Here is a 56,570-nt window from a genome sequence, read left to right on the forward strand (position 1 = left end):
CCGATCGTCGTCGCGCGTCGTTTGCGAGCGCCGGGCGGCCCGGCGTTGATAGGTTTGCGTGGTGACTTCTGTTTCGCGCTCCGAACACGACGACGAAGCTCCCGAAGGCACGGGCACGGGGGTGTCTGCCGACCGGGGGGCGTCGAACACGCGCGCCGAGGGCGACAGCGCCCGAACGTCCGCGTCGCCGGCGGCGCCGAGGCGGACTCCGGCCAAGCGCACGCCCTCGGCCGCCGCGAAGGGCACGGCCGCGAAGACCGCCACGGATGAGTCGACGGCGGCGACGACCCCGGCGGCGAAGACGACGGCTGCGAGGTCGACGGCCGCGAAGACGACCGCCGCCAAGACCACGGCGGCGAAGACCCCGGCCGCGAAGACGACGGCCGCGAGGTCGACGGCCGCGAAGACCACCGCCGCGAAGGCGTCGGCGGCGAAGACGGCCGCAGAGAAGGCCGCGGCGGCGAAGGCCGCGAACGAGTCGCAGGAGAGCGGCGAGGCGGGCGGGTCGAAGCGCACGGCGGCCTCGCGGGCGGCGTCCGCGGGCGCGGCCTCGGCACGCACCGACGCCGCGAAGTCCGCACGCACCGCGCGGACGGCCGCGAAGACCGAGGCCCCGACCGCGCGCACCAGGGCCGCGTCCGCAGCCGCGAAGCAGCGGCAGTCGCAGCGGGTCGCGGCGGCGATGACGACCGAGACCACGGCCGCCGAGCGGGCGCCGCGCAAGACGCTGCCCGCCGACGAGGCACCCGTCGAGATCGTGCCGGTCATCGTGCCCGCCGCCGTCGAGGAGTCTGCGCCGGTCGAGGCCGTGCCCGACGCCCAGGCCGCGCCGGCACCGGCACCCGAGTCGCCGGTCGAGGGCGCACCGATCGCCGCGGCCGCGGCCGTGCCGGTGGTCGAGGCGGCTCCCGCTCCCGCTCCTGCACCAGCCCCGGTCGTCGAGACGCCGGTCGAGGCCGTACCCGAACCGGTCGTCGAGGCCGTACCCGAGCCGGTCGTCGAGCGGCCGGTCGACGTCGCACCGGTCGTCGCGGCCGCCGCCGTCGCGGCAGCGGTCGCCGAGCCGTCCGCGGTCGCCGAGCCGTCCGCGGTCGCCGAGCCCGCCCCGGTCGCGGAGGCGCCCGTCGAGGTCGCCCCGGTCGTCGAGACGCCGGAGGCCCTTCCGACCCCCGACGTCCTCCCGACCTCCGACGCGGCCGTGTCCGAGGCCGCCACTGCGGTCGCCGTCATCGCGGCGCGCGCCAAGGCGACGCCGCGCAAGAAGCGCACGCTCCGCGTGGCGAGGGCCGCACCGCCCGCCGACGCACCCCGCGTGCTGGCGGTCGAAGGCCTCGTCAAGCACTTCGGCGGCAACACCGCCGTCGACCACATCTCGCTCGACGTCCGGGCCGGGTCGTTCTACGGCATCGTCGGACCGAACGGCGCGGGCAAGACCACCACGCTCTCGATGATCACCGGCCTGCTGCGCCCCGACGAGGGCTCCGTCCTCATCAACGACATCGACGCGTGGGCCGCCCCGCTGGCCGCGAAGCGCGCCACCGGGGTCCTCCCCGACCGACTCCGCCTGTTCGATCGGCTCACGGGCGGACAACTGCTCGCGTACTCGGGATCCCTTCGCGGGCTCGACAGCCGCACCGTCCGCGAGCGCAGCGCCGACCTCATCGCCGCGTTCGGGCTCGACGACGCGATCGATCGTCTCGTCGCCGACTACTCGGCGGGCATGACGAAGAAGATCGCACTCGCGTGCGCCATGATCCACGCGCCGCGGCTGCTCGTGCTCGACGAGCCGTTCGAGTCGGTCGACCCGGTCTCGGCGGCGAACCTCACCGAGATCCTCGAGCGTTACGTCGCCGGCGGCGGCACGGTCGTGCTCTCGAGCCACGGCATGGATCTCATCGAGCGGGTGTGCGACTCGGCGGCGATCATCGTCGGCGGGCGCGTCCTGGCATCCGGAACCCTCGACGAGGTGCGCGCCGGCCAGACGCTCGAGGACCGATTCGTCGAACTCGCCGGCGGGCGCAAGGCAGCGGAGGGCATGGAGTGGTTGCACAGTTTCTCCGACTGAAGCTGCGGCTGCTCGGCAACATCTTCCAGCGCAGCCCGTGGCAGATCGTGGGCGTCTCGCTCGGAATCGTCTACGGCCTCGTGATGTCGGTGCTGCTGTTCGGTGCGCTCGTCGGGCTGCGACTCGTCGAGGACGTGACGCTCGTGCGCGACGGCCTCGTCGTGGCCGGAAGCCTGACGGTGATCGGCTTCGTCGTGTTCCCGCTGCTCTTCGGCTCCGAGGACACCATGGATCCGCGGCGCTTCGCGCTGTTCGGCATCCCCGACCGCACGCTCGCCCTCGGGCTCGCGCTCGCGGCGACCGTCGGCATCCCGGCCATCGTGCTCGCCATCGTGCTCGTCGGCACGGTCGTGACCTGGTCGCGCGGGTTCGGCGAGGTGGTCTTCGCCATCCTCGGCGCGGCGCTCGCGTTCGCGACCTGCCTGCTCGCAGGGCGGGTCGCCACCTCGATCGCCTCGCTCGTGCTCGCCACACGGCGGGCGAAGGAGATCGGGGGAGTGCTCGGGCTCGTCGTGGTCGTGCTGCTCTCGCCCGTGATCGTGGTGCTGGTGACGCTCGACTGGCAGGCCGACGGGCTGCTCTTCCTCGAGGCGGTCGCCGGTGTGCTCGGCTGGACGCCGCTCGGCGCCGCGTTCGCCGTTCCCGGCGACGCCGCCGCGGGCCTCTGGCTCTCCGCGATCGTGAAGGTGCTCATCGCGGCGGCGACCCTGGCCGTGCTCTGGCTCGGTTGGCGGGCCCTCGTCGCCCGCATGCTCGTGACGCCGGGCCGCGAGGCATCCGCGAAGCAGTACCGGGGTCTCGGCTGGTTCGATCGGATGCCGGGCACCGCCGCCGGCGCGATCGCCGCGCGCAGTCTCACCTACTGGGGTCGCGACGCCCGCTACTGGGTCTCCATCGTGATGCTCCCGCTCGTGCCGCTCCTCGTGCTCGTGCCGCTCACCCTCGCCGGATTCCCGCTGACGGTGACCGCGCTCATCCCCGTTCCACTCCTCTGCCTGCTGCTCGGGTGGACCCTGCACAACGACACCGCCTACGACAGCACGGCCGTGTGGCTGCACGTGGTCTCCGGTGTGCGCGGGTCGGCCGACCGGCTCGGCCGACTCGTTCCGGTCCTGATCGGCGGGATGCTCGTGATCGGCGTCGGCGCGGCGCTGACCATGATCGCGATCGATGACGACACGGTGCTGCCCTCGCTCATCGGCGTGAGCACGGCGCTGCTCTTCGGCGGCCTCGGCGTCGGGTCCATCGGCTCGGCGAGGTTCCCGTATCCGGCCGTGAAGCCCGGCGACTCGCCGTTCCAGCAGCCGCAGTCGACGGGCGCGATCTCGGCGCTCGTGCAGTCGATCACGATGCTCGGCTCCCTGCTGGTCGCCGTTCCGGCGGTGTACTTCGCCTACCTCGGACTCACGGACGACCCGAAGTGGCACGCGATCTCCTTCATCGCCGGAACCGCCGCGGGATTGCTCGTGCTCGTGATCGGCGTGTTCGCCGGAGGCCGCATCTTCGACCGGCGCGGACCCGAGATCCTGGGCGCCGCGCTCCGAGCCTGAGCGGTCGATACGACGGGGCGGAGCTGCGGGTCGCGCCGTCGGCGCATCTGCGCGCACCGGTGCCCGACCGCCCGGCTGGCCGTAGAATCGACCCATGATCATGTCCGTGAACGCCAGCATCGCCGATCCCGACGCCCCCGGCGGAACCACCTCGGTGCTCGACCGCGAGCTCGAGAAGCTCCTCCAGGACGAGGCGATCGAGCCCGGCGACCACGAGCGCTTCTCGCACTACGTCAAGAAGGACAAGATCCTCGAGTCGGCCATGACCGGCAAGCCCGTCAAGGCGCTCTGCGGCAAGAAGTGGACCCCCGGGCGCGATCCCGAGAAGTTCCCGGTGTGCCCGACCTGCAAGGAGATCTACGAGCGGATGAAGCAGGGCTGAGCGCCCGCTCCGGCCGGCCGCCACGCGCCGCTCGCTCGGGATCGGCTCGGCTCGGCTCGTGATCGATCAGCGGTAGGTCGTCGGGATCGCGGCGTCGCCGCGTCCGAGTCGGAACGCCTCGATCGGCAGCTCCTGCATGGCGTCGGCCCGGTGCGCACGAGCGGCCGCGGTGCCCTCGGGCCCGAGGTGCGCGGCATCCGCAACGCCATCGGTCATGAGGGGCATCATGAGCGGACGCAGCCGGGTGCCAGCCTCGAACTCCGCCTCGCCGCCGGGGCCGTCGCCGATGAACACGAGCTCCTCGCGTGCCGTGCGCGTCGAGTCGAGCCGTCGTGCCGCGTTCTTTCGACCTCCGACGCTCGACTTCGAGGCCGAGGCCTTCGCGACCGAGACCCAGTCGCCGGCATCGTCGCGACGTGCGACGAGCTTGAAGACCATGCCGGCTGCGGGGGACCCCGAGCCGGTCACGACCGACGTGCCGACCCCGTAGGCGTCGACCGGCGAGCCCGAGAGCCCGGCGATCGTGAACTCGTCGAGGTCGCTCGTGACGGTGATGCGCGTGTCGACGGCGCCGAGCTCGTCGAGCTGGTCGCGGACGCCGGCGACGACGGCGGCCAGGTCGCCCGAGTCGATGCGCACGGCGCCGAGCCCGGTGCCGGCGACCCGCACGGCGGTCTCGACGCCCTGCCGGATGTCGTAGGTGTCGACGAGGAGCGTCGTCTTGGGCCCGAAGGCCTCGACCTGCGCCCGGAACGCCGCCTCCTCGGAGTCGTGCAGCAGCGTGAAGGAGTGCGCCGCGGTGCCCATGGTCGGGATGCCCCAGGTGCGCCCGGCCTCGAGGTTCGAGGTCGCGTCGAAGCCGGCGATGTACGCGGCGCGTGCGGCGGCCACGGCCGAGCGTTCGCCCGTGCGGCGCGAGCCCATCTCGGCGATCGGTCGTCCGAGTGCGACCGAGACCATGCGTGCGGCGGCGCTCGCGACCGACGAGTCGAAGTTCAGCGTCGAGAGCACGAGCGTCTCGAGCATGACCGCCTCGGCGAACGTGGCCTGGATCGTCAGCAGCGGGGACCCGGGGAAGTACACCTCGCCCTCGCGGTAGCCCCACACGTCTCCGCGGAACCGGTAGTCGGCGAGCCAGTCGATCGTCTCGGGCCGCACGACGCCATTGGCGCCCAGCCATTCGAGCTCGGTCTCATCGAAGCGGAACTCCGAGATGAGCTCGAGCAGGCGTCCGGTGCCGGCGACGACGCCGTAGCGGCGCCCGTCGGGCAGCCGGCGGGCGAACGCCTCGAAGAGGCTCTCCCGATGCGCGGTGCCGTTCTGCAACGCGGCATCCACCATGGTGAGCTCGTATCGGTCGGTGAGCAGCGCTGAGGACCCGGTCACGTCGATCAGCCTACCGATGGATGCCGCGTCGCGGCGCACCCCCGACGGACTCGCCTAAGCTGGGCTGTCGTGACGGATGCACCGATCGGGATCTTCGACTCCGGCGTGGGCGGGCTCACGGTGGCCCGAGCCGTGAAGGACCAACTGCCGAACGAGTCGATCCTCTACATCGGCGACCTCGAGCACTCGCCCTACGGGCCGAAGCGCATCGCCGACGTGCGCGGCTACGCGCTCGCGGTGCTCGACGACCTCGTCGCGCAGGGCGTGAAGATGCTCGTCATCGCCTGCAACACCGCATCCGCCGCGATGCTGCGCGATGCGCGCGAGCGCTACGACGTGCCCGTGGTCGAGGTGATCCAGCCGGCCGTGCGCCGTGCGGTCGCGACGACCCGCAACGGCCGAGTCGGCGTCATCGGCACCGCCGGCACCATCTCGTCGCGCGCGTACGACGACGCGTTCGCCGCGGCACCGCACCTCGACCTGCACACCGTCGCCTGCCCGAGGTTCGTGGAGTTCGTCGAGGCGGGCGTCACGAGCGGCGCCGAACTGCTCGCGGTCGCCGAGGAGTACCTCGCGCCGCTGCGCGCGGCCGACGTCGACACGCTCGTGCTCGGCTGCACGCACTACCCGTTCCTCAAGGGCGCGATCTCGTACGTCATGGGCGAGCGCGTCTCGCTCGTCTCGAGCGACGTCGAGACCGCGAACGACGTGTACCGCGTGCTCGTGAGCACCGGCACCGAACGCACGTCGGCGATGCCCCCCAGCTACCGCTACGAGGCGACGGGCGGATCGACGAGCGCGTTCCTCGACCTCGCGCACCGACTCATCGCGCCCGAGATCCCGAGCGTCGAGCTCGTGCAGACCGGCGCCGTGACCATTCCAGACCAGGTACGACTTCGACAGGAGAACGCATGACCGAGGCATCCGAGAACCCGATCGTCCGTGCAGACGGCCGCGCACCCGACGACCTGCGCGAGGTGAGCATCGAGCGCGGCTGGAGCGAGCACGCCGAGGGCAGTGCGCTCATCTCGTTCGGGCGCACGAAGGTGCTCTGCACGGCGAGCTTCACGAACGGCGTCCCGCGCTGGATGGCGGGCAGTGGCAAGGGTTGGGTCACGGCCGAGTACGCCATGCTGCCGCGCGCCACGAACACGCGCAACGACCGCGAGGCCGTGAAGGGCCGCATCGGCGGACGCACGCACGAGATCAGCCGGCTCATCGGTCGCAGCCTGCGGGCCGTCGTCGACATGAAGGGCCTCGGCGAGAACACGATCCAGATCGACTGCGACGTGCTGCAGGCCGACGGCGGCACCCGCACGGCGGCGATCACGGGCGCGTACGTGGCCATGGCCGACGCGATCGAGTGGGCGCGCGGCAAGCGGTTCATCGGCCAGAAGGCGACGCCGCTCATCGACACCGTCGCCGCCGTGTCCGTCGGCATCGTCGCCGGCACGCCGATGCTCGACCTCGCCTACACCGAGGACTCGCGCGCCGAGACCGACATGAACGTCGTCGCGACCGGCCGCGGCCTCTTCGTCGAGGTGCAGGGCACCGCGGAGGGCGCGCCGTTCGACCGCCGCGAGCTCGACGCGCTGCTCGACCTCGCGCTCGGCGGCACCGCGTCGCTCACCGAGATCCAGAAGGCCGTGCTGGCCGAGGCCAGGGCGAACGCGTGAGCCTCGAGATCGTCCTCGCGACCCACAACGCGCACAAGGTCGCCGAGTTCCAGCGCATCATCGGCGAGCGGATGCCGCACGCCACCGTCGTCTCGTACGACGGCCCCGAGCCCGTGGAAGACGGCGTGACCTTCGCCGAGAACGCCCTCATCAAGGCGCGTGCCGCGGCCGCGCACACCGGACGCGTCTCGCTCGCCGACGACTCGGGCATCGTCGTCGACGTGCTCGGCGAGGCGCCCGGCATCCTGTCGGCGCGTTGGGCCGGTCACCGGGCGGGCGACGAGGCGAACCGCCGCCTGCTGCTCGACCAGCTCTCCGACCTCGCGCGCCCGAACCGCGGCGCCGAGTTCCGGTGCACGATTGCGCTGGTCGTGCCCGACGGCCTGCTCCCGGGCGGCTCGGAGTTCGTCGCCGAGGGGCGGTGGCGCGGCACGGTCGCGTACGAGCCGCGAGGATCCCACGGCTTCGGCTACGACCCGATCTTCGAGCCCGACGGGCACGAGATCACGGCGGCCGAGCTGACGCCCGACGAGAAGAACGCGAAGAGCCACCGGGCGCTCGCGTTCGTCGAGCTGCTGCCCGAACTCGAGCGCGTCGCCGAGCGCGTCTCGGCGGCCGTCGCGCAGGGCGACGCCGAGGCCTGAGAACGCGACTCATTCCCATCACGGGCGGCGCCCGCGTTCCGCGCCTACGCTTGACGTGATGGCACATTCCCACGATCACTCGCACGGCCACGCCCATGGCGCGGCGAATCGCACCAGGCTCTGGATCGCGATCGCCATCATCGGCGTGTTCCTCGTGGTGCAGGTCGTCGGGTCGGCGCTCACGGGCTCGCTCGCGCTGCTGGCCGACGCGGGCCACATGTCCAGCGACCTCATCGGCCTGGTCGTCGCGCTCATCGCGGCCACGGTCGCCGCGCGTCCGGCGACCGACCGCCAGACGTTCGGGTATCGGCGTGCCGAGGTGCTCGGAGCGCTCGTGAACGGCGTGATCCTCGTGGTCGTCGCCGTGACTGTGGCGATCGGCGCGATCTCCAGGCTCGTCTCGGGTGCGGCGGGCGAGGCGCACGAGGTCGCGGGCGGCGGCATGCTCATCGTCGGTGCCGCGGGCCTCGTCGCGAACATCGCCGCCATGCTCGTGCTGCGGGGCGGCGCGAAGGACTCCATCAACGTCCGCGGCGCCTACCTCGAGGTGCTCGGCGATATGATCGGCTCGGTGCTCGTGATGATCGCGGCGCTCGTGATCGTGCTCACCGGCTGGGACGCGGCCGACCCGATCGCCTCGATCGGCATCGCGGTGCTCATCGTGCCGCGTGCGATCTCACTGCTGCGCGACGTCGTGCACGTGCTCTTCGAGTCCGCCCCGGTCGACACGGATGTCGCGGAGATCCGCGAGCACCTGCTCCGCACGCCCGGCGTGGTCGCCGTGCACGACGTGCACGTCTGGCAGATCACCTCCGGACAGCCCGTGTTCTCGGCGCACGTCGAGGTCGAGCCCGAGGTGTTCGCGTCGGGTCGCACGGGCGAACTCCTCGACGAGCTCGGCGGCTGCCTCACCGCGCACTTCGACGTCGAGCACTCCACGTTCCAGCTCGAGCCCGCGGGCCGGGCGGGTCAGGAGCAGGGCACGCACCGCTGAGCGGTGGCAGGCGGCAACCGCCGAGCCGGGGCATCCGCTCAGCCGCGACATCCGCCCGTTGGGGTGTCGGCCGTGCGATCGCCGTGGGTCAGCGCTGGTCTTCGGGGCCGCGCTCGAAGACCTCGGGGTCGAGCACGAGATGCTCGGCCTCGGTCTCGTCGGTGATGACGTCTTCGCCGGCCCGCTCGGCCTTCTTGGCCTTGGAACGCTCGCGCAGGTAGTGCCAGAGCGTGATGAAGGCCGTGCCGCCGACCGCGGCGAGCAGGATCAGGTCGATGTAGGACTTGACGAAGTCGGCCACGGGCGGGATGAAGCCGATGCCGTAGCCGAACATCGTGAGGCCGAAGCCCCAGAGCACCGCGCCGACGAGGTTGTAGAGGGTGTACTTGCCCTTGCCCATGTGGCCGACACCGGCGGCGATCGGCGTGAACGTGCGCACGACGGGCACGAAGCGCGCGAGGATCACCGCGAGTGCGCCGAAGCGCTCGAAGAACGCGTTCGTGCGCTCGACGTTCTTCACGCTGAACAGGCCGGATTCCTTGCGTTCGAAGATCGAGGGCCCGGCCTTGTGGCCGATGTAGTACCCGACCTCGCCGCCGACGAAGGCCGCGAGGCCGATGAGCAGCGAGACCCACCACACCGAGATGCCGAAGACGCCGTGCGGCGAACCCTCGAGCGGGTGGGAGAGGAGCCCCGAGATGACCAGCAGGGTGTCGCCGGGCAGGAGGAAGCCGACGAGCAGGCCCGTCTCGGCGAAGATGATGCCGCACACCACGAGCAGGGCCCACGGGCCGGCGCCGCCGATGATGGTCTCGGGGTCGAGCCATGGGATGAGGGCGGTGTTGATCACGGAGGTGCTCCTGTCGTCGTCGGACACGGCGGTGCCGTAGCTCGGGCGGCGTGGTGTCGTTGCAGTCTACCGAGCGGACGACCTGCCCGACTGGGGGAGAACCCCGAAATCATCCCGGGGTATGACGCCGCTCACCCGAAGGGGGCAGACGGCGGCGCCGCGGCATCCGATCGGGTGAACGGCTGCCGCGGCGCCGACGGGCCGCGGGACGGGCCGCTACTGCCCGAGGCCCTCGAAGATCGCGCCGTTCAGGCGGAAGGACGCCTTCGCCTCGTCGATGAGCGCGTCGACCTGCACGGGATCGAGGGCGAGCGCGTTCATGGCGTCGCGGTAACGACGCTTGTAGCGCACGGGACCCTCGTCGCCGAGGTCGAAGTCGTAGAAGGTGAGCTGCTCGGGCGTCGCCCCGTAATGGCGGGCGACGAGCGCGGCGATCGCCTGCCCGCCCGAGAGGTCGCCGAGGTAGCGGGTGTAGTGGTGCGCGAGGTAGCGCACGTCGTCGTCGGACACGGCGCGCAGGTGCGCGGCGTACGCGGCGGTCGCGGGCAGCGCGGGGTGGGTCTCGCGCCAATCAGCCGCACCGAGCGCGGCGAGGTCGGACTCGATCGCGGCCAGGCGCGCCAGCTGCGGGTCGAAGACCTCGCCGTCGCCCTCACGGCTGCCGCGCTCCTCGAGCGCTTCGTAGACCCAGGCGAACTGCGCGAGGTAGCGCGTGTAGTCGTCGAGCGAGAGCTCGCCGCCCATGAGCCGGGTGATGAACCCGCGCGTCTCGGCGTTGCGGTGGTCGTCGGCGGTGGCGGCGCGAACGAGTGCTGCGACGTCGAGCGGCTCGGTGGCGGCCACGGACTCGGCGGGGGGAGCGATGGTCATCGGGCGCGTCCTTCGTACGGAGATCAGGTAAGCCTCACCTTACATGGTGCTCGCGCTCGGCGGATGTCGGCGGACGCCGGTAGCGTCGGTTCATGCGATACGGGTTCATCTACACCGGCGACGATCCCGAGCTGGCGGTCGAGCTCGCGGCCCTCGCCGAGGCGCACGGTTGGCACGGCTTCTTCGTCTGGGAGGGCATCTGGGCGACCGATCCGTGGGCCACGCTCGCCGCGGCCGCCGTCAAGACCGACGCCATCCGGCTCGGCACCATGCTCACGCCGGTTCCCCGCCGTCGTCCGTGGGAGCTCGCCGGGCAGACCATGACCGTCGACCGCCTCTCGAAGGGGCGCGTGATCCTCTCGGCCGGCCTCGGCGTGCCCGAATCCGTCGAGCCGCGGTTCTGGCTGTTCGAGTCCGACCCCGGCCGGCGCGAGCGCGCCGAACTGCTCGACGAGTCGCTCGAGATGCTCGAGCTGCTCTGGCGGGGCGAGCCGTTCGAGCACGCGGGCCGGCACTACCGCGCGACGCGCGCCGAGAGCATGCTGCCGCCCGCGGCGGTGCAGCAGCCGCGCATCCCCGTGTGGGTGGTCGGCGTGTGGCCAGCGCCGAAGTCGATGCGTCGCGTCGCCCACTACGACGGCTGGTTGCCGAACTTCGCGCCGCCGGGCGCCGCGATCGCGCCCGGCTCGCCCGGGTTCACGCCAGAGGTGGCCGGCGAGGCCGTCGAGTGGATCCGTCGTGAGCGCGAACGGCTCGGCCTCGCCGGCCGGCCCTTCGACGTCGTGCAGGAGGGCTCGACGGCCGGCATCGATGCCGATGCCGATGCGGCGGTCGTGCGCCCGTGGGCCGACGCCGGCGCGACCTGGTGGCTCGAGGCCGACTGGAACGTGCCGGCAGAGGGCATCGAGGAGTACGCCAGGGCCCGCCTCGAGGCGGGGCCGCCCCAGATCTGAGGCCCGCGCCCCGTGGCGGCGTACGGGCGACGCGACGGCACGCGCGTCACGGCGTCAGTCGCGTTCGAACGCGGTGCCGCATCGACCCACGGACTGGAGTCCGATCGTCTCCGCGTTCCGGCACTTCGTCGAGCGCGGGGCCGAAGTCGGGTGGCTGGCGTCGAGCCCGACGGCGCCGCATCCGCCCGTCATCGAATGACTCCGGACGACTCTGGGCGATTCAGGGGGTGACGGCACCCGGGCGCGAGCGTAGCGTCGAGCCATGACGAACATCACCGAACGACTGGCGGAATCCGTCCCCTCCTGGGGCGCGAAGGTGGCCTACGGCGAGCAGACGACGCTGAACGGCCACGAGATCATCCCCGTGGCGGTCGTCGCCTTCGGCTTCGGCGCGGGCGAGGGCTCGGGCGAGAGTCCCGACGACGGCAAGGGTCCCGCGGGTCGGGGCGAGGGCAGCGGCGGAGGCGGAGGCGGCTACGCGGTGCCGATCGGCGCCTACGTCGGCGGCCCCGACGGCCTGCGGTTCCGCGCGAACCCGATCGCCTTGATCATCGTCGCCGCGCCGCTGGTCTCGGCGATCGGCTGGGCGCTGGCACGGGTCATCCGCGCGGGTCGCTGACCCCGGGCGCGCGCCGTCTCGTTCGCCGGGCCGTCGGCGGGCCGACGCGCGCTGTGCTGTGCCATGGTGCCCTGGTCGAGCCGCGCTCCAGCCGGCCGGTCAGTGTCAGTCAGTGTCAGTCAGTGTCAGTGTCCGTCAGTGCGGAAGGAGGGACTTGAACCCTCACGCCCGAAGGCACAGGAACCTAAATCCTGCGTGTCTGCCGATTTCACCACTCCCGCGAGTGCCCGTTCAGTCTAGGCGCGCAGCGCCCCGCTGCCCTGCGCAGTGGCGCGGGGCAGCGGGGCGCTGCGACCGGGGCGCGAAGGTCCTACTCGGTCTTCCGGGCGTTCTCCGACTTGGCGCCGAAGAGCATGCGCGCGAGCACGAGCATCATGGCGACGAAGCCCCCGATGAGGGCGAGCGGAGCCCAGATCCAGCCGGCGGTGAAGCCGATGATCGGGATCGCGACGAACGCGATGGTCCAGATGACGGCGGTGTAGATGCCGAACCGGGCGCCTGAAGCCGGGTCGTCCTCGAAGCGGGTGCCGATGTTCGCGGCCTCGCGGTGCTGCTGCACGACCCACGGCTTGTGGCGGTTCGTCTGCGTGGCGCCGAGGTAGCTCAGGGCGCCGATCGCGCCGATGACGGCGGCGCCGGCGAGCACCAGCCAGGCGAGGTCGAGGTGCAGGACGACCACCGGCGTGAAGGCGAGGCCCGCGAGCAGCAGGCCTGTGGCCGCGCCGTACCCGACCGCGCGCCCGGCGGGCATGCGGTGGTTCGTCGTGGTCTCCTGGCTCAGGGCGTCGGCGGTGACCGCGCCGAGCGCGAGGCCGAACACGACGGCGAGCCCGATGAGCGCGCCGGTGCCGAGCGCGAGCAGGGGCGTGAGTCCGAGCACGAGCAGCACCAGCGCGGCGCCGCCGATGATGGACAGCACGACGGTGCGCACGACGAAGCCGGGCTTGGGGCGCACGCGGTTGCGCAGCGCCGCGGCGGTCGCCGACTCGGCGCGGGCGGCGGGCGCCGGCGAACCGACCCGGGCGGCGGGAGCCGCGGCGGTGCTCGCGGCATCCGCCGTGCCGTCGACATCGATGAGCTCGTGCACGTCGCCGAGTTCGGCGATGGCCCGGCGTGCGGCATCGGCCTGGCTGAGTCCGGATGCCTCGAGCTCGCCCATGCGTGCGAGCAGGTTGCCGCGGATCTCCTCTTTCAGGTCTTGGATCTCGGGCGTGACCTCGATGCCGGCGAAGGCCTCGTCGAGCAGTCGGTGCAGGTCGCCGCCGGAGGAGCGGTGGTCGGTCATGTCAGGAGCCCTTCTTGGCTGCGGGCGTGCTGCCCAGCAGAGAGTCGATGATGGTGCGGGTCGCGACCCATGCGGCGACGTTCTGCGTGAACGCGGCGCGGCCTGCGTCGGTGATGCGGTAGTACTTGCGGCGGCCGCCCTGCGACTCGTCACCCCAGTACGCCTCGGCGAGCCCGTCGCGGAGGAGGCGCCGGTAGCTCGCGTAGAGCGTCGCCTCCTTGATCTCGTAGGCGCCGCCCGTGGCGTCGCGGATGAGCTTGTAGATCTCGAAGCCGTAGCTGTCGTGCCGACGGAGCACGCCGAGCACGATCGTGTCGGTGTGACCGCGCAGCAGGTCGGCCGCGAAGGCATCGTCCGGCGTCGCTCCGGCGGCTGTGTCCTTGGTCATGACAAGTACTGTACCAGATCAATTACCCAATGTGACCGCATCACGGATGCAGCGGGCATGCCGGTGTCGCGGGTTGGGCCGGTGTCGCGGGTGGGATGCCTCAGGCCGACCGGCGCCGGATGACGGTGGCCGGTGACGGTGTCGGTGCAGCGTCGCCCTCCGGCAGGCCGAGCACCTGGCGGGCGAGGCGCCGACCGAACGCGGCGGTGTCGATGCGCACCGACGTGAGCGAGGGGGACACGAGCTCGCCCGCCCCCGCGTCGTCGAAGCCGATCACCGCGAGGCGGCCGGGGACCGGTAGGTCGAGCGCGCGCGAGGCGGCGAGCACGCGCAGCGCGGTGTCGTCGTCGAGCGCGGCGATGGCGGTGACGGCGGGGTGCCGGTCGATGAAGTCGGACAGCGCCGTTCGATCCTCGTCGACGCCGGCGCCCATCGTGAGCGTGGGCGGGCCTTCGAGGCCGAGGTCGCCGAGGGTGCGCCTCGCGTAGTCGAGCCGGAGGGCCGCGAGGCGTTCGAGTTCGGGCCTGCCGTCGGGCAGTGCCATGCCGATCGTCGTGTGGCCGCCGTCGACGAGGTGGCGCAGCTGCACCGCGGTGTGCGCGGCGAGGCCCTCGGTCCAGCCGCCGTCGGCGACCTCGGCCTCCGCATCGGGGGAGTTGTAGATGCGGTCGAGGTCGAGTACCGCGCGCGGGGCGACCATCGCCGTCATCCGCTCGATGTCGTCGGAGCCCGCGCGGTAGCGCACGAGCAGCATGTGGTCGAGGTGTTCGAGCTCGGCGTCGAGCGCGTCGATGAAGGCTGCGAGCCCCGTGCCGCCGTGCGGAAGCCGTGCCACGTTCAGGATGACGATGCGCGAGGTGCCCTCGCGGAGCGCGCGTGCTGCGCCGTTCGGCCGATAGCCGAGGTCGGCGGCGGCCCGGCGCACGCGGTCGCGCGTCTCGGGGGAGATGGTCTCGCCCGGCTTGTCGTTGAGGACGAAGCTCACCGTCGCCTGCGAGACGCCGGCGGCGACCGAGACGTCCTTCATGGTCACGCGGGTGGACTTCACGGTGCCCCCTTCCGGCGTGTTCGCTGTGAGTCGCGTCAGTGGCATGGCGCAGTCGTCCTTCCAGCGTAGACTGCACTTATTCGATTTAGTAGTCCGCGACGCCAACCCAGCGCGTGGCGGCGGAGAGGAATGACGGCGATGAAGTCGGTCATGGTCACCGGGCCCGGAACCACCGAGATCGTGGAGATCGAGCAGCCCGTCGCAGGCCCGCGCGACGTGCTCGTGCGCATCCGCGCCTGCGGCATCTGCGGCAGCGACCACATGTACACCATGTACGGCGGCATCCCGCCGCGGCAGGGCGCGACCCCGCTCGGCCACGAGCCCGCCGGCGAGATCGTGTTCGTCGGCGACGAGGTGCAGGGCGCGCAGGTCGGCGACCACGTCGTCATCAACCCGATGGCCGCGAGCGACGGCATCATCGGTTCCGGCGGCGCGCAGGGCGCGTTCTCGCCGTTCGTCGTGCTGCTCGACGCGGTGGCCGGCACGCACTTCCGCGTGATCCCGAACGAGATCCCGTTCGAGGTCGCCGCGCTCAACGAGCCCATGGCCGTCGCCCGCCACGCCGTCAACCGCTCCGGCGCGAAGGCCGGGGAGCAGGCGGTCGTCTTCGGCGCCGGCCCGATCGGCCTCGGCGCGCTGCTCAGCCTCAAGGCCAAGGGCGTCGAGCACGTCGTCGTCATCGACATCCTGCCGACGCGCCTCGAGAAGGCCCTCGCGATCGGTGCGGACGCCGTCATCAACTCGGCTGACGAGGACGTCAAGGCCCGCCTCATCGAGCTGCACGGCGAAGCACCGCCCGTCGTCGGCATCCGCGATGCCCGCCCCGCGACCGACGTCTACCTCGACGCGGCCGGCGCCCCCGTCGTGCCGACCACCGTGTTCGGCCTGGTCAAGCAGGGCGCCCGCCTCGTGATCCCCGCGGTGCACAAGAAGCCCGTCGAGGTCGACTTCGGCGGCCTGCTCACGACCGAGATCTCGATCATCATGTCGATGGGCTACCCGACCGAGATCTTCGAGGTCACCGACGACCTCATCGCCAACTGGCGGAAGTACCAGCTCATCATCAGCGACCGCTTCACGATCGACGACGTGCAGCGCGCCCTCGAGGTCGCCGCGACGCCCGGCGCCGCCGACAAGGTCATGGTCACGCTCGACTGAGCCCGGTCGCGCCCGCGCCGTCGTCGCGCGGGTGCGGCCCCGCAGACGGGGCGTCGTAGACATTCCGGATGTCGCGGCGGCCCGTCGCCATGCCCTCGCGCTGTGCGCGTGCTCGCGTTGGTCGGGGTCGCGCCACGACCTTTCGCCGGCGCCACGAGGGTTCGAAAGGGTCGTGGCGGCGCACAAACGTCGTGACGCGGCATCCGTCGCTCCGAGCGGGCGGATGCCGCGGACGGCCGTGTGGATAACTTCGCGGTGCCCGGCGGGCCTCACCCCAAGATGGGTGACATGACCGACCCCGTCCGCACGATCACCGAGCGCGTGCGCACCCGCGTGCTGCACGAGGGCGTCGATCTCGGTCGCGACACCGGCGCTGCGGCCCGCTTCACGCGCGAAGAGGTGCGCCGCTACAGCGAGCTCGCGCTCGGCGGCGCGCACGCCGAGCTGCACGACGAGCTCGCGACCGCGCGCGAGGTCGAGGCGGCGATCACGGGCTACGGGCCGCTCCAGCCCTACTTCGACGACCCCGGCGTCGAGGAGATCTGGATCAACGGGCCGACACGCGTCTTCGTGGCGCGCAACGGCGTCGCCGAGCTCACGACGGTCGTGTTGAACGATCGAGAGGTGCGAGAACTCGTCGAGCGCATGCTCCAGCACAGCGGTCGCCGGGTGGACCTGAGCTCCCCGTTCGTCGATGCCTCCCTGCCCGACGGGTCGAGGCTGCACGTCGCGATCCCCGATGTCGCGCGCACGCATTGGGCGGTGAACATCCGCAAGTTCCAGCGCCGCATCCGTTCGCTCGAGGCGCTGGTCGAACTCGGATCGCTCACGGCCGAGGCCGCCGGCTTCCTCCGCGCCAGCGTCGTCGCGGGCGCGAACATCCTCGTGTCGGGCGCGACGCACACCGGCAAGACCACCCTGTTGAACGCCCTCATGTCGTCAGCCAGGGTCGACGAGCGCGTGATCACGATCGAGGAGACGTTCGAACTCGACCTCGACGTGCGCGACCTCGTGTCGCTGCAGTGCCGTCAGCCGAGCCTGGAGGGCACCGGTGAGATCACGTTGCGGCGCCTCATCAAGGAGTCGCTCCGCATGCGCCCCGATCGCCTCATCGTCGGCGAGGTGCGCGAGGCCGAGAGCCTCGACCTGCTCATCGCGCTGAACTCCGGCCTGCCCGGTATGTGCACCATCCACGCGAACTCAGCGCGAGACGCGCTGACGAAGCTCTGCACGCTTCCGCTGCTCGCCGGGCGCAACATCGACGCGTCGTTCGTGGTGCCGACCGTCGCGACCTGCATCGACCTCGTGGTGCACCTCGGCATCGACGCCGCCGGTCGCCGCACCGTCATCGAGATCTCGGCTCCGACCGGGGAGTGCGCCGACGGCAGCGTCGAGGTCGATGCGATCTTCGCGACGATCGGCGGCGCGCTGAAGGCCACTGGCCTGCGACCGCGTCGCCTCGAGAAGTACCGCGCCGCCGGACTCGTCGTCGATCCCGGTCCCGCCGACGTCGTCGATTCGGGCGAGAGCCGCAGGCGGCATGACGTCGCCGGTGCGGGCGATGCTGCCGAGACGAGCGATGCTGCCGCGACGACCGATGCCGAGTCGCACCGCGCCGAGCCGATCGGTGCCCCGACGAAACAGGATGCCGCGTGAGCCTCGCGCTCGGGGCGCTGTTCGGCGTCGGCGTGCTGCTCGCGCTCGCTCCGCTGCTCTGGCCGTCGAAGGTCGACGCGGTTCGCGCCATCGAGGCGTCCGCCCTCCGACGCCGCGTACGAGACGACCTCGCCCTCGCCGGGCTGGGCCAGGTGCCGATCCCGGTCGTCGTCCTCGTCTCGGTCGTGTTCGCGACCGTGCTCGGCGCCGTGGTCCAGGCCGTCATGCAGGTGCCCACCATCACGGTGGTCGCGGCGTTGCTCGGTGGCGCCGCGGTGCCCATGATCATCGGGTCGCGGGCCGACCGGCGCCGGGCCGCCAACCGCGCAGTCTGGCCCGATGTGGTCGATCACCTCGTCGCCTCGGTGCGGTCTGGCATGCCGCTGCCCGAGAGCGTCGGGGCGCTCGGCGAGCTCGGACCGGCGCAGACGCGCGGGGCCTTCGCAGCGTTCGAGGTCGAGTACCGTCGAACCGGAAACTTTCCGCTGTGCCTCGACCGGTTGAAGGACGCGCTCGCAGACCCGATCGCCGACCGCATCCTCGAGATCCTTCGCATGGCGCGAGAAGTGGGCGGCACCGAGTTGACGGCCGTGCTGCGCGGACTCTCCGGCTACCTGCGTGACGATGCGGCGCTGCGCGCCGAGGTCGTGGCCCGCCAGTCGTGGATCCGCAACGCGGCACGCCTCGGCGTCGCGGCCCCGTGGGTGCTGCTCCTCGTGCTGTCGTCGCGACACGAGACCCTTGTCGCGTACGACTCGCCTGCGGGTGCCGCGCTCATCGTCGTGGGCGTCATCGTGACCGTGGTCGCCTACCAGTCGATGAACGCGCTCGGCCGACTTCCCGAGGAGCGACGATGGTTCCGCTGAACGCGACCGTTCCCCTGGCCCTGCTGTGCGGGATCCTGATCGGGCTCGGCGCGTGGATCGCCCTCAGCGCCCTCCCGCGAATCGGTCGACCGAGCCTCGCCGAGCGCGTCGCGCCGTACGTCGCCGACGTCTCCGGCGAGGCGAGGTCGATGCTGGCCCGACGAACCTCCGACCCGTCACCGGTGTTCGGCGTCGTGGTCGGGCCGGTGCTGCGGCGGCTTCGTGGCATCGCGGTCTCCTGGCTCGGCGGACCCGAGACGGTCGCCCGACGCCTTCGACAGGCCGGGTCCAACGCGACCGTCGAACGATTCCGTGCTGAGCAACTGGCATGGGGGGCGACGGCGTTCGCCGCCGCCGTCCTGCTCGAGCTGTTCGCACCGGGCTTCGAGACCCTTCCCACCCCGGTCCGGATCCTTGCGCCCCTGCTCGCTGCAGCGGTCGGCGTACTCGCGCGCGACTGGGCGCTGCAGCGGAGCGCCGCACGCCGACTCGCCCGCATCTCGGAAGAGCTGCCGACCGTGCTCGAGTTCCTGACGCTGAGCCTCACCGCGGGCGAGGGCATGCTCGATGCCCTGCGCCGCATCGCCCGCATCGGCTCGGGCGAACTGCCCCAGGAGTTCAAGGCCGTCGTGGCCGCGGTCGGCACCGGCGTGCCATTGGCGGACGCGATCACGACGTTTCGCGACGAACTCGACCACCCGGCGCTCTCGCGCGCGCTCGATCAAGTGCTGGGCGCGCTCGACCGGGGTGCGCCGCTCGCGACCGTGCTCGCCTCCCAGGCCGGCGATGCCCGTGACCAGGCCAAGCGGACGATCATCGAACTCGCCGGGCGCAAGGAGATCGCGATGCTCGTGCCGCTCGTGTTCCTCATCCTGCCGGTGACCATCGCGTTCGCCCTCCTTCCCGGATACCTCGTGCTTCAAACGGGGTTCTGATGCGGTCCCCGATCCCCTCGCTGAACCCGCGCCAGGACGGCGCGAACGAAAGGAAGCCCCATGCGGCAGCACCTCGACCGTCTGAATCGATCCCTCATGCGACGCCTGATGGTCGCCGTGTCGAGCGAGCGGGGCGACGTCCCCGGCTGGGTGCTCATCACGCTCATGACGGCGGGGCTCGTCATCGTCATCTGGGGCCTCGCCGGGCCGGCGCTCTCGGGCGTGTTCGAACAGGCGATCGATCGCGTCACGGGCTTCTGACCGCGCAGGCCATGCCCCTGCCGGGTGCTCGGCGGTCTGGCTGCAGCCTGCGGGCGCTGCGGCTGCACCTCCGCCTGGCCGACGAGCGCGGCTCGGCCGTCGCCGAGTTCACGATGGTCGGCGTGCTGCTGACCATGCTCGCGCTCGCCGTCGTGCAACTCGCGCTCGCCCTGCACGTGCGCAACACCCTGCTCGATGCCGCGGCCGAGGGTGCGCGGTTCGCAGCGCTCGCCGGCTCGTCGCCTGCCGCGGGCGTCGCCCGCACGCGCGATCTCGTCGATGCCGCGATCTCGGCTCGATATGCCGAGGACATCACGGCGACGGGCACGTCGATCGGCGGAGAGCCGGCGGTCGAGATCCGCGTGCGCGCGACCCTCCCGGTCATCGGCCTGCTGGGCATCGCGAACGGGCTGGAGGTGAGCGGGCATGCGCCGATCGAGTCGCTCGACTGAGCGACGCGGGCTCCGCGCCGTGCGGCTCCTCGGCGACGAGTCCGGATCCGCCTCGCTGGAGTTCCTGACCGTCGGGCTGATCCTGCTCGTGCCGATCGTGTACCTCGTGGTCAGCATGTCGGCGATCCAGGCCGGCGCATTCGCCGTCGAGGGCGCCGCGCGGCACGCGGCGCGCCTCGCCGCCGACGGCGCCGGGTCGGCAGGGACGCCGGCTGCGGTCGAACGCGCGGTGCGGATCACGCTCGAGGACTTCGGTGTCGACGCCGATACGGCCTCGGTGGATCTCTCGTGCGAGACCGCGACGTGCGATACGCCCGGCGAGCGGATCGACGTCGTGGTGCGTGCGCGGGTGGCGCTGCCGCTCGTTCCCGACGTGCTCGACCTCGGCGGTACCGGAAGCGTGCCCGTGGAGTCGGCCGCGACGCAGACCGTCTCCCGGTTCGCGGGCGTCGCCGAGTGAGCGCGACGCCGAGGGCCGGGGTGCACGGGCAGCGGGCGACCGCGCCGGATGCGGACCAGGACGGCGAGCAGGGGTCCACCCTCCTGCTCACGATCTTCTTCTCGTTCCTCGCCTTGGTCATCGTGCTCGTGGTGGTCGCGGCATCCTCGCTCTACCTCGAACGCAAGCGCCTGTTCACCCTCGCCGACGGTGCGGCCCTCGCGGGGGCCGAGGCGTGGAGCCTCGACGCCGTCACCACGGCCGACGGGGAACTCGCGGTGCGGCTCGACGACGAGGCGGTGCAGGACGCGGTCACGCGATACCTCGACGACGCCGCGGGCCGACTCGACGGCGTCGAACTCGTGCGAGCCGTCTCCCGCGACGGTCGAAGCGCGACGGTGACACTGCGTGCCGAGTGGCGCGCGCCGTTGCACACCGAGGTGCTGCCGATGAGCGTGCCGATCGAGGTGACGACCACGGCGCGATCTGTGTTCCACTGATCCGTTCCGCCGCGCGGATCCAGGAGGGCGTTCGCCCGGCGTGTTCGCCGACGCGGGCACCGAGTGGGAGTGCCGAGCGGGCTCCTCCGCTCGCCCCATACGATACGTCGCAGTGAGCATCCACGACGACCACGGGAACGACCCTGCCGAGGGCCCCGGCAGCGTGCCGTCCCGCGCCCCGGAGCCCGAGCAGTCGGGCGAGCGACGTGAACGGCGCCGTGCCGCCGCGCGGGAGGCGCTCGGCTGGGCGTTCGCGCTCGCCATGGCCGTGCTCGTCACCGCGCACATCGCGATCACGCGCACCGAGCTCATGTTCATCGACGCGGACTCGATGCTCAACGTGCTGCTCGCGAACTCGCTCGCCTCCGGCGCCCCGCAGGACTGGGCGATGTCGCCCGTGCTCTTCGTGCCGGAGGCGATAGCGTTCGCCATCGTCTCGGCCGTCGTGCCCGACCTGCACACGGCGTTCATCGTCAGCTCGGTGCTGAACCTCGTCGCGCTCTACGGCGCATTCCGCGTCGCGTCGGGCAGTCCGCGCACAGCCACCGCGCCGGTGCTCGGTGCTCTGGCCGCCTACGCCGGGTTCTGCGCGATCGCGCTGCTCGAATCGGGCGGCGACCGCAACAGCATGCAGCTCGCGAGCCTGCTCGGCACGACGACGTACTACAGCGCGACCGTGGTCGCCGCCGTGCTCGTCATCGGCCTCGTGCGCCGGGCGCTCGACACCGGACGGCTGCGGGCCCGCGCGTGGGTGCCGCTCGTGGCCGTGGTCGCCGTCTCGGCGTTCAGCAACCCGCTCATCGTCGTCTGGGCCGTCGCACCCGCGGCGCTCGTGCTCCTCGCCCTCACGATCACGAGCGGCCGGGGCAGGGGGCGGATGCCACGGCGACCGTCGCTGCCGCTCCAACTGGTGCTCGTGCTCGCGGGAGCGTCCGCCGTGGGGGTCGTCGCCCGCTCGGCGGTCGGCGACCTGATCGTGGCGCAGGGCGCCGACTATGTGAAGGACGGCGATCAGCTCGCCGCACTCGCCGAACTGCTGCGCGTCGCCGCCGTCGAACTCGGGCGAACGGGCGGCATCGTCGCCGCGATCGTGCTGCTCGGGCTCATGGTGCTCGCCGTGACGCTCACCTTCTCACGGACGGCCGCCGAACGGCCGGGCGCCGGACTGCTCGTCGCCGTCGCCTGGATCGCGCCGATCGCGTGCGCGATCGGCCTCGTGGTGCTCGGCAACCCGTCGCCGCGCTACCTGCAGCCGTGGGTCTTCGCGCCGATGCTCGTGCTTGCGTGCCTCGCCGAGTGGGTGCTGCGGAGCCGGGGACGCCGACCCGCCGCAAGCGACGGCCGGCGCGGACACCGGGGGAGCGTGCTCGCGCTCGCCGCGGCATCGGTCGTCATCGTCGTGCTCGGCGGCATCGGGGCCGTGCGGCTCGCAACGGCGCAGACCACCGCATCGGACGCCTCCCTCGCCTGTGTCGTCGACTGGGTGGATGCGACCGACCGGCACGGCGCCGGCCAGTTCTGGACGATTCGCGCACCGAAGGCCTACGGCGACGACCCGGCGCAGCTGCTGCAGGTGACCCACGACCTGCACCCGTACGCCTGGCTCGTGAACCGCGCCGACTTCGAGACGACCTCGGTGTCGTTCCTCGTCACCGACGACCAGAGCGCGACGTTCGACCTGCCCGGCGAGCTGCGCCTCGAGGATGCCGCGACGATCGACTGCGGCCGGTACACGATCCACGACTTCGGTTCGACCGAGATCCCGGTCCTCTGAGGACGGCTCGTCGTGCCGCGGAGCCGGCCGGGAGCCGGCCGGGAGCCGGCCGCCGGAACACGCGAACCCGCGGCCGCGTTCGACGTGTCCCATGGCCTCCGCGCCCCGGAACCGTCGCGCACGATTCGGGCGCGTGACCTCAGGGCGCCATCGCGTGGATCGCGACGTTCTCGGGCTGAACCGCGCCCGAGTAGGCTGGAGGCGACATGTTGGATCTTGACCTTTCGCAGGAGATCGCCGCGCTGCGCTCCACGTTCCGCGACATCAGCGCCGTCGTCGACGTCGAAGCCGTCAAGGCCGACATCGCCCGTCTGTCCGAAGAGGCCGGCAAGCCCGACCTCTGGGACGACCCCGCCGCCGCGCAGAAGGTGACGAGTGCGCTGAGCCACCGGCAGTCCGACCTCAAGCGCATCACCGACGTCGAGCAGCGCCTCGACGACCTCGACGTGCTCATCGAGATGGCCCTCGAGATGGACGACGAGGACTCCGCCACCGAGGCGCGCCAGGAGCTCGCCGCCCTCGAAGAGGTCATCGGCCAGCTCGAGGTGCAGACGCTGCTCGACGGCGAGTACGACCCGCGCGGTGCCGTCGTCACGATCCGTTCGGGCGCCGGCGGCGACGACGCGACCGACTTCGCCGAGATGCTCATGCGCATGTACCTGCGCTGGGCCGAGCGGCACAAGTACCCCGTCAAGGTCATGGACACCTCGTACGCCGAGGGCGCCGGCATCAAGTCGGCGACCTTCGAGATCGACGTGCCGTACGCCTACGGCACCCTCTCGGTCGAGGCCGGCACGCATCGCCTCGCGCGCATCAGCCCGTTCGGTTCGGCCGACAAGCGCCAGACCAGCTTCGCCGCGGTCGAGGTCATCCCCGTGATGGAGGAGGCGGTCGAGGTCGAGATCCCCGAGAACGACATCCGCGTCGACGTCTTCCGTTCGTCGGGCCCCGGGGGGCAGTCGGTCAACACGACCGACTCGGCGGTGCGCCTGACCCACCTTCCGACCGGGCTCGTCGTCTCGATGCAGAACGAGAAGTCGCAGATCCAGAACCGCGCGGCCGCCATGCGCGTGCTGCAGACCCGACTCCTGCTGCTGAAGCGCGAAGAAGAGGCCGCGAAGAAGAAGGAGCTCGCCGGCACGATCACGGCGAGCTGGGGCGACCAGATGCGCTCCTACTTCCTCTACGGCCAGCAGCTCGTGAAGGACCTCCGCACCGGCTACGAGGTCGGCAACCCGGCCTCGGTGTTCGACGGCGACCTCGACGGCCTCATCGCGGCCGGCATCAAGTGGCGCAAGCGCAAGGACGACGACTAGCGTCGACGCGCGCCGCCCGACGGCTCCGAGCGCCCACCGGCGGTCGACGTCTCCTCGTCCGTCGGCTCGGCACCCGCTGACCCGGGCGTGAGCCCCGCGAGCATCGCGCGCAGGCCGAGCTCGAAGCTGCGATCGGCCGGGCGGATGCCGCGTGCCGTGGCCTCGTGCGTTCGCCGCGCCTCCGCGGCGGCGTACGTCGGTGCGGTCGCCGCGGCATCCCCGGGGTGCATGATGTCGGCGGGGGCGACGGCGTCGAGCGCCGAGCCGATGATGAAGGATTCGAAGGCGACGATCGTGTCGACGACGTCGGCCTCGGCCCAGCCCTCGGCGAGCAGGCGCCTGGTGATGACCTCGTAGTTGTCGACCGATCGCTGCTGGCCGTCGATCGGCGTCGTGGCGAGCAGCGTGCTGCCCGAGGGGAACGCGGCGAACGCGTCGCGGTACGTGCTCGCCCAGCGCAGCACGGCGTCGGCGAGCGGCGTTCCGGGGTCGGCGAACCCGTCGGTGTCGATGCGCTCGGCGAGGCGACCGCGCATGGCCCGGATCACCTCGTCGCGGTTGCCGAAGTAGTGGTAGAGCGCGGGCGGCTGCACCGAGAGCGAGCGGGCGAGGGCCGCCATCGAGAACCCGTCGGGGCCGCTGGTGCGTGCGAGCTCGAACGCGGCGTCGACGATCTGGTCGACGCTGAGCACGCGCGTTCGCGGGCGCCCGGCGCGGCGCTTCGTCGGGGTGTCGGCCACGGGTCTCCTCGTCGGATTTGCGGCGGGCGGCGGCGCGGCGTAGCCTGTGCCCGATTTATTTACGATCATTCAATTGTATGGGCGACCCGATGATGGGCACCCGGAAGGCGAGAGCGCATGCACCAGGTGTTCGCCGACACCATTCTCGTCGGAGCGCGCGTGATCACCATGAATCCGCGCCAGCCCAAGGCCGAGGCCGTCGCGATCCGCGGCGGTCGCATCATCGCCGTCGGCGACGCCACGACGCTCCTGGAGCTGCGCGGCCCCGCCACGCGGGTCGACGACCTGCACGGCGCCTGCGTCACGCCCGGCCTCATCGACGCGCACATGCACCCGATCCAGGGCATCGAACTCGCGGTCGGCGTCGACTTCGGGGGAGTGCGCGACCCCGACGTGTTCCTCGCGATGCTGCGCGCCGAAGCCGACCGCGTCGCCGACGGGGCGTCCGGCGGCTGGGTGCGCGGCTGGAACCTCGACTACGACGTCTTCTCGACGCTGCCCATGACCGCGGCCGCGATCGACGCGGCGACCTCGCCCGCCCCCGCATTCCTCATGTGCTTCGACGGGCACACGGCGCTCGCGAACACCGAGGCGCTGCGCCGCTCGGGCATCACGGGCGCGCGCAGCTTCGGCGACACGTCCGAGATCGTCGTCGACGAAGGCGGCGCGCCGACCGGATGCCTCCGCGAGGACTCCGCGTTCGACCTCGTGCTGCGCACGGCGCCCGAGTACACGCGCGACGAGACGCTCGAGCGCGTGCGCGGGATCCTCGGAGGCCTCTCGGCGTCGGGCATCACCGGCGGCTGCATCATGGACGGCAACCCGGGCACGCTCGACCTGCTCGACGAGCTCGACGGCACGCCGCAGGTCGAGAGCGCGGCAGGCGCGGCGGACGCCGGCCCCGCGGCATCCGCCCATCACGAGCCTGTGAGCGGGCTGCCCGTGCGCATCGTCTCGGCGATGGCCCACAACCCCGGCTACGACGAGGAGCGCACCCAGCGGTACCTCGATCAACGCGACCGGCGTGGCGCGCGCTGGCGCGGCGGGCTCGTGAAGCTCTTCAACGACGGCGTGATCGACACCGGCACCGGGTGGCTCTACGAGCCGGACACCCACGGCGACGGCAACGCCTCGTTCTGGGCCGACCCCGACGAGTTCGAGCGCGTCGTCGCCCGCTATGCGGCCGCCGGATTCCAGATCGCGACGCACGCGATCGGCGACCGGGCCATCGGCACGACGATCGACGCGTATCTGAAGGCGGGCGTGCACTCCCGCCGCGGGGCGCCGCACCGCATCGAGCACCTCGAGCTGCTCGCTGACCGCGACCTCTTGCGCCTCGCCCAGTTCGGCATCACCGCATCGGTGCAGCCGCTGCACATGCAGTGGCGCAAGGCCGACGGCAGCGACTTCTGGGCCGAGCGCCTCGGCCCAGGGCGCGCTGCCCTCGGCTGGCGCGTGCGCGACATGATCGACGCCGGCGCCCCCGTGGCGCTCGGCTCCGACTGGCCGGTGGCGCAGACCGACGCGCGCATCGGCCTCGCCTGGGCACGGCTCCGCCGCGAACCCGGCAACCCCGACGCCCCGGTGTTCGAGCCCGACCAGGTGCTCACGCCGTACGAGGCCCTCCAGGGCTACACCGTCTGGGCTGCGCAGGCCCAGGGCGACCAGGACCTCGGCGTCATCGCGCCCGGGTACCGCGCCGACCTCGTCGTGTGGGAAGACAGCCCCCTCGACGTCAGCGCGGACGACCTGCTGAACCTCCCCGTGCGCACGACGATCGTCGACGGGCAGCCCCTGTACGCGGCATCCGCCGCCTGACCCCCTTCGAATCAAGAGGCAACCATGCAAGACGTCGGCGCGCTCGCGCTCCTTCCCGTCGTCATCATCCTCGTCGTGGCCGTGTTCACCCGGCGCACGCTGTTCGCGATGCTCTGCGGCACCCTCGCCGGCGCAGTGCTGCTCGGCGGCTGGGAGTTCTTCGACTCCTGGATCGGCTACTTCGGCACCGCCATGGCCGACGAGACCCTGCAGTGGCTCATGCTCGTCGTCGTGCTCTTCGGCATCCTGATCACGCTCTTCGAGCGGTCGGGCGCCGTGCGCGAGTTCGCGGCTTGGGCCGAGCGGTTCGTGAACTCGCGGCGCAAGTCGACCGTGCTGAGCCTCCTGCTCAGCATCGTCCTCTTCGTCGACGACTACCTCAACGTGCTCACCGTCGGCACGTCGATGAAGGCCGTCACCGACCGCTACAACGTGCCCCGCACCGAGCTCGGCACCATCATGAAGCTGACCGCGGCGCCGATCGCCGTCATCGTGCCGTTCTCGACGTGGGCCCTGTTCTTCGCCGGGCTGCTCGAGGCGCAGGGCGTCACCGCGAACGGCTCGGGCTTCGGCGCCTACCTGCAGGCGATCCCGTTCATCTTCTTCGGCTGGATCGCCATCGCGATCGCGGCGCTCGTCGCGTTCGGCTGGTTCCCGAGGCTCGGCGCCCTGAAGAAGGACATCGCCAGGGCGGATGCCACGGGCGACGTGTTCCCCGTCGGCACCACCGCCGAGGAGCGCGAGGCCGAGGGCGGGCTGTCCCCGCACGCCGAGGTCGGCGAGGTCGCGATCTCGGGGGACGATGCGTCCCGCGCCGTCTCGGCCGAGCCCGCGCAGGCCCCCACCCGGGCCTCGACCGCCACCGCCCTCGCGACCCGCGCACCCGAATACGCGAAGCCGCGCCCGTGGAACTTCCTCGTGCCGATCGCCGTCATGATCGGCGTCACGATCCTCACCGAGGTCGACGTGCTGAAGGGCACGGTCGCCGCGCTCGTCGTCGCGATCGTCATGTACACGGTGCAGCGCCGCCTGAAGATCAAGGGCGTGCTCGAGGCGGCCTTCGACGGCGTCGGCAGCATGCTCTTCGTGATCGTGCTCACCGCGCTCGCCTTCATGGTGCAGCACATGAACATCGACCTGCACCTCGCCGACTGGGTGATCGACACGACCCAGCCGATCATGAACGGGGCGCTGCTGCCCGCCATGGTGTTCCTCGTCTGCGGCGTCTACGCGTACGCGACCGGCTCGTTCTGGGACCTCGCGGCCGTGATCACGCCCATCGTGATCCCGCTCGCCTTCGCGATGGACGTCGATCCGATCATCGCCGGCGCCGCCGTGTTCTCGGGCGCCGCGCTCGGCTCGACGACGTGCCTCTACGGCGACGGCATCATCCTCGCCTCGCGCTCGACGGGCATCAAGCCGCTGAACCTGATGACGGCGATCCTGCCGTACGCGGGCATCGCGGCGGGCCTCTCGCTGGTGTTCTACCTCGTGGTCGGGTTCATCGGCGTCTGAGTTCGCGAGCCGTGCGTCCCGATCGGTGGGCGGCGATGCCGTTTCCCGGTGTCGCTGCCCACTTTTGCGCACGGCCTGCCTAGGCTCGAACGCGATGATCCGCTTCGACTCCGTCACCAAGACCTACCCCGGGCAGGCGAAGCCCGCGCTGAACGACATCGGCGTGGAGATCCTCCGCGGCGAATTCGTGTTCCTCGTGGGCGCCTCCGGGTCCGGCAAGTCCAGCTTCCTGCGGCTGATCCTGAAAGAGGAGAAGCCGTCGAAGGGCACGATCCACGTGCTCGGCCAGAACCTCGGCTCGATCTCGAGCCGCAAGGTTCCCTACTTCCGTCGCGACCTCGGCGTCGTGTTCCAGGACTTCCGGCTGTTGCGCGACAAGTCCGTGTACGAGAACGTCGCCTTCACGCTGCGTGTCATCGGCAAGTCGCGCGGGTACATCCACTCCGCGGTGCCGGAGACCCTGAAGCTCGTCGGCCTCGACGGCAAGGGCAAGCGGATGCCGCATGAGCTGTCCGGCGGTGAGCAGCAGCGCGTGGCGATCGCCCGCGCCATCGTGAACAAGCCGCAGATCCTGCTCGCCGACGAGCCCACGGGCAACCTCGACCCGGTGACCTCGGCCGGCATCATGACCCTCCTCGAGCGCATCAACGCGGGCGGCACGACCGTGATCATGGCCACGCACGAGGCCGGCATCGTCGACGAGATGCGCCGACGCGTGATCGAGCTCTCCGCGGGCGACATCGTGCGCGACGAGCGCTCAGCGGGGTACGGCTCCGTGACCGGCGTCCTGCCAGAGGACGAGGATGCCGTGGCGGCCGCCGCGGCCGTCGCAGCGGCGGAGGCGGCGAACGCGGCCCTGCTGCACGAGCAGCACCGACGCGACGCGGCCGCCGCCGCGGCCGTGAAGCCGAAGCGCGCTGCGCGGTCGAAGAAGCGCGCCGAGCCCGAGTCGGTCGCGCCGATCGCGCCAGCCGTGCCCGACGATGTGCCAGAGACGATCACGGCCGCCGCGCCGAAGGTGACGCCCGAGATGATGCAGCAGAGCCAGCCGCTCTACGTCGAGCCCGAGGCCACCGACGAGGTGACCGACGCCGCGGCCGAGATCACGGCGGCGGCGACCGCGTCGATCGAGATCCCGCGCGGGTCGAAGGCGACGGATGCCGCGGCATCCGGAGACGAGCCGGACGAACCGGGTGGCGGCGCAGCATCCGATGCCGCAGGCGAGAAGGCGGGCGAGACGGATGCCGCGGCCGACGTGAAGCAGCACCTCACGCTCGCCGAGCGGCTGGGGCTCCGGGCACCCGGAGGCCCGCGCCAGGGCGACGACGACCAGGAAGTGGGCCCGACGCGATGAGGTTCGGACTCGTCCTCGCCGAGGCCGGCAACGGCCTGCGGCGCAACATCACCATGGTCGTCTCGGTCGTGCTCGTGACGTTCATCTCGCTGACGTTCGTCGGCACTGCGGCCCTGCTGCAGCTGCAGATCGCGCAGATGAAGAACTACTGGTACGACCGCGCCCAGGTCGCGGTGTACCTCTGCACGTCGGTCTCGACGGCCGCCGGATGCATCGACGGCGAGGCCACGCCGGAGCAGAAGGACGCCATCGAGGCGCAGCTGACGTCGGACACGCTCTCGCCGTTCATCGACGAGTACTACTTCGAGGACCGCGATCAGGCCTACGAGAACTTCCAGGAGCAGTTCGCGGGCACGCCGGCGGCCGACTACGTCACGCCCGAGGTGCTCAACGAGACCTTCTGGGTGAACCTCGTCGATCCGAGCCAGTCCGACGTGCTCGTCGAGGCGCTGGCCGGGCTCGCTGGCGTCGAACAGGTCGTCGACCAACGGCGGTACCTCGACCAGATCTTCGACGTGCTGAACGCCGCCAGTTACACGGCCATCGCGGTCGCGGCGATCATGCTCGTCGCGGCGGCACTGCTGATCGCCACGACGATCCGATTGTCGGCGTTCTCGCGACGACGCGAACTCGGCATCATGCGCCTCGTCGGCGCCTCGAACCGGTTCATCCAGACGCCGTTCGTCCTCGAGGGCGTGTTCGCGGGGCTCATCGGCTCCCTGCTCGCGGGTGGAGCCGTGGTGGCGATCGTGCACTTCTTCGTGCAGGGCTACCTCGCCGACCGCCTCTCGTTCACGTTCGTCGACCTCGGCGACGCGCTGCTGGTGGTGCCGCTGCTCATCGTCGTGGGCGTGCTGCTCGCAGCGCTGTCGGCCGGGATCGCCATCAGGCGGTACCTGCGCGTCTGAGCGACGGCTCCTCCGTGCGGGGCGATCAGCCCCTCGCGGGTGCACTAGAGTGAAAGGCTGCTCCGGATGCCCCGGGGCATCCGTCGAGGAGCGAAGGAGCATGCCGTGCCCAGGGAACGCGGTCAGAAGGTGGTGGCGACCAACCGCAAGGCGCGCCACGACTACACGATCGAGGACACCTACGAGGCGGGCATCGTGCTCACCGGCACCGAGGTGAAGTCGTTGCGCGAGGGTCGCGCGTCGCTCGTCGACGGCTACGCGTTCGTCGACGGCGGTGAGATGTGGCTCGACGCCGTGCACATCCCCGAGTACACCGAGGGCACGTGGAACAACCACTCGCCGAGGCGCAAGCGCAAGCTCCTGCTGCACAAGCAGGAGATCGTGAAGATCAGCCACAAGACGAAAGAGGGCGGGTATACCCTCGTTCCGCTGCAGATCTACTTCGCCGACGGTCGCGCCAAGGTCGAGATCGCGGTCGCCAAGGGCAAGCGCGAGTACGACAAGCGGCAGGCCCTGCGCGAGAAGCAGGACAAGCGCGAGTCCGACCGCGCCATCTCGAGCCGCCGCCACCTCGGCGAGTAGGCACGGTCGCCGCGCCGCCCGCGGATGCTGCGAAGGCGCGCCGTGGGGGAGTCCCCGGTGAGCCTCGGTGAGCCCTCGGTGAGCCCTCGGTGAGTCCCCGGGGCACCGTCGGGGGCGAAGGTTCGCGGCACCCTCCCAGTCGCCCGGTCGGTGCTGCGGAGTAGGCTCATCGCCGTGGAGATCCAGACGCGCATCCCGGTGGCCGGCACGTACAACTTCCGCGATGTCGGCGGGCTGCCCGCGGCCACCGGCACGGTTCGCGACGGCGTGCTCTTCCGTTCCGACGGCCTGTACCGCATCGGCGACGAGGGGCGCGAGCAGCTCCGTGAGCTCGGCGTCGGCATCATCATCGACCTGCGCGACGAGCAGGAGGCCGACCGCATGCCCGACGACATCGACGGGCTCGACGTCGAGGTGCTGCGGTTGCCCGTCTTCGAGGGGTCTGGCGCGTCGCAGGGTGGTGCTGCGGGCATCTCGCTCGAGGCGCTCTACGACCGCATCGTGACCCAGCACGCGCCGATCGTCGTCGACGCCGTGCGCGAGATCGCGAGTGCCGGCGATCGCGCCGTGCTCGTGCACTGCACGGCCGGCAAGGACCGCACGGGTGTCGTGATCGCCATCGCGCTGCTCGCCGTGGGCGTCGACCGCGAGGCCGTCATCGAGGACTACGCACGCACCGAGGGCAACCTCGCGGGCGAGTGGCTCGAGGAGATGATCGACCTCATCGGCCGCTACGGCGTGCCCGACAGCCCGGCATTGCGCACGCTCATGGGCGGCAGCCCGCGCGAGGCCATCGAGGGGGCCATCGAGACCGTCGAGCGCGCGCACGGCTCGACCCGCGAGTACCTGCTCGCCTCGGGGCTCACGCTCGACGAGCTCGCACGGCTCGAGCGGGTGCTCGTCGACCCCAGCTGAGACGGCTGACCTGACGGCCCACCGAGTCGACGTCTGGCAGCCCGACGACCCGACCAGCGCCGTCCCACTCCCGCGGCGGTGACCCGAGGTCAGGCCGCGTCGGCGACGAACCGGGCGTCGACGGATGCCTCGATCACGAGATCCCGCGGGGCGAACTCGGTCGTCGCGCCGCCGCCCAGGTCGGCCGTGGTGCGCATCAGCATGGCCTTGGGCATCGGCGAGGGCTGCGCCTGGAGCAGGCCGTGGTCCGACAGCTCGACGATCGCGGGCGTGCCGAGCCCCAGCGCCGAGGCGTAGACGCCGGCCTTCGCGACGGCATCGGCGACCGCCCCGCGCTGCGCCGCCTCCTGCGCGCCGCGGCGCGTGGCCTCGGTCAGCCGCCAGTCGACGCCGCCGATCGTGAGCTCGTCGGCGTCCGCCGCCGTGCCGAGCCACTCGCCGAGCAGGCTGAGGTCGCGGAACACGACCTCGACGTCGGCGCTGGCCTCGTGCACGAGCGGCAGCTGCCGCCCCTCGGCGTTCCACGGGCGGTGCGACGACACGCGCAGCTGCGGGGCCGACCAGGTGTCGAGGGCGCCGGATGCCTCCAGCTCGCGAACGGCGGCGAGCAGGCGCTGATGCGCGGTGGACGTGCGTGCGACGACGTCGTCGCGGGCCGCGCCCGAGCCTCCGACCGAGAGGGTGACGGCCGCCAGCTCGGGCGCGATGCGCTCCTCGGCGTGTCCGGTGACGGCGATGGTGGTCGGCATGGGGTCCCCTCTCGTCGGCGGGGTCGCCCGGTCGGGACGCCCGCGGCCTCGCGCGAGCACGGCCGAGCCCAGCCTAGGCGGGGCATCCGACGGCGCCGGGGAGCGCGCGGGCCCCGTCGAGACCCGCGCGCCACCGGCTCAGACGGTCAGCCGTGCAGGCAGGGCTCCCGCCCGGTCGAAGAGTCGCTCGAACACGATGCCGCGATCGAACTGCATCGCGTACGCACGCGCGGCCGACGCCCGTTCGGCACGCTCGGCAGGGGAGAGGGCGAGGGCGGCGTCGATCGCTGCCGCGATCGCATCCGGATCCTCGACGGGCACGATCGTCGCGTGGTCGCCGACGGCCTCGATGATGCCGCCCGTGTCGGTCGTGACGACCGCGCCGCCGCCGGCGAGCATCTGCTCGGCCAGCGCGATGCCGAAGGTCTCGACGAACTCGGGCCGCGGCTTGCTCGGCAGCACGTAGGTCGCGCAGCCCGCCATCAGGTAGGGCTTCTCGGCGTCGTCGACGTCGTCGAGGAACACGATGCGATCGGCCAGGCTCGATGCCGCGGCGAACTCGCGCAGTGCCTGCTCCTCGGGTCCGCGGCCCACGATGACGAGCTTCAGCCGCTCGCTCGCCGCGGTGCGCTCGAAGCCCATGATGAGGTCGTCGACGCCCTTCGCCTTCGTGAGCCGCGACAGGAACAGCACGTAGCCGTCGCGCTCGAGGCCTCGCACCGCGAGGGTCGCCTCGACGACCGCGGGGTCGAGGTCGAGGTAGGCCGACGTGTCGATCGCCGGGTACGAGATCTCGATGCGCTGACGGCACTGCTCGGCGAACGCCGTGCCGTGCACCGCGTCGATCTCGGCGGCGGAGGACACGATGAGGTCGCGCGTGTACTCCGAGACCGCGACGCAGTGGTCCTGTGACAGGTAGCTCGAGAGCACGTGGGCGGCGGCGCCGAAGCGGCCCTCCTCGACGCACGAGCGGACGACGTTCGTGACATCCGACCCGACCGCCTCGGCGATCGTCGTGACGTTCACCGGCAGGCCCGTGTTCCACGCGGCGCGCACCGCGTCGGCCACCGCGATGGTGTGCGGGCTCAGGTAGAGCGAGAGGCAGACTGTCGGCACGCCGTCGGTGAACAGCTCGATGAGCCGGCCCGTGATGCCGGCGAGGTAGCGGCCGTCCGGCACCTTGTAGTCGCCGACGGGGTCGGGGCGCTCGACGAAGATGCCCTCGCTGTACGGCAGCATCGTGTCGAGCGGCTTCAGCGGCAGGCCGGTGGCCTCGAGCCGGTCGATCGGCCAGGTGATGATGCGCACTTCGTCGAATCCGCGTTCGATCGCGGCCTCGGCGAGATTGCGACCCTCGACCGAGTGCCCGCAGATCACGGGGTCGGCGCGGTTGACGATGACGAGACGGTTGCGTGGCGTGCTGCTCATGATGGGTTCCTTTCGGCTGACGAGGTGCCGGGTCATCCGCTCGGGGTCGAGGGTGGACGGGCGGTCGTGCCCCATGCACCGGGCTCGGGCCCGAGCTCGACGAGTAATCGGCCGCCGCGGTGCACCTCGTCGCCGCGGAGCCAGGTGCGTTCGAGCGGATCGCCGTTGAGGGTGGCTGACTGCACGTACTGGGCCGGGCCGTCGTGGCGCGGCTCGACGAACCCCTTCGTCTCGATCGTGAGGTCCCCGCCGCTCATCGCGATACGGCTCTCGGCGTGGGCGGGGGCGTTCACGAGGAACAGGTTCTGACCGGCCACGGGGAAGAGCCCGAGCGACGCCCACACGTACCAGGAGCTGAGGCCGCCGGAGTCGTCGTTGCCCGGCAGGCCGCCACGGCCGATGCCGAACTGCTGCTGCACGGCGGCGTGCACGACCTCGGCGGTGCGGTCGGGGCGTCCGGCGTAGTGGTACGCCCAGGGGGCGTCCATGTCGGGCTCGTTGTTCATGCCCTCGAACCGGCCGAGCGCGTATCCGGCCGTGATCTCCTCGATGCCCGGCTGCATGCCCGGCTGCCGCACGGGCTCCGCCCCGTAGCCGAAGAAGGCGTCGAGCATGCCGACGAAGCGGTCGTCGCCGCCCGCGAGGTCGATCCGGCCCCGCATGTCGTGCAGCAGGCGGAACGAGTAGTTGTGGCGGCTGCCCTCGTAGAAGGTCGAGTCCACCAGCAGGCCGGTCTCGGCGTCGAAGGCGTTGCGCCATCGCGCCGAGAGCCCACGGAACTGCTCGACGAGCGCCCGGTCGCCCACGCGTTCGGCGACCTTCGCGGTGCACCAGTAGCCGAACGCGAGATCGAGGGTGTGGCTGATCGGATGCGCGTGCCCCCGCAGTAGGAACTCCTCGCCGTACGTGCGCCTGAGGTCGGCGTGCATGTGTACGAGCGCCCAGTCCCAGTCGACGCCCGGGAGCTCGAGCTGGCACAGGTCGGCGAGGAACGTCTGCGCGAGCGCACTGCCCTGACGCGAGAACCGGTCGCTGCCCCTCGCCATGCGGTAGCCGATCGGGAAGTTGCCCTCCTCCTCGCAGATGGTGAGCAGCGCCGTGCCGAGCTCGACCGCCCGCTCGGGCATGAGCGCGGTGATGAGCGGCAACTGGGTGCGGTAGATGTCCCACATCGTCGACAGGTCGAACACGAACGGCCCGTCGGTCGGCCAGAACGGGCTCTCCTCCGGTGCGAGGCAGGGCTTGATGAGCGAGTGGTAGAGCGCCGTCGAGAACACCGTGTCGCGTTCGGCGCTCGCGGCGTCGACCGCGATCGTCTTCAGCTGGCGCCGCCACGTCTTGCGCGTGCGCTCGCGGCGGGGCCCGAACCGCGAATGCCCCTCGCCGCAGTCGGCGCGCAGGTTCGCCTTGGCCTGCTCGACCCCGCGCAGCGAGAAGCCGATGCGCACCTCGATCGACTGGCCGGGCTCGCTCGGCCCGGCCCACATGAGCCCGAACGGGCGCAGCGTCGTCGGGCGGATGTGGTCGAACGCGAGCCGCGTGCCGCCGGGCATCAATCGCCGGTCGTACCAGAGCATCTGCCGCCACGAGCTCGCGTCGCACTCGAGGTACACGGCCAGGGGCGTGCCCTCGACCACGATCTCGCCCTGCGCGATGCCAGGGCCGACCGACTCGAGCTTCGCGCGCAGCGGGATCGTCTCGCCGTAGGGGATGCCGAGTCCGCCGAGCGAGAAGTCGATCACAACGCGCGCATTGCGGTGCCGCGGGAACGTGTAGCGGTGCACCGCGCTCTTCGGCCCCACCGTGAGCTCCGCGCGGATGCCGTTCTCGAGGGTCGCGCCGTAGTAGCCGGGCTCGGCCGTCTCCTCGGTGATCTCCCACTGGCGGCCCAGCTCGTCGAGCGGCTCGATCATGGGCGTCACGCGGAAGTAGTTGTAGTACTTGCGGATCGCGCCGGTGCCCGACTGCTGGAAATGCGTGAATCCGGATGCCACGGCCCGCTCGTGGATCGGCACGGGCAGGCCCTCGGTGCCGAGATCGTACCGGCCGTACCCCGTGGGATACGCCCCCGAGTACGCGCACGCCGAGACCATCCCGAGCGGATACGTCGCACCCGGATGCGTGTTGCCGACCTGCGGCTTCGGCCACCACCACGTGGCGGCGAGACCCGACCGGGGCGGCAGGTCCGTGGCCTCGGTGCCGATGAACGGGTCGACGCGACCGATCATGCCGGGCACCCTCGCCCCGCCTCCATCGCGTGCGACGCTCGGAATCCGACGGTCGCGTCCTTCGTGGCCATGTGGGGACGTTACGTGGTCCGCGCTCGCCGTAGGTTACGGGCCGATGAACGATGCCGGGCGACCCGGCGGCGGGCGTTCGCCGCGGCATCCGCTCGATTCGGGCCCCGGATGTCGGATTCGGCCGTGGACGGGAATGACACGGGCCGCTCGCTGTTGTACTCTGTAAGGCCGCCTGACCTTCACGGAACGGCGGAATTGGAAACTCCACAGCGTGTGACAACGGCTCGCCGAACCGGTACGACCGGGCGGTGCGACATGGGGATGATCGGTTTCGACATCGTCTGTGTACCCACGAGAAGCGGGCCGAGGATCCAGGGTTATCTCGTAAACGACCTCTGGAAAAAAATAACTGCCAATAAGACGCAGTCTGACTTCGCCCTCGCTGCTTAAGCGAGCTCGATAGTCCGTCAGCCCGGGTGTGTTCCCGCCCCGGTCGCTGGCGTCATCTAGGGAACTCGCTGTACGTCGTCGCCTGAGCGCCGTACGGGACTTTACTCAGGCTGGGCCTGTCGACTTAGGTGCCTGTGGCAAAGGTCGGGGCCGAGCAGAACGCTTGCACAGGATGCGCCCGGAGAAGGCGTGGAAACTCAGCGATGGACGGGGGTTCAATTCCCCCCATCTCCACCATCGGCCGTTGTCGCACGTTGTGGGTTCTCGACGAGAGGCCGTTCTCCGGGGCGGCCTCTTGTCGTCTCCGACCGGTCGCGGCGGCGATTCGATCGCCGCGGTCAGGCGCCTGGCGCGGACGCCGCCCGCAGCAGGTCGCTCGCGCGCTGCACGGCGGGGTTCGTGCGCATCGCGCGCTTGACGCGCATCATGATGCGACGGTGGGCCGCGGCATCCCGGATCGGGATCATGACGGTGCCCCGCGGCAGCGCGATCGCGCCGAGGCGGGGGAGGACCGTGATGCCGACGCCGTGCTCGACGTAGTCGAACGCGCTCGTGTAGTCGGGCGCCTGGATGCGGAACCTCGGCACGAAGCCCGCCGCCGCAGCCGCGGACATCACGATCTCGCGGCACGGGCCGCGGCTGTGGTCGTTGTCGATCCACGCGTCGGCGGCGAGTTCGGCGAGCTCGACCGACGGCCGATCGACGAGCGGATGCCGCGCCGGCACGACCACGACGTAGTCCTCGACGCGCAGCTGCTCGAGGTCGTAGGCGTCGGCGGCTCCCTCGGCGGCCGTCGGATCGCGGTCGGCCCGCACCGACTCGGCGACGTAGAGCTCGATGTCGGGGTCGCCCGTGAGCTGCCCGCGCAGCTCGATCATGGTGAGCTCGAGCCGAAGCTGCGGGAACTCCTGCGCGAGGGCGGCGACGACCCGCGGCATCCATGCGCGGTTGGCCGACGAGAACGTGCCGATGCGCAGCGTGCCGGTGCGGCCCGTGCGCAGGTCGTCGACGACGCCGTCGAAGTCGGCGAGGTGGTCGAGCACGCGGCCGGCGCGATCGGCGACGGCGAGGCCGGCCGCCGTCGCCACGATGCCGCGTCCGCGTCGCTCGACGAGGGTCAGGCCGGTCTCGCGCTGCAGGGCGCTGACGTGCTGGCTCACGGCCGATGCGGTGTAGCCGAGGCGCGCTGCGGCCCGGTTGATGGAGCCCGTCTGCACGACGGCGCGGAACACGTGGAGTCGGTGCGGGTCGACCATGAGTCGATACTACAGCGTTGCTTCATGGAGGCGAAGGATCGTTCGCTTGTACTGAGGTGTTGATGCGGCCACGCTGGAGTCATGCACAACACCTCCGCAGCGACTTCCGCCTCCGAGTCGACGAAACCGACCGCCCAGCCGCAGGCGCCCGCCGCGCCGGCCGGATGGCGCGTGGTCGCCGCCATGGCGGTCGTGCTCGTGCTGTGGGCATCGGCGTTCATCGCGATCCGCTTCGTCGGCGACGCGATCTCACCGGGGCCGCTCGCACTCGGCCGCCAACTCGTGGGCACGGCCGCGCTCGTGGCGGTCGCGCTGGTGCGCCGCCCTCCGCTGCCGCGCGGCCGCACGCTCGGCCTCATCGCCCTCTACGGCGTGCTCTGGTTCGCCGGCTACACGCTCGTGCTGAACCTCGCCGAACGCCACCTCGACGCCGGCACGGCCGCCATGCTCGTGAACATCGCGCCGCTGCTCGTCGCACTCGCCGCCGGCGCCTTCCTCAAGGAGGGCTTCCCGCGGTCACTCATGATCGGCATGGTGGTCGCCTTCGTCGGCGTGGTCGTGATCGCGACCGGCGGCATCGGCGCCCACAGCGATCCGCTCGGCATCGCCCTCGGCATCCTCGCCGCCGTGCTCTACGCGCTCGGCGTGCTCGTGCAGAAGGTCGCGCTGCGCACGGCCGACGCGCTGAGCGCCACCTGGGTCGGCTGCGCGATCGGCGCGGCGGTGCTGCTGCCATTCCTGCCGCAGGCCGTCGGCGAACTCGGCGTCGCACCCGCGCCCGCGATCTGGGCCATGGTCTACCTCGGCGTGTTCCCCTCGGCGGTCGCGTTCCTGCTCTGGGCGTACGTGCTGCAGCGCAGTCCGGCCGGGCTCACCGCGTCCGCGACGCTCGCGGTTCCGGCGATCGTCGTGCTGCTGAGCTGGCTCCTGCTCGGTGAATTGCCCACGGTGCTCGGCATGGTCGGCGGCGCGCTCTGCCTCATCGGCGTCGCGCTGAGCAGGCGGCCGTCGCGGCATCCGAAGCGCTGAGGGCCGGGTGGAGCGGATGCCGCGAGCCCGCGTCGTGCGCCGGCCGCGGGCGATCGCCTCGGGCCATGAGGGGCGCTACGCCGCGTCGACCCGCCGGAATCGCGGCACCTCGACGCCGTCGACGGTCACGTGCTCGGCGAACATGTCGCGCGGCCGGATCCACACGCCCTGCTCGCCGTAGAGCGCACGGTAGACGACGAACCACTCCTCGGTCTCCGAATGCCGGGCGAGCTCCATCACCTCGTAGCGATGGCCCTTGTAGTGCTCGTAGAGGCCGGGTGCGATCGCCTGAGCCGGGTCCGCGGGCTGCGCTGCCGGTCCGCTCACGCCCGCCCTCCGAGATGGGGGAGCACCTCGGTGGCGAGGAGCTCGACATGCTCGAGATCGAGCTGGTCGACGGTCTGCAGGTAGACGCGGTCGGCGCCGAGTGCGCGCAGGCGCTCGATCTTCTCGATGGCCGCGGCCGGGGTGCCGGCGACGTTGACCTCGGCGAAGGTGTCGGGGTCGGCCTCGATGGCCGCGAGCCGGCGCAGGTAGGTGGCGTCGTCGGTCGCGACGACCGTGGGCAGCGCGACCGAGAGTTTGAGCGTCGCCGGATCGCGGTCGATCGCCTCGCACGCGCGACGGACACCCTCGAACTTCTCGGCGATCTCGTCCTCGCCGCGGAACCCGATGTTGAACTCGGTCGCGTAGCGCGCGGCGATCGCGGGGGTGCGCTTCGGTCCGCCGCCGCCCACGATGACCGGAACCCGCTCCTGCGCGGGCTTGGGCAGGGCCGGCGACCCCTCGAGCACGTAGTGCTCGCCCGCGAAGTCGAACATCGACCCCTCCGGCGTCGCCCAGAGCCCGGTCACGACGGCGAGCTGCTCCTCGAGCAGTCCGAATCGGCGCTCGGGGAACGGGATGCCGTAAGCGCGATGCTCCTCGGCGAACCATCCGGTGCCGAGGCCGAGCTCGGCGCGGCCGCCCGACATCCGATCGACCTGCGCGACCTGGATCGCGAGGATCGCCGGCACCCGGTACGTGACCGATGAGACGAGCGTGCCGAGGCGGATGCGGCTCGTCTCGCGCGCGAGGCCCGCGAGGGTGGTCCAGGCGTCCGTCGGCCCCGGCAGCGGATCGCCGCCGCCCATGCGGAGGTAGTGGTCGGACCGGAACCACCCGTCGAACCCGAAGCGCTCGGCCGCCGACGCGTGCGCGAGCTGGTCGTCGTAGCTCGCGCCCTGCTGCGGTTCGGTGAACAGGCAGACCTCGAAGGCGGGGCGGTGCGGCGTCGGGTCGGTCATGCGTTCCTCTCGGCGGGGTCGTCGGTGTCGGCGGACGGTGCGGATGCCGCGGGCGGGGCGATGATCGCGAGCACCCGATCGTGCAGCAGCCCGTTCGTCGCGAGCGACGACCCGTGCGCGTGGCCGGGCGCGCCGTCGGCCGAGGTGAACACGCCACCGGCCTCCTCGACGATCGGCACGAGCGCGGCCAGGTCGTACTCCTTGACGTCGAACTCGCCGACGATGTCCACGAGGCCCTCGGCGAGCAGCATGTACGACCACAGGTCGCCGTACGCCCGATCGCGCCACACGGCCTCGCCGAGCGCGAGCAGCGCGGGCAGGCGTTCGGCCTCGCGCCACTGGGCGATGCTCTGGAAGCTCAGCGAGGCGTCGGCCAGCTCGGAGACGCCGGACACGCGGATGCGGCGGGCGGGCGGGTCGGTGGTCGCGGCCGCGCCGGTCGACTCCGGTGCGTTCGTCCAGGCGCCGTGCCCGCGTGCTGCCCACCAGCGCCGGCCGAACGTGGGCATCGACGCGACGCCGACGACGGGCCTGCCGTCGACCACGAGTGCGACGAGCGCACCCCACACCGGTACGCCCCGGAGGAAGTTCGAGGTGCCGTCGATCGGGTCGACGATCCACTGCCGGGAGCCGCGGTCCTCGCGGCCGAACTCCTCCCCGAGCACGCCGTCGTCGGGTCGCGCCTCCGCGAGTCGATCGCGGATCGCACGCTCGACGGCGAGGTCGGATTCGGTCACGAACGTGCGATCGGGCTTCGTCGAGACCACGAGGTCGGCCGACCGGAAGCGTTCGAGCGCGACGCGATCGGCCAGGTCGGCGAGTTCGAGCGCGAGCGCGAGGTCTTCGGAGAGATCGGAACCAGGGGTGGGAATCGCATCGCCGTTCACCGTGACAGGCTATCGGGCGAGCGTCGCCTGAGGCGGCCGCGCCGTCGCAGTGCGACGCGACACACCCGGCCAACCGGCTCCGGCGCCCTCGATTCGCATTCGGCCGCGATCTCCTGCTAGAGTCATCTCTCGGTTCGGGTCATGAAAAATCACCGGAATCACGCACCTCTAGCTCAATCGGCAGAGCAACTGACTCTTAATCAGTGGGTTCTGGGTTCAAGTCCCAGGGGGTGCACGATCAGCCCCGAACCTCTCGCCAGGTTCGGGGCTTTTCTCATTCCCACGGCATGGGCCTAGCCGCGAGCGCTTCGGCTCCCGCGGTACCGGCGGCCGGCGGAGCCCGACGCGAGCACGACGGTGCCGCCCAGCAGCGCCATCACCGCCCACTCGAACGGCGAGACGCCGTCGAAGCCGCTCTCCGCGAGCTCACCGCTCGGGCTCGGCGTCGGCGTCGGTCCGATGTCCGCGGTCGCCGTGTTCTCGAGCCCGAGGGTTACGGTCGTGCCCGTCGACGGGATGAACGTCACCCATCCCTCGTCGTCGGGTTCGACGCCGACCCCATCGACCGTCCACACCGGTTCACCCCAGGTCACGCCCGGGATCGCCGGCGGTGCACCCTCGCGCACCGAGACCGGGACGCCCGTCGGCAGGCCGTCGATGGTGACGGGCGCGCCGGCGATCACCTCGGTGCTGCTGACCGGGCCGTTGGAGATGCGGTACTCGAACGCGAAGGCCGTGTCGGCGGGCACGAGGTCCGAGCCGGTGCCCGTGGTCGTCTTGACCGCCGAGAGCGACCCGAAGCCGTTCATGGTGTTCGTCAGCGACAGGGCGATGGTCATGCCGGGCTGGACCACGAAGGTGATGGCCCCCTCATCGTCGGGGACCTGCGGCGAGCCGTCGATCGTCCATCCGGGCGCACCCCACTCGACCCCGGGGATCTCGGGCAGGTCTCCCTCGCGCACCGTCACCTCGGTGCCGGCGGGCAGGGACGCGAGGGTGATCGCCTCGGACGCCGGGATCTCGATCGTCGTCTCGGGTCCGCCGTCGAGCGTGTAGATGAGGGGGAACATGGTGCCCTCCGGCAGGGCGGAGCTGCCGTCGCCGATCACGGTCTTCGAGATCGCGATCCACCCGACGGCGGCGGCCTCGTTCGTCAGCTCGACGGCGATCGTCTCGCCGCCGACCAGCGTGAACTCGACATCCCCGTTCTCGTCGGGGGTCACGGGTTCGCCGTTCACCGACCAGACCGGGGTGCCCCAGGTGATGCCGTCGACGTCGGGGAAGGCGATCTCGCCGATCGTCACGACATCGCCGGCGGCGAGGCCGTCGACGACGGCCGGATCATCGGGCGAGACCACCAGGCCGATCGGCTCGCCCCCGTTGACCGTGTAGCTCAGCGTGAACTTCGCCGCCGACGGCACCGCCGTCTCGCCGGAGCCGCTGAGCGCCTTGGAGACGCTGAATCCGGCGGGAACGGGCGCGGCGGTGTCGGTCACGACGAGTTCGACCGACGGATGCGTCGCATCGATCGTGAACGTCGTGTCGCCGCTCCACTCGACATCGCCCCAGGCGAGGTCGGGTGGCAGGTCGTCGTCATCGGGTGGGATCTCGAAGAGCGCGATCCTGGTGCCGTACGGGAACTCCTCGGCCGGGGAGACCGGCGTGCCGTCGGGGCCGAGCTCGAGGACCCCGGTCGAACGCGTGCCGTCGGGCGCGAGTGCCACGTAGCGCACCTGGAAGACCGTGTCGGCCGCGAGGTCCCCGGGTGGGACGCCCGACAGTGCCTTCGCGACCGAGAAGGTACCGGTGTCCGCCGGGGTGTCGCACGGCAGGGCGCCGGCGAACATGTAGGAGTGGACCTCACCGCCCTCGATGGTCACGTCGTTCGCGAGGATCTGTCCGTCCCACGGCCGGGCGCTGATCGTGAGGTCCGCATCTGGTGCGTAGATCGAGCCGTCGCCGCGTCCGTCGGTGCTGATGGAGACCGCGCCGGTCACCTGCGAGAGGTCCCAGATCACGTACGGGGAGTAGGTGCCCTCCGGGTCGATGGCCGGCGCCAGGATCGTGGTGGTGCCGGAGTCGACGTGGATCACGAGCGGATTCAACGGTCCGGGGGTGCCGTCGGAGAACTGCAGCAGCTTCGCGCCCTCGATGTCGGCGTACTGGAGCACGTTCGGCTGGTCGGGGGAGAGCGGGCCGAGCACGATGCGATCGCCGATCTCGGCGAGGATCTCGACGGGGTGGCCGACCGGCACCGTCGGGTCGTCGATGTCGGCGAAGCACTGGTCGATCTCGTCCTCGTTCGCGTCCGCGCCCGCCTCGACGTAGTCGGCGACGACGGACCGGGTGTCCGCTCCGGTCTCGTACGTGAAGATGCTGCCGTCGCCTGCCGAACTGGTCGGCGGCGTCGAGTCGTCGGGATAGTCCTGGTTCTGGGCGTCGATGAGCGGCGGGTCGTCGGTGCCGGTCGTGCGTGCGTAGCGCAGCCAGTCACCCCTCGTGAACGAGACGAACGGCGCGCCGCGGTCGACGATCTTGAGGTCGCCGACCTGGGACGGCTCCGTTGCCCCCACGTTGCTGAGCTGCACCCGCCCGGGATTGTTCGCGGGATCCGACGCGTAGGCACCGATGAGGATCCGTGCAGGGTCGCCGTCGACCGTCGGGAGCACGTACGAGCCGGTGCCCGCGATGACGTGCGCGACCTCGTAGGTCGAGGCCTGCGTGAGACGCAGTCGATCGCCGACCGCGATGCTGCCCTCGAACTCCGAGTTGCCGAGGACCGCGTTGTTCCTCGCGTAGACCGTGTAGCCGCCCGCGAGCGTCAGCGGATTCACCGCCGACGTGCCGGGGGCGAGGAGGACCGGCCCGGCGGCGCGAACCATGCTCGGCGCGCTCGCCGATGCCGATGCCGATGCCGGGATCGCCGTCACGGCGACGCCGGCCGCGAGCGCGCCGATACCCATCGCCGCGACGAGAGCGGACCACCGACCTCTGGCCATGCGGCCCCCCAATCCCCCCGGATCACTCGCTCGGAAGCGTGCGCATCGGCTCGCGCCGAGTCGAAGAAGGACTCAGCCCGCCTCCGGTCATGAAATCACATCTTCGATCGGGCGCGAAGGAATATGGAGCATCCGGCCTCGAGGGAGACTCAGCCGTTGCCGAGCGCGGAGAGCACGCGGGGTGCCGCGCCCCCGAGGTTCCACTGCTCGGCGAAGCGGTCGAACTCCGCGCGTCGGGCCTCGTCGAGGGGGCGGATGGTCGCGTCGAACCCGTCGAACCGAAGGTCGCGCACGACCTCGACGACCTTGGGGGCGACGTCGAGGTAGGCCGCGGCGTCGACGATGCGGGCCCGCATCGTCGCCGAGAGGGGCACGGCCGGGTCGGCAGCGGCGGCGCGGATGCCGTCGAGGTCGACGAAGTCGCGGAGGAGGGTCGCGGCCGTCTTCTCACCGATGCCCTTGACACCCGGCAGCCCGTCGGAGGCGTCGCCGCGGAGTGCGGCGAAGTCGGCGTACTGCTGGGGGAGCACCGAGTACTTCGCCACGACCGACGCATCGGTGAGCACCTCGAGCTTGCTCATGCCGCGGGCCGTGTAGATGACGCGGACGTCGTCGGCGTCGTCGACGAGCTGGAACAGGTCGCGGTCGCCCGTCACGACGTCGACCGGCACGCTCGCCTGGGTCGCGAGGCTCCCGATCACGTCGTCGGCCTCGTGCTCGGCCGCGCCGACGATCGGGATGCCGAGGATGCCGAGGACCTCGCGGATGAGGGGGATCTGCACGACCAGCGGGTCGGGCGTCTCCTCGATGTCGGCCGCCGAGGCCACGACCTCGACCACGCGATGCGCCTTGTAGCTCGGGATGAGCTCGACGCGCCAGGCCGGCCGCCAGTCGTCGTCCCAGCAGGCGACGAGCTGGGTGGGCTCGTAGTCGGTGACGAGCCGCGAGATGATGTCGAGCAGCCCGCGAACCGCGTTCACGGGCGTGCCGTCGGCCGCCTTCAGCGAGTCGGGCACGCCGTAGAACGCGCGGAAGTAGAGCGAGGCGGTGTCGAGGAGCATCAGGCGTTCGGTCACACGCCGATCCTGTCACGGACGACCGTCGACCACGACGGGGAGGGGCGCGCCGCTCCCCGGAGGGTGGACGGAACCCCCGTTCGGGGGCCGCGCCCGATCCGACGGCACCGATAGATTGTCCGGGTCGCACGGGGGGTGCGTCGACCTTTGGGGGACCGCATGCGCCGCAACGGGGCCGTGTTGATCGGGGTGCTCGCGAGCGCGGTGCTGCTGGGCGCCACGGGGTGCACGACGGGCGCGGGCGAATCCGCGGAGCCGCTCTCGACGGATCGGCCCGGATACGGCGATCCAGCCGTCGACGCCCTCGGGGGCGTCACGAAGGAGCACCTGGACGCCGCCCTCGACGCCCTGCCCGACCTCGTCGACGAGGTCATGGAGAAGAGCGGGGTGCCCGGCGCCGCCGTGGCCGTCGTGTTCAAGGACGAGGTCCTCTACGCCGAGGGGTTCGGCGAACGCAACGTGGACACCGGCGACCCGGTCGACACGAGCACGGTCTTCCAGATCGCGTCGATGTCGAAGTCCGTCGCCGCGACCGTCGTCGCGCACGAGGTCGCCGAGGGCACGGTGACCTGGGACACGCCGATCGTCGCCAACATGCCCGAGTTCGCGCTGTCCGACCCCTGGGTCACCGAGCACGTCACGATCGGCGACCTCTTCGCGCACCGGTCGGGCCTGTGGGAGCATGCGGGCGACGACCTCGAGGACATCGGCTACGACCGCGACGAGGTCATCGAACGCCTGCGGTACCTGCCGCTCGATCCGTTCCGGACCTCGTACGCCTACGGCAACTTCGACCTGACCACGGCGGCCGAGTCGGTCGCCCGCGCGACCGGCACCCCGTGGGAGGACCTCTCGGAGGAGGTGCTCTACGGGCCGCTCGGCATGGACGACACGAGCTCGACCTACGCCGACTTCGAGGCGAACGGGAATCGCGCCGACGGGCACATGAACGACGGCGAGCAGTGGATCGTCACGCCGAGCCAGCGCGAACCCGACCCGCAGTCGCCCGCGGGCGGGGTGAGCTCGAGCATCGACGACATGGCCACCTGGCTGAAGCTCCTGATCTCGGCATCCGGCCCGGATGTCGAGCCCGAGGACGACATCGACGGCGTGCTCACCCCGGCGGCGCTCGCCCCGGCGCTGGTGCCGCAGGGCGCCGCCGGGATCTCGCGCACGGCGTACCAGCGATCCTCCTTCTACGGGTACGGCTACAACGTCGGGGTGAACCCCGGCGGCCTGACGACGATCGGGCACTCCGGCGCCTTCGCCCTGGGTGCCGGAACCACCTTCCAGGTCCTCCCCGATGCCGGGCTCGGCATCGTCGTGCTCGTCAACGCGAGTCCGACCGGTGCGGCCGAGACCATCACGGCCGACTTCATGGACCTCGCGCAGTACGGCGAGGTGCGGCAGGACTGGTGGGCGCTCGCCGAACAGCGGTTCCCGATCGGCCCGGCGCCGTTCGGCGAACTCGTCGGCGAGGAGCCGCCGGCCGACCCGGCACCCGCGAAGGCGCTCGACGGCTACGCGGGCACCTACGCGAACGAGTACTACGGCGATGCGGTCGTCACCGTCGACGGCGATGCACTCGAGCTCACGGTCGGCCCGGGAACGATCGTCTGGCCCCTCGAGCACTGGGACGGCGACGTGTTCGTCTTCCGGCCGCTGTCGGAGAACACCGAGCCCGGCAGCATCTCGCAGGCGACGTTCGACGGAGACACGCTCGTGATCGAGTCGCTCGACGCCCACGACCTCGGGTCGTTCACCAGGGTCGGGTGAGCAGGCGGCTGAGCAGCCGACGGATGTCGCGCCGATGCGTCCGCGTCGCGGTCACCGTGTTGCGAGCAGCTCGAACCCGATGAGCCGCAGGCTCTCGTAGGCGAAGCCGGCGAAGCAGGCGAGTCCGAGCACCGCGCAGAGCAGCGTCTCGCGGAAGGAGCCCGTGTCGCCGAGCAGCGGCAGCGAGACGTGCCCGCTCGCGAGCCACAGCCGGTTGACGACGGGCGTCTCGCGCACTCGCTCGGGCGGGCGCAGCACCTGCGGCCACAGGAGCCCGGGCACCCCGCCGGTCGTGAGGAGGTCGCCGAGCAGGTGCACGACGAACCCGATCGTGACCGCGAGCGGGAACCACGCCACCTGCTCGGGCGCGAAGACGACGATCGCGGCGCCCACTGCGGCGCCCACGACCCAGGCTGCGGCCCAGGTGCGCACGAAGTCCCTGGCCTTGAGGCCGAGGCAGGTGAGCACGGCCGTGCCGATGCCGGCGCCGATCGCGATGGTGCCGAACCCGTCGACGGGCACGGTGATGAGGGTGAGCGCCCACGCGAGCACCATGGTCGCGACCACGGCGATCGCCGAGTGCGCGCCCTGCCGGTGCCCTCCGGAGAGCGTGCCGATCGTGCGTGCGGCGAGCCGGCCGAGCACGGGCACCGAGTGGGCGATCGTCGCACTGTGGTGGTCGGCATCGGGCAGGAGCGCCGCCCCGGCGGCGACCGCGGTTCCGGCGAGCACGCCGACGGGGTCGAGCGGGTACGCTCCGAGGCCGAGCACGGGCATCGTGCTGGTGACGGCGATCCACGCGGCCGCGCCGCTCGTCGCGTGCGTGATGCCCATCATGTTCGTGCTGCTTCCGGTCGGCGCGGTGCTCGGCCGATCGGCCGTCGATCAGTCTGGCGCGTGCCTGCGACATCCGGCGAACCGGGACGCGCCCTTCCGCGCGGACCCCGGCCCCCGCGGCATCCGCCGTCGCGTCGCCTCAGTCGTCGAAGCCGCGCGCGGTGAGCGCCTCGCCGAGGTGCTCGGCCGTTCGCAGCGCCCGCACGATCACCGGAACCGCGAGCGCCAGCAGCGACCCCTCCGCTCCGCGCGCCCTGCGGGCCTCCATGACCTCGCGCACGAGATCGGCGAGCAGCGGCACGCAGCGGATCGTGAGCGCGAGCGCGAGGCCGACCCGGTCGGCGTCGATCCACCGCCTGAACGGCCGCAGCAGCGCCTGCATCGCGTCGAGGGTCGCGCTCACGGGCGTCGTGAGCGTGTAGAGCGCCGCGAGCGCCACCGCGACGAGCAGGCGGACGGCCATGACCGCTGCCGCCTCCCAGCCGCCGAAGACGACCTGCACCGGCACCGCGAACGCGAGCACCCAGAGGATCGGCACGATCTGGCGCAGGGCGACGGGCGCGGGCACGCGGGCCAGCACGAAGAGCAGGAGCACGACGACGGATGCCGCGGCGAGCCAGACGAGCGACCCGACGAGCGCGACCGCCGTGACGAACGCCGCGAGCAGCGCGAGCTTCACGAGCGCAGGCGCTCGGTGCACGATCGAGGTGCCGGGATGGAAGACGCCGATCATCGCCGCGACCCCTCGGCCGGGTCCGGCGCGCGCGCCGCGAGGGTGCGGCTCATGCGATCACCGCCCGGTAGGCGTCGAGCGCGATCGCCGGGACGTCGTCGGCGATGACGCGCCCGTGCTCCATGACGATCACGCGGTCGAAGGACTCGAGCAGCTCGAGTTGGTGGCTGACCACGATGAGCTGCTGGTCGAGGCTCTCGAAGTGCCGGGCGATGAGGCGCGCGTTGCGGGCGTCGAGCAGGGTCGTCGGCTCGTCGGCGACGAGGATCTCGGGCTCGGCGACGAGCACGGAGGCGAGGGCCAGCAGCTGCTTCTGCCCGCCGGACAGCCGATGGGCCGGGCGGTCGGCGAGGTCGGTGAGGCCGAGGCGCTCGAGGGTCGCATCGACGCGCGCCGCGGCATCCGCCTTCTCGAGCCTGTGGCGACGCAGGGTGAACGCGACGTCCTCGCGGACGGTGGGCATCACGATCTGGTTGTCGGCGTTGGTGAAGACGAACCCGACCCGGCGGCGCACCTCGCGTGCGCGACGCGAGACGTCGAGTCCGTCGACGAGCACCCGACCCGTCGTGGGCGAGACGAGGCCGTTGATCATGCGCGCGAGCGTCGACTTGCCCGAGCCGTTGGCTCCGACGATGCCGATGCGTCGCTCGGTCAGCACGAGCGACACCTCGTCGACCACGCGCTCGGCCCCGAAGTCGTGACTGACGCCCTCGAACACGATCCCGCTCATGCCTGCTCCTCCGTGGTCGTGCGATCCGTGGTCGTGTGAACCGTCCTCGTGCGAACCGCGTTCATGCGAGCCGCTCCACGATCACGGCCACGCCCTGACCGCCGCCGATCGAGCAGGCCGCGAGTCCGGGCCTCTCGTCGTCGCTCGCCGCCATGCGCGCGGCCAGGCGCACGAGCAGCACGGCGCCGGATGCCCCCCACGGGTGCCCGAGGGCGATGGCGCCGCCGTCGCCGCTGATGAGCTCCTCGTCGAGGCCGAGCTCGTCGGCGACGGCGAGCACCTGGGCGGCGAACGCCTCGGTGATCTCGACGAAGCCGAGATCTCGCGCGGAGAGCCCGGATCGGTCGAGGGCCGCGCGCGCGGCGGGCGCGGCCCCGATGCCGGGAAGGGCGGGGTCGCCGGCCGCGAGGGCCACGGCGCGGATCCGGAGCGCGGGCAGTCCGAGCTCGCGCGCGACGCGCTCCGTCGTCACGGCCATCGCGGCCGCGCCGTCGGAGAACCCGCACGAGTTGCCCGCCGTCACGGTCGCGTCGGAATCCGCCGAGAAGGCGGGGGCGAACCTGGCGAGGCGCGCGACATCGAGGCTCGCCCGGGGCCGGTCGTCGCGGGCGACCTCGTCGACGGCGACGATCTCGGCATCGAAGACGCCGGCCTCGCGAGCGGATGCCGCGAGCCGGTGCGAGCGCGCGGCCCAGGCGTCCTGCCTGGCGCGCGTGATGCCGCGCTCGACGGCGAGCCGATCGGCGGCCGGGCCCATGTCGGGATCCGGGAACCCCGGGGGAGCGAAGGGGGCCCGCGCGTAGCGCTCGCCGGACCCGGGCCAGGAGCGGTGGGGCGCCGTGGACGCCGACTCGGCGCCGCCGGCGAGCACGAGTCGCGCGTCCCCGGCCTTCACGCGTGAGGCGGCCTGCAGCACGGCGTCGAGTCCGGAGCCGCACTGCCGGTCGACCGTGACCCCCGGAACGTCGGCGCCGAGCCCCGCGCGCAGGGCGGCGACGCGGGCGACGTCGCCGCCGGGGCCCATGCAGTTGCCGAGCACGACGTCGTCGACCGCCAGGCCCGACGGCGCGACGAGCCGCGCGACCTCGGCGAGCACGGACGCCGCGAGCGCATCGACCGTGCACGTCGCGAACCCGCGGCCGGCCGTGCCGATCGCGGTGCGCCGAGCGGCCACGATGACCGCGTGGCCGCCGGCCGGTGCGCCGATCATGCGTCGCTCCGATCCGCCATGACGGGATGCGCGGTGCCGAGCGCCCCGTCGGACATCGCCGTGCGCAGGGCGCCGCGGGCGACCTTGCCCGCCGCGGTCGACGGCACGGGCGCCGCGAACCAGCGTCTCGGCAGCTCCTCGACCGGGAGCGTGCGACGCGCTGCCGCCACGACCTCGTCGAGGGAGGCGCCGTCGGCCAGTTCGACGACGGCCACGATGCGCTCCCCGAGCAATGCGTGGGGTTCGCCGAGCACGGCCGCGGCGCGCACGCCGGCCAGGCCGCACAGCGCGGTCTCGACGGACTCGGCGACCACCGTGGCCCCCGCGGTCGTGATGGCCTCGTCCCCGCGTCCCAGCACGTGCAGCCCGCCGTCGCCAGTGGGTTCGGCGAGGTCGCCGACGGTGGCGAAGCCCGCGGCGTCGCGCCGAAGCATGCCACGGCCGAGCACGTCGAGCGCCAGGTACGGCGACCTGGCCCAGAGCACGTCGCCCGCGGCATCCGGTCGCAGCTCGACCTCGACGCCGGGGAACGCGCGCAGCGGGCCGCCATGGCCGGCGAGCACGAACGAGAGCTCGGCCGCACCGTAGTACTCGGTGAGTCGGATGCCGCGTGCGGCCGCCCGCTCGCGCAGCACCGGGCTGAGCGCCGCTCCTGCCACGATCGCCGACGGCGGCGCGTCGCCCGCGTCGAGCGTGCGTGCGAGCCGCGTCGGGGTGGCGTGCACGGCGTCCGCGCCGGTGAGCGAGTCGGTCGCCGTGGCGCCGAGCCAGAGCGCGTGCAGCACGCCGTAGAGGTGCATCGAGACGTGCAGCGGGCCGGTCACGGCGATGCGCTCGCCAGAGCCGAGGCCCGCGAGGACGGCGAGCGGTTCGGCCGACGCGAGCCATGAGGCGTTCGTGCGGGCCACCACGCGAGGCGACGCACCGGAGGATCCCGACGTCAGCAGGGCGAGTTCGGTGCCGACCGGAAGCTGGCGTGCCACGGAGTCGGCCTCGCGCTGGGTGCCGCCGACGAGCACGGGCCTGCCGCGATCGAGGGCGGCCAGCACGCGCGTGACGAGCGAGATCGGATCCGTGCCGACCGGGCAGCCGAGCGGCCCGGTCCCGGAGGGCAGGGCCGCCGAGCCGACGGCGCGCGCCAGCTCGCCGAAGCGCACGGCTTCGCCGCCGAAGTCGAGGGCGACGTCGGCGGCGGATCCGTTCAGCCAGGTGCTCATGCCGTGGCGGAGACCGGCTTCTCGCGCCTCCACGGCCACGGACGCGGGGTGATCAGGCCGGGCCACGCCCGGTGCACGCCCTTCGCGACGAACACGGTGATGACGACCTTGATCACGTCGCCCGGCAGGAACAGGGCCGCGCCGGCGAGGGCGACGCCGAGCGGGGTGCCGGTGATCGCGGCGAAGACGGGGACGCCCACGAGGTAGATGGCGACGATGCCGCCGAGCGCCGTCCAGAGCAGGGCGGGCAGGACGCGGTACTTCGGCAGGAGGCGAGCGGTCGCCCAGCCGATGACGACCACCCCGAGCAGCCAGCCGAGCAGGTACCCGACCGACGGGCCGACGAACACCCCGAGCCCGCCACGGCCGCCCGAGAGGAGCGGCAGGCCGGCGGCGACGAGCGCGATGAGCAGCAGCACCGAGAGGAAGCCCTTGCGCGCACCGAGGATGGCGCCGGCGAGCATCACGCCGAGGGTCTGGAACGTGATCGGCACGGCCGTGCCGCCGAGGTACAGGGCGCCCGGCAGTCCGAGCGCCGCGATGAGCGCGGCGAAGACGGCGATCTGGGCGAGATCGGTCGCGGTGCCGCGGCGCTTCGGGCGGCGGGCGTGCTCGTCGTCTGCGAGGGAATCGTGCGTGGCGGGCTCAGCGGCGGTCATCGGGGCCTCCCGAGTCGTGACGGATCCGGGCCGATCGACCCGTGCGGGCCGGATGACCCGCTCATCACGCTAGGCAAGCGGTGGCATCGCGCGCTCCCATCGCCGTACAAGAATCCGCGTCGGATTTTGGAGCGGCGGCGGTGGGATCGCGGATCAGGCCGCGCGCGCCTCGAACTCGTGCTCGGCGTAGACCGGCGTCTCGTGGAGCGTCTCGACCCCGGCATCCGTCGTCTCATCGACCGGCTCGGCCCACACGACGAGGGGAGCGGGCTCCCAGCTCAGCGCGAGCGGCTCGGCCTCTGCGGGCACGACGACGGCGACGGCATCGCGCTCGTCGAGCACCGCGCGGGTGAGCTCGGCCGAGATCTGGTGTGTGATGACCGCGTCGAAGATGCGGTCGGTGTCGCCCTCGGCGCGGCGGACGAGCGACCAGGCGCCGTTCGGGCCGATGAACTCCGAGAGCTTCGCGTTCAGCAGCTCGAAGAGGTGTTCGCCACGCAGGTCGGCCGCGGTGGGGCGCGGCGGCTTGGCGGCGGCGTGTGCCGAGGCCTGTGCGGCAAGCCTCGCTCTGCGCCAACGGCGGAACATCGGTGGCCCCTCTCGTGGGATCGGCGGCCGCACGGTTCGGGCCGTGCGGAACTGCATCCAGTGTCGTCCCGAACGGGGTCAGGATGCCGGTGAACACGCCGCAATCGGCGGGACGGACTGAGACTACTCGGTCAGCTCGCCCTCGCGTGCCTCCTCGGCGACCGTGCCGATGGCGATCGCGAGGCTCGCGGCCCACGAGACCCACATGAGCAGCAGGCGCCAGTCGCGGGGACCCGACGCCGTGGCGCGCACGACGCCGACTCCGCTGATGATGGCACCGAGGACTGCTCCACTGAAGAGGTACTTGCGCATGCCGCAACGCTACCCGCCGTCGCGACCCCGTGGCGAGGGGTTGACCGGCCGGTCGCAACCGCACAGCCGCTGTTAGCCTGAGGAGGAGCGCGAGGAGGGACTCCAGTCGCATGAACGCCGTTCACCCGGATTCCGAAGACCTGTACGTCGATCACGCCTACGACATGATCGTGGTGTCCAACCGCCTGCCCGTCGACTACGAGGAGCAACCGGACGGCAGCGTGGGGTGGAAGAGCTCTCCCGGCGGACTGGTCACCGCCCTCGAGCCCGTGATGCGGGCCGCCGACGGCGCCTGGATCGGCTGGGCCGGCGTCGCCGACCGGGAGTTCGAGCCGTTCGAGCACGACGGCATCTCGATCATCCCCGTCCCGCTCAGCGAGTCCGAGCTCGAGGAGTACTACGAGGGCTTCTCGAACGACACGCTGTGGCCGCTGTACCACGACGTCATCGCGCCCCCGTCGTTCCACCGCGAATGGTGGGACGCCTACGTGCGGGTCAACCGGCGCTTCGCCGAGGCCGCCGCGCGCGCGGCATCCGACGGCGCCGTGGTGTGGGTGCAGGACTACCAGCTGCAGCTCGTGCCGCGCATGCTCCGCGAGGCGAGGCCCGACCTCGTCATCGGGTTCTTCAACCACATTCCGTTCCCCGCATACGGCATCTACTCGCAGCTGCCCTGGCGTCGTCAGGTCATCGACGGGCTGCTCGGGGCCGACGTCATCGGCTTCCAGCGCGTGGCCGACGCCGGCAACTTCTCGCGCGCCGTGCGCCGCCTGTACGGCTACCGCACGCACGGCACCGTCATCGACGTGCCGATCACCGACACCACCACCCCCGACGCCGACGTGCGTCGCGTCGTCGCCAGGGCGTTCCCGATCTCGATCGACGCTGCGGGCTTCGAGGAGATGGCCAGGCGACCAGAGGTCCAGGCCCGCGCGACCGAGATCCGCGCGAGCCTCGGCAACCCCGAGACGATCATCCTCGGCGTCGACCGGCTCGACTACACCAAGGGCATCCGGCATCGCATGAAGGCGTTCGGCGAGCTCTTGCGCGACGGCCGCCTGCAGGTCGAGGACGTCACCCTCGTGCAGGTCGCGAGCCCGTCGCGCGAGCGCGTCGAGACCTACCGCCAGCTGCGCGACGAGATCGAGCTCACGGTGGGGCGCCTGAACGGCGACCACGCCACGCTCGGGCACCAGGCCATCGCCTACCTGCACCACGGCTATCCCCGGGAGGAGATGGTCGCGCTCTACCTGGCGGCCGACGTGATGCTCGTGACGGCGCTCCGCGACGGCATGAACCTCGTCGCCAAGGAGTACGTCGCCTGCCGGTTCGACGGCGACGGCGTGCTCGTGCTGAGCGAGTTCGCCGGGGCATCCGACGAACTGCGCCAGGCCGTGCTCGTGAACCCGCACGACATCGAGGGCCTGAAGGACGCCATCGTCGAGGCGGTGCGGATGCCGCGGCGCGAGCGCACGCGTCGCATGCGGGCCCTGCGGCGGCGGGTGCTCGACAACGACGTGGCGAAGTGGTCGGCGAGCTTCCTCGAGACGCTGACGGGCGCCGGCATCATCAAACCCGGCATCACCGAACCCCTCGAGCGGGCGATCGAGGAGCTGGCGTCGACCGAGCGGCTGCTCGTCGCGCTCGACTTCGACGGCACCCTCGCGCCGCTCGTCGACCGACCCGACGACGCCAGGGCGACCGAGCGGGCGCGGGCCGCGATGGCGCGCCTCGTCGCCGCACCCGACACCCGCGTCGCCCTGGTCTCCGGCCGAGCGCTCGAGAGCCTCGGGCACGTCGCCGAACCCGGCGACGGCGTCCTGCTGAGCGGGTCGCACGGCGTCGAGCTGAAGCTCGACACCGGCGCGATCACCCTCGACCTCCGCGATGCCGAGGTGCTCAAGCTCGAGCAGCTGACCCGCATCATCGAGCAGGTCGCCGACGGCGTCGACGGCGCCAGGGTCGAGCGCAAGCCTGCGGGGCTCGCGCTGCACACCCGCGGACTCACCTCGACCGCCGCGACCGCGGTGCAGGCCACGGCGCGCGAGCGCGTCGCCGAGGCGCTGGCGGGCGTCACGGTGCGCACCGGCAAGTCCGTGATCGAGTTCGCCGTCCGGTCCACCGACAAGGGCGAGTCGTTCATCAGGCTCCGCCAGCACGCCCGCGCGACCGCGGCGCTCTACGTCGGCGACGACGTGACCGACGAGGACGCCTTCGCCTCGCTCGAGGACGGCGACATCGGGGTCAAGGTCGGCCAGGGCAAGTCCATCGCGCCCTACCGCGTGCGCAATCCCGACGACGTGGCCGAGCTGCTCGAACGCCTTGCGACGGCGCGTGAAGCGGCGGCCGAAGGGGCCTCCCGCTGGCAATAGACTCGACAGCATGTCGGAGTTCGATCCCAAACCGCGTAGTCGCACCGTAACCGATGGCATCGAGGCCATGACCAGCCGGGGCATGCTCCGCGCCGTCGGCATGGGGGATGCCGACTGGGACAAGCCCCAGATCGGCATCGCGAGCTCGTGGAACGAGATCACCCCGTGCAACCTGTCGCTCGCCCGCCTCGCGCAGGCGGCGAAGGAGGGCGTGCACGGCGGCGGCGGCTACCCGCTCCAGTTCGGCACCGTCTCGGTCTCCGACGGCATCTCCATGGGCCACGAGGGCATGCACTTCTCGCTCGTCTCGCGCGAGGTCATCGCCGACTCGGTCGAGGTCGTCATGCAGGCCGAGCGCCTCGACGGCTCCGTGCTGCTCGCCGGCTGCGACAAGTCGATCCCCGGCATGCTCATGGCCGCTGCCCGCCTCGACCTCTCGTCCGTCTTCCTCTACGCCGGCTCGATCGCCCCGGGCTGGGTGCGCCTGTCCGACGGCACCGAGAAGGACATCACGATCATCGACTCGTTCGAGGCGGTCGGCGCGGTCAAGGCCGGCACCATGAGCGCCGAGGACGCCCACCGCATCGAGTGCGCGTTCGCGCCAGGCGAGGGTGCCTGCGGCGGCATGTACACCGCGAACACCATGGCCTCGGTCGCCGAGGCGCTCGGCCTCTCGCTGCCCGGCTCCGCCTCGCCGGCCTCGGCCGACCGTCGTCGCGACTACTACGCCCACCGCTCGGGCGAGGCCGTCGTCAACCTGCTCAAGCACGGCATCACCGCACGCCAGATCCTCACGAAGAAGGCGTTCGAGAACGCCATCGCCGTCGGCATGGCGCT

The 56,570-nt window shown here is 71.8% G+C and carries 53 protein-coding genes, 2 tRNA genes and 1 other RNA gene (1 of these 56 only partly in view); 31 read left to right on the forward strand and 25 right to left on the reverse strand.

Annotated features, from left to right (window positions below):
• The first annotated feature begins 121 nt into the window (after positions 1-121).
• The 3 genes from ABIC29_RS06400 (at position 122) to ABIC29_RS06410 (ending at position 3,997) form a co-directional block, all read left to right on the forward strand.
• Positions 122-2,065: an ABC transporter ATP-binding protein gene (locus ABIC29_RS06400; protein ID WP_354243699.1), complete on the forward strand. Its 1,944-nt coding sequence runs from the start codon at positions 122-124 to the stop codon at positions 2,063-2,065.
• Entirely contained in the window at positions 2,041-3,615 is a 1,575-nt protein-coding gene (locus ABIC29_RS06405; protein ID WP_354243701.1) for a hypothetical protein, read from the forward strand. The genes ABIC29_RS06400 and ABIC29_RS06405 overlap by 25 nt, the downstream gene beginning before the upstream one ends.
• Positions 3,616-3,715: 100 nt before the next feature.
• Positions 3,716-3,997 carry a DUF3039 domain-containing protein gene (locus ABIC29_RS06410; protein WP_116082481.1) on the forward strand — a complete coding sequence of 94 codons (282 nt, stop codon included), beginning with the start codon at positions 3,716-3,718 and terminating at the stop codon, positions 3,995-3,997.
• Positions 3,998-4,063: 66 nt separating this feature from the next.
• On the opposite strand, the gene ABIC29_RS06415 is transcribed toward ABIC29_RS06410, so the two are convergent.
• Positions 4,064-5,383 (reverse strand): nicotinate phosphoribosyltransferase, encoded by a 1,320-nt coding sequence (locus tag ABIC29_RS06415; RefSeq protein ID WP_116082484.1) that lies wholly within the window; start codon positions 5,381-5,383, stop codon positions 4,064-4,066.
• A gap of 69 nt (positions 5,384-5,452) precedes the next feature.
• On the opposite strand from ABIC29_RS06415, the gene murI reads away from it, so the two are divergent.
• The 4 genes from murI to ABIC29_RS06435 are packed head-to-tail and all read left to right on the forward strand — an operon-like array spanning position 5,453 to position 8,697.
• The gene (gene murI / locus ABIC29_RS06420; RefSeq protein ID WP_116081356.1) at positions 5,453-6,298 is read left to right on the forward strand and encodes a glutamate racemase; all 846 of its coding nucleotides are present in this window, start codon (positions 5,453-5,455) and stop codon (positions 6,296-6,298) included.
• A complete protein-coding gene (rph, locus tag ABIC29_RS06425) occupies positions 6,295-7,059 on the forward strand; it encodes a ribonuclease PH (RefSeq protein ID WP_116081357.1) in 765 nt (254 codons plus the stop codon). Before murI ends, rph begins: the two co-directional genes overlap by 4 nt.
• On the forward strand, positions 7,056-7,703 hold the full coding sequence (gene rdgB, locus ABIC29_RS06430; protein WP_354243705.1) for an RdgB/HAM1 family non-canonical purine NTP pyrophosphatase: 648 nt from the start codon (positions 7,056-7,058) through the stop codon (positions 7,701-7,703). The genes rph and rdgB overlap by 4 nt, the downstream gene beginning before the upstream one ends.
• Positions 7,704-7,761: 58 nt before the next feature.
• Positions 7,762-8,697: a cation diffusion facilitator family transporter gene (locus tag ABIC29_RS06435; RefSeq protein ID WP_116081359.1), complete on the forward strand. Its 936-nt coding sequence runs from the start codon at positions 7,762-7,764 to the stop codon at positions 8,695-8,697.
• A gap of 88 nt (positions 8,698-8,785) precedes the next feature.
• On the opposite strand, the gene ABIC29_RS06440 is transcribed toward ABIC29_RS06435, so the two are convergent.
• Together ABIC29_RS06440 and ABIC29_RS06445 are read right to left on the reverse strand one after the other, a co-directional pair.
• A complete protein-coding gene (locus tag ABIC29_RS06440) occupies positions 8,786-9,544 on the reverse strand; it encodes a DedA family protein (RefSeq protein ID WP_502915465.1) in 759 nt (252 codons plus the stop codon).
• 219 nt (positions 9,545-9,763) lie between these two features.
• Positions 9,764-10,417 carry a biliverdin-producing heme oxygenase gene (locus ABIC29_RS06445; RefSeq protein WP_354243709.1) on the reverse strand — a complete coding sequence of 218 codons (654 nt, stop codon included), beginning with the start codon at positions 10,415-10,417 and terminating at the stop codon, positions 9,764-9,766.
• A gap of 92 nt (positions 10,418-10,509) precedes the next feature.
• Here ABIC29_RS06445 and ABIC29_RS06450 point away from each other — a divergent pair, with 92 nt between their 5' ends.
• Both ABIC29_RS06450 and ABIC29_RS06455 read left to right on the forward strand, forming a co-directional pair.
• A complete protein-coding gene (locus ABIC29_RS06450; RefSeq protein ID WP_354243712.1) occupies positions 10,510-11,370 on the forward strand; it encodes an LLM class flavin-dependent oxidoreductase in 861 nt (286 codons plus the stop codon).
• A 262-nt stretch (positions 11,371-11,632) separates the two neighbouring features.
• Entirely contained in the window at positions 11,633-11,989 is a 357-nt protein-coding gene (locus tag ABIC29_RS06455; protein ID WP_116081362.1) for a hypothetical protein, read from the forward strand.
• A 139-nt stretch (positions 11,990-12,128) separates the two neighbouring features.
• Here ABIC29_RS06455 and ABIC29_RS06460 read toward each other — a convergent pair.
• The 4 genes from ABIC29_RS06460 to ABIC29_RS06475 form a co-directional block, all read right to left on the reverse strand.
• Positions 12,129-12,210, reverse strand: a tRNA-Leu gene (locus ABIC29_RS06460).
• An 89-nt stretch (positions 12,211-12,299) separates the two neighbouring features.
• The gene (locus ABIC29_RS06465) at positions 12,300-13,274 is read right to left on the reverse strand and encodes a permease prefix domain 1-containing protein (protein ID WP_354243715.1); all 975 of its coding nucleotides are present in this window, start codon (positions 13,272-13,274) and stop codon (positions 12,300-12,302) included.
• Between the two features lies 1 nt (position 13,275).
• A complete protein-coding gene (locus tag ABIC29_RS06470; protein WP_055856993.1) occupies positions 13,276-13,662 on the reverse strand; it encodes a PadR family transcriptional regulator in 387 nt (128 codons plus the stop codon).
• Between the two features lie 100 nt (positions 13,663-13,762).
• On the reverse strand, positions 13,763-14,710 hold the full coding sequence (locus ABIC29_RS06475; protein ID WP_354243718.1) for a LacI family DNA-binding transcriptional regulator: 948 nt from the start codon (positions 14,708-14,710) through the stop codon (positions 13,763-13,765).
• Positions 14,711-14,848: 138 nt separating this feature from the next.
• Between ABIC29_RS06475 and ABIC29_RS06480 the strand changes: the two genes are divergently transcribed.
• The 10 genes from ABIC29_RS06480 (at position 14,849) to prfB (ending at position 24,067) form a co-directional block, all read left to right on the forward strand.
• On the forward strand, positions 14,849-15,868 hold the full coding sequence (locus ABIC29_RS06480; protein WP_354243721.1) for a zinc-dependent alcohol dehydrogenase: 1,020 nt from the start codon (positions 14,849-14,851) through the stop codon (positions 15,866-15,868).
• Positions 15,869-16,147: 279 nt separating this feature from the next.
• Positions 16,148-17,524: a TadA family conjugal transfer-associated ATPase gene (locus tag ABIC29_RS06485; protein ID WP_502915450.1), complete on the forward strand. Its 1,377-nt coding sequence runs from the start codon at positions 16,148-16,150 to the stop codon at positions 17,522-17,524.
• The gene (locus ABIC29_RS06490; protein ID WP_116081395.1) at positions 17,521-18,390 is read left to right on the forward strand and encodes a type II secretion system F family protein; all 870 of its coding nucleotides are present in this window, start codon (positions 17,521-17,523) and stop codon (positions 18,388-18,390) included. Before ABIC29_RS06485 ends, ABIC29_RS06490 begins: the two co-directional genes overlap by 4 nt.
• Positions 18,378-19,325, forward strand: a complete 948-nt coding sequence (locus ABIC29_RS06495) for a type II secretion system F family protein (protein WP_354243727.1) — start codon at positions 18,378-18,380, stop codon at positions 19,323-19,325. Before ABIC29_RS06490 ends, ABIC29_RS06495 begins: the two co-directional genes overlap by 13 nt.
• A gap of 60 nt (positions 19,326-19,385) precedes the next feature.
• Positions 19,386-19,586, forward strand: coding sequence for a hypothetical protein (locus ABIC29_RS06500; RefSeq protein WP_116081397.1), 201 nt, complete (start codon positions 19,386-19,388; stop codon positions 19,584-19,586).
• An 11-nt stretch (positions 19,587-19,597) separates the two neighbouring features.
• Positions 19,598-20,038, forward strand: a complete 441-nt coding sequence (locus ABIC29_RS06505) for a TadE/TadG family type IV pilus assembly protein (protein ID WP_354243730.1) — start codon at positions 19,598-19,600, stop codon at positions 20,036-20,038.
• A complete protein-coding gene (locus tag ABIC29_RS06510) occupies positions 20,013-20,498 on the forward strand; it encodes a TadE family protein (protein ID WP_147309157.1) in 486 nt (161 codons plus the stop codon). The genes ABIC29_RS06505 and ABIC29_RS06510 overlap by 26 nt, the downstream gene beginning before the upstream one ends.
• Positions 20,495-20,977 (forward strand): pilus assembly protein TadG-related protein, encoded by a 483-nt coding sequence (locus tag ABIC29_RS06515; RefSeq protein WP_199471373.1) that lies wholly within the window; start codon positions 20,495-20,497, stop codon positions 20,975-20,977. Before ABIC29_RS06510 ends, ABIC29_RS06515 begins: the two co-directional genes overlap by 4 nt.
• A 112-nt stretch (positions 20,978-21,089) precedes the next feature.
• Positions 21,090-22,751: a hypothetical protein gene (locus ABIC29_RS06520; RefSeq protein ID WP_354243734.1), complete on the forward strand. Its 1,662-nt coding sequence runs from the start codon at positions 21,090-21,092 to the stop codon at positions 22,749-22,751.
• 206 nt (positions 22,752-22,957) lie between these two features.
• Positions 22,958-24,067 (forward strand): peptide chain release factor 2, encoded by a 1,110-nt coding sequence (prfB, locus tag ABIC29_RS06525; protein ID WP_116081401.1) that lies wholly within the window; start codon positions 22,958-22,960, stop codon positions 24,065-24,067.
• Here prfB and ABIC29_RS06530 read toward each other — a convergent pair.
• Positions 24,064-24,807 (reverse strand): TetR/AcrR family transcriptional regulator, encoded by a 744-nt coding sequence (locus ABIC29_RS06530; RefSeq protein WP_158551788.1) that lies wholly within the window; start codon positions 24,805-24,807, stop codon positions 24,064-24,066. The two genes, prfB and ABIC29_RS06530, sit on opposite strands and share 4 nt — an antisense overlap.
• Positions 24,808-24,924: 117 nt before the next feature.
• Between ABIC29_RS06530 and ABIC29_RS06535 the strand changes: the two genes are divergently transcribed.
• From ABIC29_RS06535 to ABIC29_RS06560, 6 genes are all read left to right on the forward strand, one after another.
• Positions 24,925-26,625, forward strand: coding sequence for an amidohydrolase (locus tag ABIC29_RS06535; RefSeq protein ID WP_354243738.1), 1,701 nt, complete (start codon positions 24,925-24,927; stop codon positions 26,623-26,625).
• 24 nt (positions 26,626-26,649) lie between these two features.
• Positions 26,650-28,140, forward strand: coding sequence for a Na+/H+ antiporter NhaC family protein (locus ABIC29_RS06540; protein WP_354243741.1), 1,491 nt, complete (start codon positions 26,650-26,652; stop codon positions 28,138-28,140).
• Positions 28,141-28,234: 94 nt separating this feature from the next.
• Entirely contained in the window at positions 28,235-29,494 is a 1,260-nt protein-coding gene (ftsE, locus tag ABIC29_RS06545; protein WP_354243743.1) for a cell division ATP-binding protein FtsE, read from the forward strand.
• The gene (gene ftsX / locus ABIC29_RS06550; protein WP_116081406.1) at positions 29,491-30,402 is read left to right on the forward strand and encodes a permease-like cell division protein FtsX; all 912 of its coding nucleotides are present in this window, start codon (positions 29,491-29,493) and stop codon (positions 30,400-30,402) included. Before ftsE ends, ftsX begins: the two co-directional genes overlap by 4 nt.
• 105 nt (positions 30,403-30,507) lie before the next feature.
• Positions 30,508-30,984 carry an SsrA-binding protein SmpB gene (gene smpB / locus ABIC29_RS06555; protein ID WP_116081407.1) on the forward strand — a complete coding sequence of 159 codons (477 nt, stop codon included), beginning with the start codon at positions 30,508-30,510 and terminating at the stop codon, positions 30,982-30,984.
• A 174-nt stretch (positions 30,985-31,158) separates the two neighbouring features.
• Positions 31,159-31,899, forward strand: a complete 741-nt coding sequence (locus ABIC29_RS06560; protein ID WP_354243746.1) for a tyrosine-protein phosphatase — start codon at positions 31,159-31,161, stop codon at positions 31,897-31,899.
• Positions 31,900-31,988: 89 nt separating this feature from the next.
• Here ABIC29_RS06560 and ABIC29_RS06565 read toward each other — a convergent pair whose 3' ends face one another.
• From ABIC29_RS06565 to ABIC29_RS06575, 3 genes are all read right to left on the reverse strand, one after another.
• A complete protein-coding gene (locus ABIC29_RS06565) occupies positions 31,989-32,648 on the reverse strand; it encodes an SIMPL domain-containing protein (RefSeq protein WP_116081409.1) in 660 nt (219 codons plus the stop codon).
• Between the two features lie 138 nt (positions 32,649-32,786).
• Entirely contained in the window at positions 32,787-34,076 is a 1,290-nt protein-coding gene (locus tag ABIC29_RS06570) for a glycosyltransferase family 4 protein (RefSeq protein ID WP_116082493.1), read from the reverse strand.
• A 32-nt stretch (positions 34,077-34,108) separates the two neighbouring features.
• A complete protein-coding gene (locus tag ABIC29_RS06575; RefSeq protein WP_354243750.1) occupies positions 34,109-36,304 on the reverse strand; it encodes a glycoside hydrolase domain-containing protein in 2,196 nt (731 codons plus the stop codon).
• A gap of 329 nt (positions 36,305-36,633) precedes the next feature.
• Between ABIC29_RS06575 and ssrA the strand changes: the two genes are divergently transcribed.
• Positions 36,634-37,003, forward strand: a transfer-messenger RNA (tmRNA) gene (gene ssrA, locus ABIC29_RS06580).
• Positions 37,004-37,104: 101 nt separating this feature from the next.
• Here ssrA and ABIC29_RS06585 read toward each other — a convergent pair.
• A complete protein-coding gene (locus ABIC29_RS06585; RefSeq protein ID WP_354243753.1) occupies positions 37,105-38,022 on the reverse strand; it encodes a LysR family transcriptional regulator in 918 nt (305 codons plus the stop codon).
• Positions 38,023-38,103: 81 nt separating this feature from the next.
• Here ABIC29_RS06585 and ABIC29_RS06590 point away from each other — a divergent pair, with 81 nt between their 5' ends.
• Positions 38,104-39,051 carry a DMT family transporter gene (locus ABIC29_RS06590; protein ID WP_354243756.1) on the forward strand — a complete coding sequence of 316 codons (948 nt, stop codon included), beginning with the start codon at positions 38,104-38,106 and terminating at the stop codon, positions 39,049-39,051.
• Between the two features lie 75 nt (positions 39,052-39,126).
• Here the strand turns inward: ABIC29_RS06590 and ABIC29_RS06595 are convergent, their stop codons facing one another.
• Genes ABIC29_RS06595 through ABIC29_RS06605 form a run of 3 tightly spaced genes read right to left on the reverse strand, consistent with a single transcriptional unit; the run spans position 39,127 to position 41,224 of the window.
• Positions 39,127-39,378, reverse strand: coding sequence for a DUF1653 domain-containing protein (locus ABIC29_RS06595; protein WP_354243759.1), 252 nt, complete (start codon positions 39,376-39,378; stop codon positions 39,127-39,129).
• Positions 39,375-40,337, reverse strand: coding sequence for an LLM class F420-dependent oxidoreductase (locus ABIC29_RS06600; protein WP_116081412.1), 963 nt, complete (start codon positions 40,335-40,337; stop codon positions 39,375-39,377). The genes ABIC29_RS06595 and ABIC29_RS06600 overlap by 4 nt, the downstream gene beginning before the upstream one ends.
• Entirely contained in the window at positions 40,334-41,224 is an 891-nt protein-coding gene (locus ABIC29_RS06605) for an inositol monophosphatase family protein (protein ID WP_354243763.1), read from the reverse strand. The genes ABIC29_RS06600 and ABIC29_RS06605 overlap by 4 nt, the downstream gene beginning before the upstream one ends.
• Before the next feature lie 162 nt (positions 41,225-41,386).
• On the opposite strand from ABIC29_RS06605, the gene ABIC29_RS06610 reads away from it, so the two are divergent.
• Positions 41,387-41,459: transfer RNA gene (locus ABIC29_RS06610), tRNA-Lys, on the forward strand.
• Between the two features lie 58 nt (positions 41,460-41,517).
• Here the strand turns inward: ABIC29_RS06610 and ABIC29_RS06615 are convergent.
• Both ABIC29_RS06615 and ABIC29_RS06620 read right to left on the reverse strand, forming a co-directional pair.
• Entirely contained in the window at positions 41,518-44,187 is a 2,670-nt protein-coding gene (locus ABIC29_RS06615) for a collagen-binding domain-containing protein (RefSeq protein WP_354243766.1), read from the reverse strand.
• Positions 44,188-44,372: 185 nt separating this feature from the next.
• Positions 44,373-45,299: a 5'-3' exonuclease gene (locus tag ABIC29_RS06620; RefSeq protein WP_354243769.1), complete on the reverse strand. Its 927-nt coding sequence runs from the start codon at positions 45,297-45,299 to the stop codon at positions 44,373-44,375.
• 159 nt (positions 45,300-45,458) lie between these two features.
• On the opposite strand from ABIC29_RS06620, the gene ABIC29_RS06625 reads away from it, so the two are divergent.
• On the forward strand, positions 45,459-47,075 hold the full coding sequence (locus ABIC29_RS06625; RefSeq protein ID WP_354243772.1) for a serine hydrolase: 1,617 nt from the start codon (positions 45,459-45,461) through the stop codon (positions 47,073-47,075).
• Between the two features lie 51 nt (positions 47,076-47,126).
• Here the strand turns inward: ABIC29_RS06625 and ABIC29_RS06630 are convergent, their stop codons facing one another.
• From ABIC29_RS06630 to ABIC29_RS06665, 8 genes are all read right to left on the reverse strand, one after another.
• Complete coding sequence (locus ABIC29_RS06630) at positions 47,127-47,912, reverse strand: metal-dependent hydrolase (RefSeq protein WP_116081416.1); 786 nt, start codon at positions 47,910-47,912, stop codon at positions 47,127-47,129.
• A gap of 139 nt (positions 47,913-48,051) precedes the next feature.
• Complete coding sequence (locus ABIC29_RS06635) at positions 48,052-48,645, reverse strand: energy-coupling factor transporter transmembrane component T family protein (protein ID WP_116081417.1); 594 nt, start codon at positions 48,643-48,645, stop codon at positions 48,052-48,054.
• 49 nt (positions 48,646-48,694) lie between these two features.
• The gene (locus tag ABIC29_RS06640) at positions 48,695-49,375 is read right to left on the reverse strand and encodes an energy-coupling factor ABC transporter ATP-binding protein (protein ID WP_354243776.1); all 681 of its coding nucleotides are present in this window, start codon (positions 49,373-49,375) and stop codon (positions 48,695-48,697) included.
• A gap of 61 nt (positions 49,376-49,436) precedes the next feature.
• Positions 49,437-50,585: a thiolase family protein gene (locus ABIC29_RS06645; protein ID WP_354243778.1), complete on the reverse strand. Its 1,149-nt coding sequence runs from the start codon at positions 50,583-50,585 to the stop codon at positions 49,437-49,439.
• The gene (locus ABIC29_RS06650) at positions 50,582-51,802 is read right to left on the reverse strand and encodes an AMP-binding enzyme (protein WP_116081420.1); all 1,221 of its coding nucleotides are present in this window, start codon (positions 51,800-51,802) and stop codon (positions 50,582-50,584) included. Before ABIC29_RS06650 ends, ABIC29_RS06645 begins: the two co-directional genes overlap by 4 nt.
• A complete protein-coding gene (locus tag ABIC29_RS06655) occupies positions 51,799-52,461 on the reverse strand; it encodes a biotin transporter BioY (RefSeq protein WP_116081421.1) in 663 nt (220 codons plus the stop codon). The genes ABIC29_RS06650 and ABIC29_RS06655 overlap by 4 nt, the downstream gene beginning before the upstream one ends.
• 153 nt (positions 52,462-52,614) lie before the next feature.
• On the reverse strand, positions 52,615-53,049 hold the full coding sequence (locus ABIC29_RS06660) for a hypothetical protein (protein WP_116081422.1): 435 nt from the start codon (positions 53,047-53,049) through the stop codon (positions 52,615-52,617).
• 123 nt (positions 53,050-53,172) lie between these two features.
• Positions 53,173-53,361, reverse strand: coding sequence for a hypothetical protein (locus ABIC29_RS06665; RefSeq protein WP_116081423.1), 189 nt, complete (start codon positions 53,359-53,361; stop codon positions 53,173-53,175).
• Positions 53,362-53,471: 110 nt separating this feature from the next.
• Between ABIC29_RS06665 and ABIC29_RS06670 the strand changes: the two genes are divergently transcribed.
• Together ABIC29_RS06670 and ilvD are read left to right on the forward strand one after the other, a co-directional pair.
• On the forward strand, positions 53,472-55,733 hold the full coding sequence (locus tag ABIC29_RS06670) for a bifunctional alpha,alpha-trehalose-phosphate synthase (UDP-forming)/trehalose-phosphatase (protein WP_199471378.1): 2,262 nt from the start codon (positions 53,472-53,474) through the stop codon (positions 55,731-55,733).
• A 10-nt stretch (positions 55,734-55,743) separates the two neighbouring features.
• Positions 55,744-56,570, forward strand: the 5' end (the start) of a protein-coding gene (gene ilvD, locus ABIC29_RS06675; protein ID WP_116081424.1) for a dihydroxy-acid dehydratase. Its footprint extends 868 nt past the window's final position; only the first 827 of its 1,695 coding nucleotides appear in the window; it begins with the start codon at positions 55,744-55,746; the stop codon falls past the right edge of the window.

The organism is Agromyces sp. PvR057 (genome assembly GCF_040547485.1).
Lineage (GTDB): Bacteria > Actinomycetota > Actinomycetes > Actinomycetales > Microbacteriaceae > Agromyces.

Coding starts and splice junctions, on each gene's coding strand:
- ABIC29_RS06655 (WP_116081421.1), bottom strand. CDS start 52,461: ATGACCGCCGCTGAGCCCGCCACGCACGATTCCCTCGCAGACGACGAG.
- ABIC29_RS06435 (WP_116081359.1), top strand. CDS start 7,762: ATGGCACATTCCCACGATCACTCGCACGGCCACGCCCATGGCGCGGCG.
- ABIC29_RS06660 (WP_116081422.1), bottom strand. CDS start 53,049: ATGTTCCGCCGTTGGCGCAGAGCGAGGCTTGCCGCACAGGCCTCGGCA.
- ABIC29_RS06585 (WP_354243753.1), bottom strand. CDS start 38,022: ATGGTCGACCCGCACCGACTCCACGTGTTCCGCGCCGTCGTGCAGACG.
- ABIC29_RS06590 (WP_354243756.1), top strand. CDS start 38,104: ATGCACAACACCTCCGCAGCGACTTCCGCCTCCGAGTCGACGAAACCG.
- ABIC29_RS06565 (WP_116081409.1), bottom strand. CDS start 32,648: ATGCCGACCACCATCGCCGTCACCGGACACGCCGAGGAGCGCATCGCG.
- ABIC29_RS06410 (WP_116082481.1), top strand. CDS start 3,716: ATGTCCGTGAACGCCAGCATCGCCGATCCCGACGCCCCCGGCGGAACC.
- ABIC29_RS06510 (WP_147309157.1), top strand. CDS start 20,013: ATGCGCCGATCGAGTCGCTCGACTGAGCGACGCGGGCTCCGCGCCGTG.
- ABIC29_RS06445 (WP_354243709.1), bottom strand. CDS start 10,417: ATGACCATCGCTCCCCCCGCCGAGTCCGTGGCCGCCACCGAGCCGCTC.
- ABIC29_RS06470 (WP_055856993.1), bottom strand. CDS start 13,662: ATGACCAAGGACACAGCCGCCGGAGCGACGCCGGACGATGCCTTCGCG.
- ABIC29_RS06670 (WP_199471378.1), top strand. CDS start 53,472: ATGAACGCCGTTCACCCGGATTCCGAAGACCTGTACGTCGATCACGCC.
- ABIC29_RS06495 (WP_354243727.1), top strand. CDS start 18,378: ATGGTTCCGCTGAACGCGACCGTTCCCCTGGCCCTGCTGTGCGGGATC.
- ABIC29_RS06540 (WP_354243741.1), top strand. CDS start 26,650: ATGCAAGACGTCGGCGCGCTCGCGCTCCTTCCCGTCGTCATCATCCTC.
- ABIC29_RS06450 (WP_354243712.1), top strand. CDS start 10,510: ATGCGATACGGGTTCATCTACACCGGCGACGATCCCGAGCTGGCGGTC.
- ABIC29_RS06665 (WP_116081423.1), bottom strand. CDS start 53,361: ATGCGCAAGTACCTCTTCAGTGGAGCAGTCCTCGGTGCCATCATCAGC.
- ABIC29_RS06650 (WP_116081420.1), bottom strand. CDS start 51,802: ATGAGCACCTGGCTGAACGGATCCGCCGCCGACGTCGCCCTCGACTTC.
- ftsX (WP_116081406.1), top strand. CDS start 29,491: ATGAGGTTCGGACTCGTCCTCGCCGAGGCCGGCAACGGCCTGCGGCGC.
- ftsE (WP_354243743.1), top strand. CDS start 28,235: ATGATCCGCTTCGACTCCGTCACCAAGACCTACCCCGGGCAGGCGAAG.
- ABIC29_RS06630 (WP_116081416.1), bottom strand. CDS start 47,912: ATGATGGGCATCACGCACGCGACGAGCGGCGCGGCCGCGTGGATCGCC.
- ABIC29_RS06505 (WP_354243730.1), top strand. CDS start 19,598: ATGCCCCTGCCGGGTGCTCGGCGGTCTGGCTGCAGCCTGCGGGCGCTG.
- ABIC29_RS06570 (WP_116082493.1), bottom strand. CDS start 34,076: ATGAGCAGCACGCCACGCAACCGTCTCGTCATCGTCAACCGCGCCGAC.
- ABIC29_RS06600 (WP_116081412.1), bottom strand. CDS start 40,337: ATGACCGACCCGACGCCGCACCGCCCCGCCTTCGAGGTCTGCCTGTTC.
- ABIC29_RS06465 (WP_354243715.1), bottom strand. CDS start 13,274: ATGACCGACCACCGCTCCTCCGGCGGCGACCTGCACCGACTGCTCGAC.
- ABIC29_RS06645 (WP_354243778.1), bottom strand. CDS start 50,585: ATGATCGGCGCACCGGCCGGCGGCCACGCGGTCATCGTGGCCGCTCGG.
- ABIC29_RS06500 (WP_116081397.1), top strand. CDS start 19,386: ATGCGGCAGCACCTCGACCGTCTGAATCGATCCCTCATGCGACGCCTG.
- ABIC29_RS06455 (WP_116081362.1), top strand. CDS start 11,633: ATGACGAACATCACCGAACGACTGGCGGAATCCGTCCCCTCCTGGGGC.
- ABIC29_RS06635 (WP_116081417.1), bottom strand. CDS start 48,645: ATGATCGGCGTCTTCCATCCCGGCACCTCGATCGTGCACCGAGCGCCT.
- ABIC29_RS06625 (WP_354243772.1), top strand. CDS start 45,459: ATGCGCCGCAACGGGGCCGTGTTGATCGGGGTGCTCGCGAGCGCGGTG.
- ABIC29_RS06485 (WP_502915450.1), top strand. CDS start 16,148: ATGGGTGACATGACCGACCCCGTCCGCACGATCACCGAGCGCGTGCGC.
- ABIC29_RS06615 (WP_354243766.1), bottom strand. CDS start 44,187: ATGGGTATCGGCGCGCTCGCGGCCGGCGTCGCCGTGACGGCGATCCCG.
- prfB (WP_116081401.1), top strand. CDS start 22,958: ATGTTGGATCTTGACCTTTCGCAGGAGATCGCCGCGCTGCGCTCCACG.
- rph (WP_116081357.1), top strand. CDS start 6,295: ATGACCGAGGCATCCGAGAACCCGATCGTCCGTGCAGACGGCCGCGCA.
- ABIC29_RS06640 (WP_354243776.1), bottom strand. CDS start 49,375: ATGAGCGGGATCGTGTTCGAGGGCGTCAGTCACGACTTCGGGGCCGAG.
- ABIC29_RS06575 (WP_354243750.1), bottom strand. CDS start 36,304: ATGATCGGTCGCGTCGACCCGTTCATCGGCACCGAGGCCACGGACCTG.
- ABIC29_RS06535 (WP_354243738.1), top strand. CDS start 24,925: ATGCACCAGGTGTTCGCCGACACCATTCTCGTCGGAGCGCGCGTGATC.
- ABIC29_RS06480 (WP_354243721.1), top strand. CDS start 14,849: ATGAAGTCGGTCATGGTCACCGGGCCCGGAACCACCGAGATCGTGGAG.